The sequence below is a fragment of the Brevibacillus parabrevis genome (genome assembly GCF_022701015.1).
Taxonomy (GTDB): domain Bacteria; phylum Bacillota; class Bacilli; order Brevibacillales; family Brevibacillaceae; genus Brevibacillus; species Brevibacillus parabrevis.
In genome coordinates this window covers 2790001-2844115 of the sequence record NZ_CP064090.1, presented here as the reverse complement: position 1 = coordinate 2844115, position 54115 = coordinate 2790001, and the positions used below count along the sequence as shown (strand labels likewise).

General features: G+C 52.6%; 60 protein-coding genes, 15 tRNA genes and 1 rRNA gene (2 of these 76 running past the window's edge). 10 read left to right on the top strand and 66 right to left on the bottom strand.

Going from position 1 to position 54115, the window contains the following annotated elements; all coding sequences use genetic code 11:
• From IRJ17_RS13550 to IRJ17_RS13515, 8 genes are all read right to left on the bottom strand, one after another.
• On the bottom strand, positions 1-645 hold the 5' portion of the coding sequence (locus tag IRJ17_RS13550; protein WP_122964803.1) for a YtnP family quorum-quenching lactonase. The gene continues 204 nt to the left of window position 1, outside the view; the window shows 645 of its 849 coding nt (coding positions 1-645); the start codon lies at positions 643-645; the stop codon falls past the left edge of the window.
• A 68-nt stretch (positions 646-713) separates the two neighbouring features.
• A complete protein-coding gene (locus IRJ17_RS13545; protein ID WP_122964802.1) occupies positions 714-1010 on the bottom strand; it encodes a hypothetical protein in 297 nt (98 codons plus the stop codon).
• 165 nt (positions 1011-1175) lie between these two features.
• Positions 1176-3179: an NADPH-dependent 2,4-dienoyl-CoA reductase gene (locus tag IRJ17_RS13540; RefSeq protein WP_242775002.1), complete on the bottom strand. Its 2004-nt coding sequence runs from the start codon at positions 3177-3179 to the stop codon at positions 1176-1178.
• Positions 3180-3401: 222 nt separating this feature from the next.
• Positions 3402-3869: a hypothetical protein gene (locus IRJ17_RS13535; RefSeq protein ID WP_173597789.1), complete on the bottom strand. Its 468-nt coding sequence runs from the start codon at positions 3867-3869 to the stop codon at positions 3402-3404.
• A gap of 86 nt (positions 3870-3955) precedes the next feature.
• Entirely contained in the window at positions 3956-4267 is a 312-nt protein-coding gene (locus IRJ17_RS13530; protein ID WP_005828950.1) for a hypothetical protein, read from the bottom strand.
• 210 nt (positions 4268-4477) lie between these two features.
• Complete coding sequence (locus IRJ17_RS13525; RefSeq protein ID WP_122964799.1) at positions 4478-5950, bottom strand: LCP family protein; 1473 nt, start codon at positions 5948-5950, stop codon at positions 4478-4480.
• Positions 5951-6245: 295 nt separating this feature from the next.
• Positions 6246-6383, bottom strand: coding sequence for a hypothetical protein (locus IRJ17_RS13520; protein ID WP_167470311.1), 138 nt, complete (start codon positions 6381-6383; stop codon positions 6246-6248).
• A 55-nt stretch (positions 6384-6438) separates the two neighbouring features.
• Positions 6439-7392: a carbohydrate kinase family protein gene (locus IRJ17_RS13515; RefSeq protein WP_122964798.1), complete on the bottom strand. Its 954-nt coding sequence runs from the start codon at positions 7390-7392 to the stop codon at positions 6439-6441.
• Positions 7393-7641: 249 nt separating this feature from the next.
• Between IRJ17_RS13515 and IRJ17_RS13510 the strand changes: the two genes are divergently transcribed.
• On the top strand, positions 7642-8859 hold the full coding sequence (locus tag IRJ17_RS13510; RefSeq protein WP_122964797.1) for an MFS transporter: 1218 nt from the start codon (positions 7642-7644) through the stop codon (positions 8857-8859).
• Between the two features lie 57 nt (positions 8860-8916).
• On the opposite strand, the gene IRJ17_RS13505 is transcribed toward IRJ17_RS13510, so the two are convergent.
• From IRJ17_RS13505 to IRJ17_RS13475, 7 genes are all read right to left on the bottom strand, one after another.
• Positions 8917-10992, bottom strand: a complete 2076-nt coding sequence (locus IRJ17_RS13505) for a YecA family protein (protein WP_173597791.1) — start codon at positions 10990-10992, stop codon at positions 8917-8919.
• An 81-nt stretch (positions 10993-11073) separates the two neighbouring features.
• Positions 11074-11346, bottom strand: a complete 273-nt coding sequence (locus tag IRJ17_RS13500; RefSeq protein ID WP_063230068.1) for a hypothetical protein — start codon at positions 11344-11346, stop codon at positions 11074-11076.
• Positions 11343-12335, bottom strand: a complete 993-nt coding sequence (locus IRJ17_RS13495) for a hypothetical protein (RefSeq protein ID WP_242775000.1) — start codon at positions 12333-12335, stop codon at positions 11343-11345. The genes IRJ17_RS13500 and IRJ17_RS13495 overlap by 4 nt, the downstream gene beginning before the upstream one ends.
• A 185-nt stretch (positions 12336-12520) precedes the next feature.
• Positions 12521-14071 (bottom strand): YcdB/YcdC domain-containing protein, encoded by a 1551-nt coding sequence (locus tag IRJ17_RS13490; protein ID WP_242774998.1) that lies wholly within the window; start codon positions 14069-14071, stop codon positions 12521-12523.
• Positions 14072-14228: 157 nt separating this feature from the next.
• Positions 14229-15179 (bottom strand): 3'-5' exoribonuclease YhaM family protein, encoded by a 951-nt coding sequence (locus IRJ17_RS13485; RefSeq protein ID WP_122964793.1) that lies wholly within the window; start codon positions 15177-15179, stop codon positions 14229-14231.
• Between the two features lie 16 nt (positions 15180-15195).
• Positions 15196-15714 (bottom strand): YkvA family protein, encoded by a 519-nt coding sequence (locus IRJ17_RS13480; RefSeq protein WP_122964792.1) that lies wholly within the window; start codon positions 15712-15714, stop codon positions 15196-15198.
• Positions 15711-16337 (bottom strand): DedA family protein, encoded by a 627-nt coding sequence (locus IRJ17_RS13475; RefSeq protein ID WP_122964791.1) that lies wholly within the window; start codon positions 16335-16337, stop codon positions 15711-15713. The genes IRJ17_RS13480 and IRJ17_RS13475 overlap by 4 nt, the downstream gene beginning before the upstream one ends.
• Positions 16338-16546: 209 nt before the next feature.
• Here IRJ17_RS13475 and IRJ17_RS13470 point away from each other — a divergent pair, with 209 nt between their 5' ends.
• Entirely contained in the window at positions 16547-17035 is a 489-nt protein-coding gene (locus IRJ17_RS13470) for a DUF2062 domain-containing protein (protein ID WP_173597793.1), read from the top strand.
• Between the two features lie 146 nt (positions 17036-17181).
• Here the strand turns inward: IRJ17_RS13470 and IRJ17_RS13465 are convergent, their stop codons facing one another.
• From IRJ17_RS13465 to nadE, 3 genes are all read right to left on the bottom strand, one after another.
• Entirely contained in the window at positions 17182-17403 is a 222-nt protein-coding gene (locus IRJ17_RS13465; RefSeq protein WP_063230062.1) for a hypothetical protein, read from the bottom strand.
• 66 nt (positions 17404-17469) lie between these two features.
• On the bottom strand, positions 17470-18291 hold the full coding sequence (locus IRJ17_RS13460) for an MBL fold metallo-hydrolase (RefSeq protein ID WP_173597794.1): 822 nt from the start codon (positions 18289-18291) through the stop codon (positions 17470-17472).
• Between the two features lies 1 nt (position 18292).
• Positions 18293-19045: an NAD(+) synthase gene (gene nadE, locus IRJ17_RS13455; RefSeq protein WP_242774996.1), complete on the bottom strand. Its 753-nt coding sequence runs from the start codon at positions 19043-19045 to the stop codon at positions 18293-18295.
• A 136-nt stretch (positions 19046-19181) separates the two neighbouring features.
• Here nadE and map point away from each other — a divergent pair, with 136 nt between their 5' ends.
• Positions 19182-19928 carry a type I methionyl aminopeptidase gene (gene map, locus IRJ17_RS13450; RefSeq protein WP_122964787.1) on the top strand — a complete coding sequence of 249 codons (747 nt, stop codon included), beginning with the start codon at positions 19182-19184 and terminating at the stop codon, positions 19926-19928.
• A 135-nt stretch (positions 19929-20063) separates the two neighbouring features.
• On the opposite strand, the gene IRJ17_RS13445 is transcribed toward map, so the two are convergent.
• The 5 genes from IRJ17_RS13445 to IRJ17_RS13425 form a co-directional block, all read right to left on the bottom strand.
• On the bottom strand, positions 20064-20513 hold the full coding sequence (locus IRJ17_RS13445; RefSeq protein WP_173599602.1) for an ArsI/CadI family heavy metal resistance metalloenzyme: 450 nt from the start codon (positions 20511-20513) through the stop codon (positions 20064-20066).
• A 73-nt stretch (positions 20514-20586) separates the two neighbouring features.
• Entirely contained in the window at positions 20587-20901 is a 315-nt protein-coding gene (locus tag IRJ17_RS13440) for an ArsR/SmtB family transcription factor (RefSeq protein WP_217365776.1), read from the bottom strand.
• A 138-nt stretch (positions 20902-21039) separates the two neighbouring features.
• Positions 21040-21465, bottom strand: a complete 426-nt coding sequence (gene arsC, locus IRJ17_RS13435) for an arsenate reductase (thioredoxin) (RefSeq protein WP_122964785.1) — start codon at positions 21463-21465, stop codon at positions 21040-21042.
• Between the two features lie 13 nt (positions 21466-21478).
• On the bottom strand, positions 21479-22465 hold the full coding sequence (arsB, locus tag IRJ17_RS13430) for an ACR3 family arsenite efflux transporter (RefSeq protein ID WP_233454157.1): 987 nt from the start codon (positions 22463-22465) through the stop codon (positions 21479-21481).
• Between the two features lie 85 nt (positions 22466-22550).
• Positions 22551-22874 (bottom strand): ArsR/SmtB family transcription factor, encoded by a 324-nt coding sequence (locus IRJ17_RS13425; protein WP_173599600.1) that lies wholly within the window; start codon positions 22872-22874, stop codon positions 22551-22553.
• 222 nt (positions 22875-23096) lie between these two features.
• Here IRJ17_RS13425 and IRJ17_RS13420 point away from each other — a divergent pair, with 222 nt between their 5' ends.
• Complete coding sequence (locus IRJ17_RS13420; protein WP_173599599.1) at positions 23097-24107, top strand: LLM class flavin-dependent oxidoreductase; 1011 nt, start codon at positions 23097-23099, stop codon at positions 24105-24107.
• A gap of 19 nt (positions 24108-24126) precedes the next feature.
• Positions 24127-24723 carry a TetR/AcrR family transcriptional regulator gene (locus IRJ17_RS13415; protein ID WP_242774994.1) on the top strand — a complete coding sequence of 199 codons (597 nt, stop codon included), beginning with the start codon at positions 24127-24129 and terminating at the stop codon, positions 24721-24723.
• 91 nt (positions 24724-24814) lie between these two features.
• Here IRJ17_RS13415 and IRJ17_RS13410 read toward each other — a convergent pair whose 3' ends face one another.
• On the bottom strand, positions 24815-24991 hold the full coding sequence (locus IRJ17_RS13410) for a hypothetical protein (RefSeq protein ID WP_167470310.1): 177 nt from the start codon (positions 24989-24991) through the stop codon (positions 24815-24817).
• A gap of 173 nt (positions 24992-25164) precedes the next feature.
• A complete protein-coding gene (locus IRJ17_RS13405) occupies positions 25165-25512 on the bottom strand; it encodes a PspC domain-containing protein (RefSeq protein ID WP_122964780.1) in 348 nt (115 codons plus the stop codon).
• Positions 25513-25685: 173 nt separating this feature from the next.
• Here IRJ17_RS13405 and IRJ17_RS13400 point away from each other — a divergent pair, with 173 nt between their 5' ends.
• Positions 25686-25928: a hypothetical protein gene (locus IRJ17_RS13400; protein ID WP_233454156.1), complete on the top strand. Its 243-nt coding sequence runs from the start codon at positions 25686-25688 to the stop codon at positions 25926-25928.
• A 69-nt stretch (positions 25929-25997) separates the two neighbouring features.
• Here the strand turns inward: IRJ17_RS13400 and IRJ17_RS13395 are convergent, their stop codons facing one another.
• From IRJ17_RS13395 to IRJ17_RS13350, 10 genes are all read right to left on the bottom strand, one after another.
• On the bottom strand, positions 25998-26624 hold the full coding sequence (locus tag IRJ17_RS13395) for a flavin reductase family protein (RefSeq protein WP_122964778.1): 627 nt from the start codon (positions 26622-26624) through the stop codon (positions 25998-26000).
• 101 nt (positions 26625-26725) lie between these two features.
• A complete protein-coding gene (locus tag IRJ17_RS13390; RefSeq protein ID WP_122964777.1) occupies positions 26726-27883 on the bottom strand; it encodes a homogentisate 1,2-dioxygenase in 1158 nt (385 codons plus the stop codon).
• Positions 27884-27899: 16 nt separating this feature from the next.
• Positions 27900-28835 (bottom strand): fumarylacetoacetate hydrolase family protein, encoded by a 936-nt coding sequence (locus IRJ17_RS13385; protein WP_242774992.1) that lies wholly within the window; start codon positions 28833-28835, stop codon positions 27900-27902.
• A gap of 281 nt (positions 28836-29116) precedes the next feature.
• A complete protein-coding gene (locus IRJ17_RS13380; RefSeq protein WP_122964775.1) occupies positions 29117-30031 on the bottom strand; it encodes an RluA family pseudouridine synthase in 915 nt (304 codons plus the stop codon).
• A 75-nt stretch (positions 30032-30106) separates the two neighbouring features.
• Positions 30107-30595 carry a hypothetical protein gene (locus IRJ17_RS13375; RefSeq protein ID WP_242774990.1) on the bottom strand — a complete coding sequence of 163 codons (489 nt, stop codon included), beginning with the start codon at positions 30593-30595 and terminating at the stop codon, positions 30107-30109.
• Positions 30596-30753: 158 nt separating this feature from the next.
• A complete protein-coding gene (locus tag IRJ17_RS13370; RefSeq protein WP_242774988.1) occupies positions 30754-31452 on the bottom strand; it encodes an MBL fold metallo-hydrolase in 699 nt (232 codons plus the stop codon).
• Positions 31449-32087, bottom strand: coding sequence for a TetR/AcrR family transcriptional regulator (locus IRJ17_RS13365; protein WP_173597796.1), 639 nt, complete (start codon positions 32085-32087; stop codon positions 31449-31451). Before IRJ17_RS13365 ends, IRJ17_RS13370 begins: the two co-directional genes overlap by 4 nt.
• Positions 32088-32304: 217 nt before the next feature.
• On the bottom strand, positions 32305-32826 hold the full coding sequence (gene tpx, locus IRJ17_RS13360; protein WP_122964771.1) for a thiol peroxidase: 522 nt from the start codon (positions 32824-32826) through the stop codon (positions 32305-32307).
• Between the two features lie 88 nt (positions 32827-32914).
• Positions 32915-33448, bottom strand: a complete 534-nt coding sequence (locus tag IRJ17_RS13355) for a hypothetical protein (protein ID WP_173597798.1) — start codon at positions 33446-33448, stop codon at positions 32915-32917.
• Between the two features lie 48 nt (positions 33449-33496).
• The gene (locus IRJ17_RS13350) at positions 33497-33925 is read right to left on the bottom strand and encodes a gamma-glutamylcyclotransferase family protein (protein ID WP_242774986.1); all 429 of its coding nucleotides are present in this window, start codon (positions 33923-33925) and stop codon (positions 33497-33499) included.
• A gap of 130 nt (positions 33926-34055) precedes the next feature.
• On the opposite strand from IRJ17_RS13350, the gene pyc reads away from it, so the two are divergent.
• On the top strand, positions 34056-37502 hold the full coding sequence (gene pyc / locus IRJ17_RS13345; protein ID WP_242774984.1) for a pyruvate carboxylase: 3447 nt from the start codon (positions 34056-34058) through the stop codon (positions 37500-37502).
• A gap of 73 nt (positions 37503-37575) precedes the next feature.
• Positions 37576-38826 (top strand): flagellar filament capping protein FliD, encoded by a 1251-nt coding sequence (gene fliD / locus IRJ17_RS13340; RefSeq protein WP_242774982.1) that lies wholly within the window; start codon positions 37576-37578, stop codon positions 38824-38826.
• 66 nt (positions 38827-38892) lie between these two features.
• Here fliD and ytfJ read toward each other — a convergent pair whose 3' ends face one another.
• From ytfJ to IRJ17_RS13285, 11 genes are all read right to left on the bottom strand, one after another.
• Entirely contained in the window at positions 38893-39351 is a 459-nt protein-coding gene (gene ytfJ, locus IRJ17_RS13335; RefSeq protein WP_063230686.1) for a GerW family sporulation protein, read from the bottom strand.
• A gap of 115 nt (positions 39352-39466) precedes the next feature.
• Positions 39467-40132 (bottom strand): DUF2953 domain-containing protein, encoded by a 666-nt coding sequence (locus tag IRJ17_RS13330; protein ID WP_173599592.1) that lies wholly within the window; start codon positions 40130-40132, stop codon positions 39467-39469.
• 65 nt (positions 40133-40197) lie between these two features.
• A complete protein-coding gene (locus IRJ17_RS13325) occupies positions 40198-41169 on the bottom strand; it encodes an S-layer homology domain-containing protein (RefSeq protein WP_173597802.1) in 972 nt (323 codons plus the stop codon).
• Positions 41170-41373: 204 nt separating this feature from the next.
• Entirely contained in the window at positions 41374-42021 is a 648-nt protein-coding gene (gene sleB, locus IRJ17_RS13320) for a spore cortex-lytic enzyme (protein WP_122964765.1), read from the bottom strand.
• 101 nt (positions 42022-42122) lie between these two features.
• Positions 42123-42473: a stage V sporulation protein AE gene (gene spoVAE, locus IRJ17_RS13315; RefSeq protein WP_122964764.1), complete on the bottom strand. Its 351-nt coding sequence runs from the start codon at positions 42471-42473 to the stop codon at positions 42123-42125.
• A gap of 16 nt (positions 42474-42489) precedes the next feature.
• The gene (gene spoVAD / locus IRJ17_RS13310) at positions 42490-43494 is read right to left on the bottom strand and encodes a stage V sporulation protein AD (protein WP_063230691.1); all 1005 of its coding nucleotides are present in this window, start codon (positions 43492-43494) and stop codon (positions 42490-42492) included.
• Positions 43495-43497: 3 nt separating this feature from the next.
• Complete coding sequence (gene spoVAC / locus IRJ17_RS13305) at positions 43498-43971, bottom strand: stage V sporulation protein AC (protein ID WP_063230692.1); 474 nt, start codon at positions 43969-43971, stop codon at positions 43498-43500.
• Positions 43972-43988: 17 nt separating this feature from the next.
• Positions 43989-44849 carry a DUF421 domain-containing protein gene (locus IRJ17_RS13300; RefSeq protein WP_217023126.1) on the bottom strand — a complete coding sequence of 287 codons (861 nt, stop codon included), beginning with the start codon at positions 44847-44849 and terminating at the stop codon, positions 43989-43991.
• Between the two features lie 78 nt (positions 44850-44927).
• Positions 44928-45134: a DUF1657 domain-containing protein gene (locus IRJ17_RS13295; protein ID WP_063230694.1), complete on the bottom strand. Its 207-nt coding sequence runs from the start codon at positions 45132-45134 to the stop codon at positions 44928-44930.
• A 243-nt stretch (positions 45135-45377) separates the two neighbouring features.
• Complete coding sequence (locus tag IRJ17_RS13290) at positions 45378-45659, bottom strand: hypothetical protein (RefSeq protein ID WP_242774980.1); 282 nt, start codon at positions 45657-45659, stop codon at positions 45378-45380.
• Between the two features lie 2 nt (positions 45660-45661).
• Positions 45662-46270 carry a YiiX/YebB-like N1pC/P60 family cysteine hydrolase gene (locus tag IRJ17_RS13285; RefSeq protein WP_173599589.1) on the bottom strand — a complete coding sequence of 203 codons (609 nt, stop codon included), beginning with the start codon at positions 46268-46270 and terminating at the stop codon, positions 45662-45664.
• Positions 46271-46369: 99 nt separating this feature from the next.
• Between IRJ17_RS13285 and IRJ17_RS13280 the strand changes: the two genes are divergently transcribed.
• Positions 46370-46696, top strand: coding sequence for a DUF3139 domain-containing protein (locus tag IRJ17_RS13280; RefSeq protein WP_242774978.1), 327 nt, complete (start codon positions 46370-46372; stop codon positions 46694-46696).
• An 84-nt stretch (positions 46697-46780) separates the two neighbouring features.
• Here the strand turns inward: IRJ17_RS13280 and IRJ17_RS13275 are convergent, their stop codons facing one another.
• From IRJ17_RS13275 to IRJ17_RS13260, 4 genes are all read right to left on the bottom strand, one after another.
• Entirely contained in the window at positions 46781-46981 is a 201-nt protein-coding gene (locus IRJ17_RS13275) for an alpha/beta-type small acid-soluble spore protein (RefSeq protein ID WP_063230695.1), read from the bottom strand.
• 54 nt (positions 46982-47035) lie between these two features.
• Entirely contained in the window at positions 47036-48190 is a 1155-nt protein-coding gene (locus tag IRJ17_RS13270) for an MGDG synthase family glycosyltransferase (protein ID WP_242774976.1), read from the bottom strand.
• Positions 48190-48774 carry a YkoP family protein gene (locus IRJ17_RS13265; protein ID WP_122964840.1) on the bottom strand — a complete coding sequence of 195 codons (585 nt, stop codon included), beginning with the start codon at positions 48772-48774 and terminating at the stop codon, positions 48190-48192. Before IRJ17_RS13265 ends, IRJ17_RS13270 begins: the two co-directional genes overlap by 1 nt.
• Before the next feature lie 70 nt (positions 48775-48844).
• On the bottom strand, positions 48845-49495 hold the full coding sequence (locus tag IRJ17_RS13260; protein ID WP_242774973.1) for a TerC family protein: 651 nt from the start codon (positions 49493-49495) through the stop codon (positions 48845-48847).
• Positions 49496-49710: 215 nt separating this feature from the next.
• Between IRJ17_RS13260 and IRJ17_RS13255 the strand changes: the two genes are divergently transcribed.
• The gene (locus tag IRJ17_RS13255; protein WP_122964759.1) at positions 49711-50880 is read left to right on the top strand and encodes a sensor histidine kinase; all 1170 of its coding nucleotides are present in this window, start codon (positions 49711-49713) and stop codon (positions 50878-50880) included.
• A gap of 433 nt (positions 50881-51313) precedes the next feature.
• Here IRJ17_RS13255 and IRJ17_RS13250 read toward each other — a convergent pair.
• From IRJ17_RS13250 to IRJ17_RS13175, 16 genes are all read right to left on the bottom strand, one after another.
• Positions 51314-51387 (bottom strand) — tRNA-Gly (locus IRJ17_RS13250).
• Between the two features lie 12 nt (positions 51388-51399).
• Positions 51400-51487 (bottom strand) — tRNA-Leu (locus IRJ17_RS13245).
• A gap of 28 nt (positions 51488-51515) precedes the next feature.
• Positions 51516-51592 (bottom strand) — tRNA-Pro (locus tag IRJ17_RS13240).
• Positions 51593-51628: 36 nt separating this feature from the next.
• Positions 51629-51702, bottom strand: a tRNA-Arg gene (locus IRJ17_RS13235).
• Between the two features lie 150 nt (positions 51703-51852).
• A tRNA-Gly gene (locus IRJ17_RS13230) sits at positions 51853-51928 on the bottom strand.
• 18 nt (positions 51929-51946) lie between these two features.
• Positions 51947-52033, bottom strand: a tRNA-Leu gene (locus IRJ17_RS13225).
• Between the two features lie 19 nt (positions 52034-52052).
• Positions 52053-52128: transfer RNA gene (locus IRJ17_RS13220), tRNA-Lys, on the bottom strand.
• A 6-nt stretch (positions 52129-52134) separates the two neighbouring features.
• Positions 52135-52219 (bottom strand) — tRNA-Tyr (locus IRJ17_RS13215).
• Positions 52220-52225: 6 nt separating this feature from the next.
• Positions 52226-52301 (bottom strand) — tRNA-Thr (locus IRJ17_RS13210).
• 99 nt (positions 52302-52400) lie between these two features.
• A tRNA-Asp gene (locus tag IRJ17_RS13205) sits at positions 52401-52477 on the bottom strand.
• Positions 52478-52539: 62 nt separating this feature from the next.
• A tRNA-Met gene (locus tag IRJ17_RS13200) sits at positions 52540-52616 on the bottom strand.
• 75 nt (positions 52617-52691) lie between these two features.
• Positions 52692-52767, bottom strand: a tRNA-Val gene (locus IRJ17_RS13195).
• 84 nt (positions 52768-52851) lie between these two features.
• Positions 52852-52925: transfer RNA gene (locus IRJ17_RS13190), tRNA-Glu, on the bottom strand.
• Positions 52926-52945: 20 nt separating this feature from the next.
• Positions 52946-53021 (bottom strand) — tRNA-Thr (locus IRJ17_RS13185).
• Between the two features lie 6 nt (positions 53022-53027).
• Positions 53028-53103: transfer RNA gene (locus IRJ17_RS13180), tRNA-Asn, on the bottom strand.
• 53 nt (positions 53104-53156) lie between these two features.
• Positions 53157-54115 (bottom strand): 23S ribosomal RNA (locus IRJ17_RS13175) (it continues 1950 nt past the right edge of the window).

Here is a 54115-nt window from a genome sequence, read left to right as displayed (position 1 = left end):
GATGTCTGCGAGATGCAAAAGCAGTTGACCGCCGCTTTCCATGCGGACGATGGCATGTCCCTGGCTGTGGCCGCCCGTGTGATGCAAGCTAATGCCGGGAACGACCTCCAGCGTGTCGCCGTATGTTTGCACTTGCGCTTCAATCGGGCGCCAGTTTTCTTCCCAGTATGTATTGCGGGAACGAATGTTGGGCTCTCGCATTTCCGCCCATTCCTGCTCTTGCACGTAAATGACGGCGTTCGGAAAAGTCGAGACATGCTGCCCGTCCTGTACGGATACGAGTCCATTTGCGTGGTCGTAGTGCATGTGCGTCATGATGATGATATCAATATCAGCAGGCGTCAAGCCTTTTGCCGCCAGCGATTCTTTTACTTGCGATTCTTCCACGAGGCCGAAGTTGCGCTTCTGCTTTTCTGTCAGCCGATCGTTCCCCATGCCGGATTCGATCAAAATGCGTTTGCCATACGCCTGAATCAAAATCGGGTCTGCCCGAAGCGGAATCTGATTGCTTTCGTTGGGCGGATAGCGTTTGCTCCACAACGGCTTGGGAACAACGCCAAACATCGCTCCCCCGTCGAGCTGGGTCAAACCGCCTCTGAGCCACGTAAGTTGCAGCTCGCCTACTTGCCATTCGTTTGCTGTCAAATTCTTCGGCCTCCTCGCCTGTATCTATGTAGAGGGAAAAAAGCGAAAAGCACCCTGCTCAGGGTGCCTTACAACTTCTCTGCCACACTCACAGTTCTGGTCGCTGGCGCGATTTCCAGCAGCAGCTCGCTGGAGACGGCCTGCACGGTGACATCTGAGTCGGAACGTCTATGATGAAGCACGAGTTGAGCAACCTTTTCATTTTCACGGTAAACGCTGATAAGTGTCTGAAGTGGGTTAGCACTACCACCTGCAATCATCTTAAACCCCGGGGCAATCGTAAACGTCCATCCCTCCACTTCTGCTACAGGTGCAGTGGAGTACAGGAAGTAACGCTTTCCTAATAGAATGCCGTTATGGTTCATCAAGGCGAAAGCCCCCAATCAAATGAATTTGAACAGTATGCTTCCATTGTGCAAGAATTTAAGTATGTTGAAAAGTGATTCGACAAAAGTTCTAAAAAGACGACATACTTTTTTCATCATACACGATCCAACGTATTTTCGGAATAGAAAAACTTTTGCAGGGCATCAAATCGCCCTTCCCACCTGTGCTCCTTCCAAAATCGCCCGCTTGGCGTCCAGCTCCCCTGCCTCTTTTGCGCCGCCGATCAGATGCACCGGAATGCGTCCTGCAAGCGCGTGATACAAGGCATCATTCGGCGTAGCTCCCGCCGCGATGATCACCGTATCAGCCGGGATGACCTGCTCTTCGCCATTGCGGGTAATGTACACGCCTTCTTCGGCGATCCGCTTGTACTCGATCTCGGTCAGCATCTCTACGCCGTTTTGCTTTAAATAGGCCAAAGTCGCCCAGCGCGTCGTTTTGCCCAGCCCGGTGCCGACGTGCTTGCCCCTGCGCAGCATGAAGACCTTTCTTTTGCCTGTTTGCAGCTTGTGCAGAGCTTTCGCATCCAAAATCCGATACGCGAGCAAATACTCCGCTGCTTCCGGTGAGATCACCTCGTCATGGACGAGCAAGTGGGACAAGTCACAGGCAATTCCCCCTGCGCCCACGATCACGACCTTGCTGGCGACCTTCACCTTGTGCTCAAACACTTCATTGTACATGACGACGTGCGGCAGCTCCTGGCCCGCAATCTCCGGTCTGCGCGGAACAACGCCTGTCGCGATGACGACTTCCGCAAAGCCTTCGCGCACCAATTCGTCCGCGCTCGCTTCCGTGCCCAGCCTGACTTCTACCCCCAGCTTGACCAGCTGCGTCTGATAATAGCGCAACGTCTCGTTAAATTCGGCCTTGCCTGGCACTTGTCGCGCGTAGTTCAGCTGCCCGCCGATGCGCTCCTGTTTTTCGAACAGAACAACCTCGTGCCCCCGCTCAGCCAGCACGCGGGCTGCTTCTAATCCGGCAGGGCCAGCGCCTACGACCGCGACCTTTTTGCGGACTGCTGCCTGTGCCAACGCCCACTCCACCTCTCTGCCGACCATCGGGTTGACCAGACAGGATGCGACCTTGCCATCGAAAATATGATCGAGGCAAGCTTGGTTACAGGCGATGCACGTATTGACTTCATCAAAACGTCCCTGAACGCTTTTCGCGACGATTTGCGGGTCAGCCAAAAACGGACGGGCCAGCGAAACGAGATCGCAGCGGCCAGCCTGCAAAATTTCTTCTGCGTGACGGATGTCGTTGATCCGGTTGCTGGCGATGACCGGGATGTGGACAGCCTCTTTGACTTGCTGGGCGACCCACACATACGCTCCGCGCGGCACCATCATGGAGATCGTCGGCACTTTCGATTCATGCCAGCCAATCCCGATATTGAGCGCGTCAACCCCAGCCTCCTCCAGCATCCGGGCGAATTGCAGCGTCTCTTCGATCGTGGTGCTGTCCGGAATCAGATCAAGCCCGGACATTCGGAACAACACAGGAAAATCACGGCCAACTGCTTCCCGCACGCGCTTCGCTACTTCCACCCCAAAGCGTGTCCGCCGCCCAAAGTCTCCTCCCCATTCATCCTGCCGCTGGTTGGTCACAGGAGAGAGAAACTGATTGATCAAATACCCTTCCGACCCCATGATTTCGACAGCGTCAAAACCAGCTTTCTGCGCCCGCACCGCACCACTGGCAAAAGCGGCAATCGTCCGTTCAATGCCAGCCTCGTCCAGCTCCCGCGGCTGTGTGCGATTGATCGGCGCCTGCAACGGCGAGGGAGCTACCGGATCGAGTCCTGTCACCTCTTTGTACGCGTAGCGGCCCGCATGGAACAGTTGCAACGCGATTTTGCCCTTTTGCTGGTGCACTTTTTCTGTAATGATCCTGAGCTGTTCGATATGTTCATCGAGAAACACGTTGCAGTAGACCTCACCCATGCCACCCTCCGGCAGCACAGCCGCTCCTCCCGTCACGATCAATCCTGCTCCCCCGCTGGCTCGCTCCGCATAAAAATCTGCGAGGCGCTCTACGCCGTTCGGCAGCTTCTCCAGCCCGACGTGCATCGAGCCCATGATGATCCGATTCGGCAGTGTCATCGCTCCGAGCCGGATCGGCTGTTGGACATTTGCAAGCTTCATGATAGGACCCCCTCAAACAAGAATGAATGCTCATTCATTTTCTGTTTAATCGATTCTGCATCTCTGCCCGCAAATCCTGCCCGCTGTTTCCGCAAAACAAACAAAACATGGGGAGCGCCTGCCGCCTTTGCAGCAAACCGCTTGCCTTTCTTTCTAGACCGGGAAGCAAAAAAAGCCGAGAGGTGTCCCTCCCGGCCTGTGCTTCGCTTTGCTCGTCCCGGCTTATCCCAGCTTGACCAGCTCTCCCAAATCCGCTGCAAACCGCTCCAGCGTCTCGTTCAGCGCGGTCTCTTGCTCTGCACGCTCTGGCGTCTGCACGACAAAGTGGTAGTCCACCTGTACAGATGCCTCCACCAGCTTGCCTGGCTCGGTATAGCGGCGTTTCTCGGTAACCGAGCATTCTGCTACCCGCCCTCTCGCCTGCTCCCACAAGTCCTGAACCTGTTTTTCCTGGAGTTTGCCCGGATATTGAATCTCTACCTCAACTTCGCAGCTCTGCTCGTCTTCCAGCAAAAAAAGATGAATCGTTGCCGTCGGCTGTTCCTCTTCAAAAGAGCTTGCGAAGGTGATCATGACCTCGCGCATTTCTTCGTCTTCCAGCAAGGAGCGATCCGAACGCAAAACGACATCCGTAATCATCCCTCGTGTAGACAGCAGTTGATTTAGTTTTTCTACCAATAATTGCAGCACGGTAAATGGTTCCTCCTGTAAATGCGTTATTCCCTATCCAGCTAGAAGTATAGCACGATTGCCCGGTGCGCGAAAAACCCCTTCGCTCAGGAAGGGGTCGGTGTATTGTTCATATTTTTTTGATTCATAAATTCAGAGAGCCAGGCGCGTCTTACTTCTTTGTTTGGGCAATAGCCTAAAATGTAGCTTTCCCCGCGCATATATTTTTCCTTGATCCACTCTTTATGCTTGCGGAAAAAGGCGTGTTGGAAATCGATCGGCATTTGCTGATATTCTTCCAGCGCTGAGGGGTTCTGGAGGAAAAAATCTTCATCGTACACAAGCTCTTCATTTTGTTGGCGGCTGATCAGGTACACAAAGGCAATCACCAGAAACAGGTTCACCAAGAAAATCGTCATCCAAATCCCTCCAGTCAGGTAAGTATTTTTCTGATTAATCTGTCTTATCAGCATATTATTATTGTACCACGAATTTGGTGTTTTCTAAACCTTTCGTTTCATTTTTTATAAAAAAAGTTCTATTGAAAACAGAAAAGGCTTGGCAACGTTTTGCCAGCCTCATTAAAAAGCACCCGCTCTTTTTCAAGAAACGGGTGCTTTGCCTGCTTGCTATGATGGAGTCGTTGTCGGGTTCGATGCTGGTGCTCCGCCGTCCTGTCCGGTTGCAGGCGGAGAAACGATATCGGGAGGTGGTGCCGTAGTCCCGCTATTTCCTGCTGGAACGGCAGGAGGCTGCTGGATGACAGTCCCATTCGGAACTGTCGTCTGCGACTCAGGTGTAGTCGTCTGGCCCTGCTGTTCCGGATTCGCTACATCTGGCGGTGGAGTCGTTCCATCCGTCACGCTTTCCTCGCCCTCTGCGACTTCCTGCTCCGTCGACTTTTTCGTCTCTTCGCTTGCTTTCGGCTTGGCCGAAGCTGCCGACTCCGTCGTTTTCTTTTTGGTCGATCGGTTGCTGCTCGATGCCGACACAGTTGATTCCCCTGATCCCAATGTCGGGGAGTTGTTCAGCTTTGCTACTACATTGCCGGACACGCCCATTTCCGCTTGCAAGGAATCGCGAATCAGATCGAGCTTCTCTTTTTCCAGGAACGTATAGCCGCCTTGCCAATAAGCGCCGTTGTCCAGCGTCGTCAGCGTCGAAGCGCTAAATCCTTTGAAGTCGTACGCGAGTCCCTTAATTTGTTCTTTGGACAGGTCCGTATGTATATGCTTTTTCCCTACGTCCATGATGTTGAAAACTTTGGTCAATCCATCCAGGGAGCCTACCTTGTCAACGACGGCACGAATCACTTCCTGCTGGCGTCGATTGCGGTCGAAATCGCTGGAGTAATACTTGGTTCCCCGATTGTCGTGGCGGTGGCGTACATAACCAAGCGCCTGCTCGCCATTCAGCTTCTGCAGTCCAGGATTGAGGTTGATGTGCGTATCGTCAGTCGGATCGTCGTAAACGAGCTTGCGGTCGACATTGACCTCGACACCGCCCAGCTCGTCGATCACAGCTTTGAAGCCATCAAAATCGACCGCTACGTAATGTTCGATGGGAATCCCCAAAATTTCGTTCAATGTTTTCTTCGTGAGCGAAATTCCGTCCTCTGTCGGCGTCTGCTTGTTTCGCTCGGCCTGTCTGCGCTCAGCCTCGCCGTTGGCGTAAACCGAGTTGATTTTGTGATAATCGCGATATCCCGGAATTTTCACACGCGTATCGCGCGGGATGGAGACCATCGTTACTTTTTTCGTCTCCGGGTTGGCTACCGCGACAATCATCACGTCCGTGTTCATCGAGCCTGTCTCTGGCCGTGAATCGGAGCCGAGCAAGACGAAGGACATCGGCTTGTCAGAATGATAGACCGGGTCCACATTTTTGGATACTTCAGAGGTAAAACCATTTTCTACAGGGCTCGTTACTTCGTCCAGAGTGTCTTCAATTTTCCAATAAATTGCTCCAGCGACACCGCCGACCAGCAACAGAACCGTCAAGGCGAAGATCGTCAGGAATCTGCGCAGCTTCCGGCTACGGGTTGGCTGCTGCTTCTTCTTGCGCGGAGCAGAAGCGCGTGTTTTTGCAACAGTTTCTGGCATATGTATCAATCTCCTTGTTCGCGCACGCTTTTTGACAAAAGAAAAGGGAGGCACAATTGGGAACAGTGCCACTTAACCAGATGAACTAATATTTTCTTCTGTTGGTAATCATCTGATTCAGGTATTGTACCATAGGATTGTCTGCATTTGTAGAAAAATGTTCCTTTCACGCAAAACTCCCCTACCGTTTTTGTCGATAGAGGAGTTTTTTTCTGTGAAAAACGTCCCGGCATTTTTTGCCGAAAAAAGAGGTGACCGCTTGCGTTGGGCAAAGCGGTCACAATCGGTTTGCTGTTTATTGCAGACCTTTTGGCGCCTGGCTAAAACCTTGCACTGGCCCATCTGGCTGCTTTTGCTTGGAGCGGTGCGAATCGCCGCCTTGACGCACGTGGCTTTCTTGCTTGCCGTTCACATCGTTGGACTTCTTTTCCATGTACACTCCTCCTCGGGACAAAATACCCAATTAGTGTACGCCGTTCTATGTACCCTCATTCCCGCTCGAAAATTTGCATCTCTTTTCCAGTAAAAGACTGTTTTCGCTGCATGAGCAGTTCCAGATTGTAAGGGCGATGTTTGTCGCGGCTCATTTCCGCAAGCGCCATTCCGTAGGCCGCTTGTTCCCGCAGCAGGGGCGTCCGATGCTGCGCAAAAAGAATGCCCGCGGCAAAAGCGTCGCATGCCGCTTCGCGAATCGGCGCAGGAGGAGCGGCGATCCAGATCGATTCGGCTTCCCGGCACAAATACAGGCCCGCTTCGCCGCAGTTGATCATCAACTGGCGCACGCCTTGTTCGAGCAATCGTTTCGCGCATACTTCCACATCGTTAAAGGAATGCAGCGATTGGCCGGACAATATTTCTATCTCATCAATGCTCGCAATCAGCACATGCACCCCATGCAAAAAGGGCCGCCATTTTTCCGCCTTTTTCACGGAGACAGGATCGACAGCAACGATTTTTCCCAGCCTGTTTGCCTCTTCCAAAAAGGCGTGCATGACCGGCACGGGCAAGTTTGCATCCATAAACAGACCGGCAGCTTGCGGCAGGCGCTCCATAGCCTGACGGACAAGCTCCTCTGTCCACGCCTCGTTGACTTCCATGTCTGCCACTGCTGTGTACAGCTCTCCGTCGAGATCGCGAATCGCCAAATACCTGCCAGTCGATTTACCAGCAATCCGCAACATCCCGTGGGTCGATACTCCGCTTTTGGCCGTCACTTGCCGCAGCCATTCCCCGTCAGCATCCTCTCCCACAAGAGCAAAAAGCTGTACTTCTTCCCCAAGCCATCCCAGATTTTCTGCCACATTACGAGCTACTCCGCCTGCCACTTGCTGAACATGCCCCGGATTGCTCGTTCCAGGCAGCAATCTGGCAGAAGTGACTCCTTGCACGTCCACATTGGCTCCACCCACGCATAGCCAGTATTCGGTAATCCCTTTCAGCACTTCGGCACTCCTCCCAGCCTTTTGCTCATGGTCTCGTCCTTCATCTTTTCGACAACGCATTTGCATTTACCTACCGATCCCAAAACTTCATCGTGGAAGACGAAGCGTATATCTCGTCGGCATATTCCATCCAGACAGTGATGACGCCTCCAGCCCATCCGTGCTACAGTGAGAAAAAGTCAACGGCAACTTCTCACTGAACAAGAAGCTGCACGATTTTCCCACTCTGAATAATGGAGATGAACTGACATGAGTGCCACATCGACACCGCTGCAAGCGTCTGGGGCAACAACAGCAGCACCTACCGTGTATCGCATGCTGTTTGCCATCAGTCTCGTTCATTTGCTGAACGACAGCTTGCAAGCGGTCATTCCGGCCTTGCTTCCCATCGTGGAAAAAAATCTGGCGTTGACCTTCACACAAGTCGGCTTCATTCTTTTGGTCATGAACTTGACTGCATCCGTCTTGCAGCCTGTTGTCGGTTACTTCTCCGATCGCAAGTCACAGCCGTTTCTGCCTCCGCTTGCCTTGCTCGTCTCCGGGCTCGGGATGCTCGCTCTCGCTTTTGCAGGCAGCTACTCCTTCGTTCTCGTCGCTGTTGCCTGTGTCGGTATCGGCTCCGCTGTCTTTCACCCGGAGGCGTCCCGTTTTGCGCATCAGGCATCCGGCCCGCGCCGCGGCTTGGGGCAATCGATTTTTCAGGTCGGCGGAAACGCAGGCCAAGCGCTTGCTCCGCTCATGACGATTCTCGTCTTCGCCAATCTCGGCCAGCCGGGAGCGGCCTGGTTTTTGCTTCCGGCGGTTTTGGCAAGCGGCGTTCTGCTTTACGTGGCGCTGTGGTATCGCGGTCAACAAAGGCTGAAAAAAGCCGCTGCCGCGGTCGTGACGTACACGAACCGAAAGCAGCGGCTCGTCGCCTTGTGGCTGCTCATCCTGATCGTCAGCGTCCGCTCCTGGATGAATGCGGGCTATCAGAGCTTTTATCAATTTTACTTGATGTACGTCAAACATATGGATTATTCCAGCGCCCAGCTAGTTGTGTTCGGCTTCCTGCTCGCCGGAGCCATCGGCACCTTTTTTGGCGGCCCTCTGTCGGATCGGTTCGGAAAACGCAATCTGCTGATTCTCTCGACACTCGGCGCGTTGCCGTTGACCTTGCTGACGCCTTACGTCTCCGGCTTCTGGTCTTTTCCCCTTCTGCTCGTAAGCGGCTTCATCATGCTGTCCAGCTTTTCGGTCACCGTTGTTTATGCCCAGGAGCTTTTGCCAGGCAAAATCGGCACCGTGTCCGGCTTGATTATTGGCTTGGCTTTCGGCATGGGCGGCATGGGTGCTCTCGCTTTTGGCTACCTGGCAGATATGTTCGACCTTGGCTTCGTCATCACCCTCTGCTCGGTGCTCCCGTTAATTGGTCTGGTCGGATTTTTGCTGCCGAAAGACAAAACCTTGCAATCGTGGGTGCAATAACAGCACGCTTTTGCGTCAAAAGAAAAAACCCGAGGAGCGATTCCTCGGGTTTTGTTTTTATACCAAGACGCCAGTCGGCACACCCAGCAAATGGGCAATCGCTGGCGGATACAGCTCAGGCGTGCTGTACAGACGCCAGTTGCCATCCTCGCCTTTGCCAAACACGCCGGAAATCATCCAGTCAGGCGCCAGCACGTCTTTTCCGTCAGCAGCGATAGCCAACGTGATTTTTTCACCATCAGGACGTTTGGCAACCCAGCCGTTTGCGGCTGTATCCAGCAAGAGCAGCGTTTCCTCTGCTACTTCTTTCGGAGCGGAAGTGTTGCCGTACAAGTTCTGATTGGCTTCCTTTTCCAGTACGCCACGCAAACGGTATGCTTCTGGCAGCGTCTCTTTCAGCTCTGCCAGCAAAGACTGCATGTTCGCGTACAAGGCACTGGCTCCTTGCTTGTCCAGCCACTTGAAGAATGCGGTCAGAACAGACAGCAGGTTTGTTGCCAACGTTTTCGTCGCAGCATCTGCACGGGTAAAAATGTCATGAACGAGGAAATAAGCAAGCTCCTCCTTGCGCAGCTGCTCCCAGGTAAACGCAGGGCCAAACGCGCCTCTGACAAAAGAGCGGAAGTTGTTCATAACCTCATCATATTTTTTGACCGTAGCTTCCGACTTGCCTTCTGTCATCTCTTGCACGAAGCGATTGATGTCAGCGAGTCGGTCAGGATGCACGGTGTACACACTTTCTGGCAAGCCTTCGATCAATGGTCGGTTGAGCAGGTTGTTCACGTGCAGGCTGGCATTGGACAGGCTCAGGCGCGGACGGAGCATGTCCATCCGAATGAAACGGGCAATGCCTTGTCCTACTTTGTGATCCTGTTCCATTTGCACCAGGAGGCTTTCCAGCTTGGCGTGAAGCTCTTTGCTGTCTGACGCCGCCACCAAAACAGGAGGCAGGTCGTCGAGCGCATCCTGCGGGTTCACCAGCCATTTTTCCGCAAAATACGTCTGCACAGCCCATTGCAATACTTTTGGCGGCAATGTCGGCTGGCTCGTAATGAACAAGGTTCCTTTGGACAGTCTGGAACCAGTCGAGGTCAGGACGCGAATCTCTTCCTCTTTTTCGTAAGCGAGCAGCAAAAGCAGCTGCGCCACTTCCTCCAGCTCCGAAGCGTATCCTTCCAGATACAGCTTGTCGCCTTCCAAAATTGCCTCTGCCTGCACTTCATACAGTTCAAGCAACGCATCTTTCAGCGCCGGGAACAGATGCTCTTCCTTGCGTGTCGCATATACCCAGATTTCCTTGGCGCCATCGGACTTTTTCAGCTCGAAAGCTGGATTGGCCTCGATCGCTTTGGAAAGCTGATCGCGATTGGGCAACACATACGTGCGGCGCAGCAAGGTGCCTTGACCAGATGCTGGCTGTTCGCTGCCTGTTTCTGTCCCGCCGAACTGAACGATGAAACGGTACAGCTCCGTCGTATACACTCTTTTGCCCGCGTCTTCTGCCGCATGCTCCACTTCCGGATGCTGATTCAGCCATTCCAGCAAGCTTTCTTTGACATGCGGCTGCAAAATGATGCTGCCGGAAAAGAGCATGTTGCGCAAGCCGAGGTTCAACAGGCGACCGACGATCATCTGGCCTGGCATGACATTCAGGCTATTGGAACGCAAAATGTAATGCTTTTCCAAAGTGAGCGGATGTTGAACCGTCATGACATCGCGGTCTACTTCCGTGATCTCGTATACGTTCAGATGCAAGCCTGCAAAAGCACGACGGAGGTCAGGCTCCATCCGGCGGCCGTGCTGCTTGATGTAGTTCTCCAGCAGCGTGCTTCCGCCTGTTCTCACATCCAGGACACACCAGTTGAAGAAATGCGCAGCCCACTCTGGACGCGTGACTTCTTCTTCGGTCAAGCCCACTTCTGCTGCAAAACGGCTGCGCGCTTCGGAAATGGTCTCGCTGGTGACATTGCCACCTACGAAATGGTTCAGACGCTCGACCCAGCCTGCATATTCTTTCTGCAATTTTTGTTCATGACGGCTGCGCAGTTCGGTAATCGGTGTAACGACTCCGCAGCACTTCTTGTATTTTTTTCCGCTCCCGCACGGGCACAGTTCGTTTCTTCCTACTGACATAGAGGGTTTGGATCTCCTTTCCATCCCACGCGGCATGCGCGGGGAATCCTACACAATCCCCCTATATTACCGCATTTTCCATCATGTGTTCAAGTGTTCTCGTTTTGGCTCATGTGCGATTCCCACATCGCCGTTGCCTTCCCACTGGGAAATAAACAGCTCCAGACGGTTCATCAAGCGGACGATGCGCTGCTTTTCGCTCATGCATGTAGATATAGCAGAGAGCTGGTTGGCGGCAAAAAGTTCCACCACTTCCCGCTCCATGTCTTGAAGGCGAATCCGATAACTCGCGATGATGTCGCGCAGCAAATCAAATCGCTGTTCCAACCGGATCATGGCCTCAAGTTTACTCATTGTTGCTCACTGGTTGCCAGTACTTGCTGAATGCCAAGTACGATTTGCTCATGCTTATGTTTCTCTTTCATCAGCACTTCTATAGCTTGCATATTGCTTTGTTGGAAATGCGCGACGACTTCCTGGGACATCTCCTGATTGCGGCCTTCCAGGCGGCTGATTGCTTCTTGCAGCAATTGTTGTACTTCCTCCAGCACTCGTACATTCGTAGCGTTTGTCATGTTCGTTTCCTCCTTGGTAAAAATTGTTTCTTCTTGTTTCAGTTCCTGATGCAACGGGCTTGCTGTTTCGGGTGCAACTTCCTCTGTTTCATTCTCGATGACGGCTATCGATTCAGAAGAGTCCGCCGCTGCGATTTCTTCCGCAGCCAGCTCCTCATCGGTTTCCTCACTGCGAACAATGATATACAGCGTTTCTCCCTCGACCCGGAATCGGTCATCCAGCAGGGGCAGAAAAGCGGCATCCCCGGCGATCCCCACCTCTTGCTCCAGAAAATGGACAAGCGAGCGGGCAGCTACGTGCGTGATGCCGTTATCCCGGCAAAAATCGTAGACTTGGTCGTTTGCCTGCGTCCACTCTGCCAGGAACCATCGGTCGTCGCCTTGATACTGAACAAAGCGAGGGTCGCGTTCCAATTGCAACATGCGAAGGATCTGATTCCAGCCAAACTGCGTCTGACGGCGCAACTCAGCGACGATCTGTTCCAGCTTTTTAGGCGTTTGGGTATCGCGCAAAAAGCGGTGCGCCAAATCGTACACCTGATGCGGCTGGTAAGTGATCTCCACGATCGCCTCCGAGCTGGCAATCCGTACAGGCGACTGCTCCATCTTCAACACTTTATCAAGTAGTGTCGCGCTATCCAGATCCAAAAAAGCCGTCAGCTCATTCACTTCCATCCGGGAGCAAATCTCCGTACGTGGGAGGGAGCGCTCGCCGGACCGGAACACCTTTTTGACAATACTTGGTAGGGTATAGGTTGGCCGTTTCATGCACTTTCTCCTTCTCGTGATCGGCATTTTTGCCAAATCAAATGGGAATCAAGAAGATATTCTACAAAAAGCAAAAAAATCCTACTAGCTGTGAAGTGTTTGTCTATTTTGAAAAGAAAGGCATGGGACAATCCATGCAAACAACCCGGCAGCACACAGCCACGCCGGGTCGTTGCCTGTTTTGGTTACTCGGTCAGCTCACGCCAGCTGTCCGCTACTTCGCCTGTTTTGGCTTCCACCTGCAACGCTTCCGTATCCGCCGTCGGCACATACGCGAGCTGCGGAGTGGCAGCTGTCTGCCCGCCGATCTGCGGATAGAAGTACGCAAGGCGCAAAGCAGCATGCTTCAACAACAGCTCTTTGGCTCGCTCCTGACCGATGACCCCTTGTTTGTCCAACGCGGCTGGCATGGCGGCTGTTTCGTTCACCTTTGCTCTGACGACGTTCCCTTTTTTCGCGTCTACTTCGATGGTAAACAGCGGAGTAGACGCGCGGATTCCAGTGGCCTCGGGATAAAAATCGTACTGGTAGAGCGGCCGCACCACATTTTGATCGGCCCATCCGGGCAAGTAGTCAACCGGGCGAGTTTGTTCGACCACAAAGCTCTGTTCCCTGGACAACAAATTCGTTTCTGCAAAACGGAGGGCCAACGCTTTTGCTTCATCTTCACTCAGCGGTTTTTCCCGTTCGCTTTGGGCCGAGCCATCCAGGGAAAAGGCAAGCAACGACTTCGTTTTCCGCTCTACCAGCACGGAGGCACTCTGGTACATTCTCGCGTTCCACTCGTACAGATCGGTGTCGCGTTTCTTTTGTTTCACGGATGGGGCCTCGAATGTCAGGCTGCTCATTTTCAGCGCGAAGTTCTTCGCAAGCCACTCTTCCATTTTAGTGCGATCGCCCCAGCTTGAGTTGCCAGCGGTTCCTTTCAGCTTGACGGTTTCCGTTGCCGTGACAGTGACTTCCGGGACGATTTCTCCGGTCAGGGCATCCACAACCGGGAGCTTGACCGGCTCGTATACGAGCTTGCCCGCAGCGGTATCGTAAACAAGCTGCACGTCCAGGTCATTGCCCCACGCGCTCGCCGCCTTTTCCAGAGCGATCGCTTTTTTCGGGTCAGCTACCTCCGTTGCCAGTGGAAGCTTCTTTTTCTCTTGCCAAAAGTGCACAATCTGTCCCGAAGCATCGATATAGGCGCGACCCATCTCCTTTTTCACCCAGACGCCGTTGAGCACCGGATAAAACGGCACGACTGCCAAGCGGTCGAGTCCCGCTTTCCGATCTGTAGAGAGCCTGGGCTGTGTCGCTATGACGATATGATCAGGCACGTTCTCGCGAATAAAATCCGTCAGCTTTTTGTAGGTTGCTTGTTTGTCCCACTTTTGCTGATCACGGTCAGCGCCATTCAGTTTTAAGGAAGTAATGTTTCCATCTGCATCGACGACGAGATCGAGAAAAATATTTGCGGTAATCACGCTTTTTCGGTCGGACAGAGCAAGGATCGTCTCGGACTTGCTGCCTTTTCCGATCGCATCGACGTGCAGGTCGGACAAAAGCGGCACGTAATCTTCCTTCAAATCGACCAAAAGCTTGCGTATATCGTCAGGCAGCGGAATGACTTCGAGATCAGATTTGCCGTCGTAGGCATAGACAGGTGCCGCTGTTCCAATCGCAGCTCCCGGCACGGCGAGAACTGTCGCCACCAGCATTACTTCAATTATTTTGCTGCTTTTTTTCATAGCAAACTCCTCCTTTGCAAGCCAATCTTGTAGTAAGACGGTACAGGAAGGAAAAGGTTTCAGAAAATTTGTTCGGCACAAAAAAGCCAACTGCCTGATTCGAGCAGTTGGCTTTCTGGTTTTGGTGCTTTTCCTTTTTCATGCTGCCAGATGACGATTAGTAGCCTCGCCAAACTTTTCGTCTGAGCACACCTGCGTACGCCCACTCGTCTTCCTCGCCCATGTCGGCGAGTGTTTGCCCGAGTGCGTTCATTTTGCTGTCGATCTGGTCCAGGTAATGGAACAAGACAGCCGTCGGAGTCTTGCCGGATACGGCGCTTCCCCAGCCGTTCTCCACTTCCCCATGATGACTCAAAATGCAATGTTTGAGATGAAGCACCTCGGCGTCTCCGAGCGGAATGTCCAGCTTGCGGCAAATGCCGCTGACCATCTCGACGCCCATCACCAGATGGCCGATCAGCTGGCCTGGCGTGGTGTAGTCCGGCGCAATCGGGTCTGACAGCTCGTACAGCTTCCCGATATCGTGCAGGATGCAAGTGGCGTAGAGGACATCTCTATCGACCTGCGGATAGAGCGGAAGCAAGCTTTGCGCCGCTGACAGCAAGGAAACGATATGTTCCAGCAGTCCGTGGTAGTAATTGTGGTGCATTTTTACCCCTGCCGGGTACTGCCTCAGCCGCTCGCTGATTTCCTCCGTAGCCAACGCCTCGCGGATAATCGCTCGCAGCGTGTCGCTTTTCAAGCTGTCTACCGTCTGCATGAGCTTCGTCCACAGCTCGTCCACCGGAACCGGGGATACAGGGATCAGCGACTCCATCAACACTTCATCCGATGCGGCTGCCGGGCGAATGCGCTGGATCACCAGCTGCTTTTTCCCACGGTACATCTGGACGGCGGCGTCGATTTTCACCACAGATTTTACGGCGATCCACTCTTTCATTTCAGGGCTGACATCCCACAGCTTGGCCATGAGCGTGCCGGAGCGATCTCCCAGCTCCAGGTTCAAATACTCGCTCTGGTTGCTCGCCACGCCAGCCTCTTTGCTTTTCACCAGGCAAAAGGCGACGACTCTCTCTCCCTCTTGATAATCCAGCAAATATTTTGTCATTCGTGTCCCATCCTGTTTATTTTTTTCGGAACAGTGTCTCTTCCAGCTTTTTCACGATTTTTTTGCCAACGAGGTCATCTGCCGACTTTACGACCTTCGTAATGACACCGAGCAAGTCTTCCTTGCCATTCCAATGCTCGCGCACGATTTTTTCATCCACGTCCACCAAAATTCGCCGCAGGGCGTAAACTGCCAAAACGACGTCGTCCAAAAGCCCGACGCCGCCGACGAGCGCTTCCGGGATAAAATCGATCGGCGTGATGAAATAAGCGACCGCCACCCCGGCAATCGCCTTGGACTGAACGCCTACCCGCTTGTCCAGAAGCAGACGGGCGAGCAACACGAACAGATCCGGCGCCAACAAAATATAGTTCGCTGCCGTGTCATTGACGCCTTTGTCTTTGATGAAAGCTTCGATTTTGGCCCGCAGTTTGTCGTAGAAACGCTGATGCACCTCGGGTAATTGTAGCGGAACCAACTGCTCAGGCTCGCGAATCACTGGCAGGTTATTGTCTTGCCGATTCTCTTCACTCATTGCATTCCCCTCCGTTTTTGTTTCTTCAAACTTGCCCGATGCCGCAAATAAGACCAGCCGGCAATGATTGCAAACAATGCGATAAAGAATATAGCCAGATTGCGCGAGATGAGATCGAACAGTTCATCCCAGCGCTCTCCCAACTGCCAGCCCAAGGTGACGAACAACAGGCTCCAAAACAGCCCGCCCGTATACGTGTACAGCAGAAATGTCGGAAACGGAAGTCTCGTAATTCCCGCGAAGTAGGCGGTAAACTGTCGCACCCCAGGGATAAAATAGCCGAGCGGCAGCGCCCATTTTCCTACCCGATTGAACCATTCTTCCGTTTTTTTGTAGACGGTGTATCCCATGCCGAGCCGCTTCCCGTACTTCTCTAAAAAAGGGAAGCCCAGCTTTCGCCCGATCCAGTAGGCCGTCGTCATCGCTGATATCGAGCCGAGAAAGCAGACGAGAAAAGTAGGCCAATAAGCCAGTTGACCTGTCGAAACCAGAAAACCGGAAAAAACGAGCAGCGTTTCTTCTGGCAGCGGCATCCCCAAAATTCCCAGAAAAAACAAGCCAAACAAGGCTCCGTATCCGTATTGCGCAATGTAGTCGCCAAATGTAGTCATCACTTCTGCCATAACTTCCACCACTTTTCTTGCGGGTCTGCCCTCTCCATTATGCCAAAAGATAGCAGCATTCACAAATGAACGCTCCTCTCGGTCGGCGTGGACAAAGGGGTATCAATTTTTGCCAGGAGAACTGGACATACTTGTGTTAATTGGCTTCCCCCAAGCGAAGCCTTTTTTGGGAAAAACAGAACATGAGTTCAGACAAAAGAGAGGCAACTATGTGGAACAAACTGTACCGCAAACTGAAATTCGAATACTACAAGCTGATCAGAATGAAAGGGGCGCCTTCTTTTGTCGCCCGCGGCTTTTCCGTCGGGATTTTTGTCGAGTTCATTACCCTGCCCACCTTCGGCCTCGCTTTTTTGCTGCTCTTTCCGCTGGTCAGGCTGTTTCGCGCCAGCCTGCCTGCGGGTTTGATCGCGTTTGTCATCGGAAAACTCGTGCTGCCTATCTTCATGGTCGTGAACTACAATATTGGGTACGCTTTTGTCGGAAAACCGTTACAGTCTCCCCCCGCCCCTCCGCACGAAGCGTGGCCGCAATGGCTTGTCTGGATGAAAGAAAAAGGGTTGGCCTACTTCACAGGAAGCGCGATTATGGGCATGGTCGTCGCAGTCGCCAGCTATTTTTTGGTACATGGCGCTCTTCTGATGTATCGCCGGAAAAAACTGCGCCGCTCCGTGACCCACGGCCGCACCTCTCCCTGAAAATTCGGCGGCTCCACCGCTTCGCATTAGAAAACTTGGCTGCGCCAAGCCTGCGGCGCAGCCTTAGTTGCACTTATACTGTATAAAAAAGACCGGAACTGACAATTTCTTGTCCGTCCGGTCTTTTTTATGTACGCAATCTTGCGTTACGCCAAGTAGCCTTTATCCCGCAGTTGCTCGATGATTTCTGCAACAGTAGCGTCTTGTTTCAACAGTTCCATCGTAACTTCCACTTGTTCCGGGGACAGGCCGTTCGCTCCGAGGCTTTCTTTTACCAACACGTCGTTAGGACGGCGGAAATACGTTTGCAACGTACGTTTCACGCGGCCTTCGAGGCTCGTTCTCAGCATCAATTCAGTCGTCGACATCTGTTCCACCTCTTTCCTAGAAAGTTTTGTGCGTAACTTCTATTATCGTACAAAACTGCCTAATAATCAACCTGTCAGTGAAACAGCTTCCTTCATCAGCACGATGCGGTTTTGCTCGTGGGAATCTTGCAAATACTGGCCGATCGGCGCACCGTCGTAAGAGATTTGCCGAAAGCTCTCAGCCAGCGCTTCCTCGCTCATCCCCGCCGCTACGCCTTCGAAAATCAGCTTCCGGGCAGCAAGCAAATACTCTTGGTCCCGTCTGATCCGGTGCAAAATTGACTCGCGCCCTTTTGCCGGGACGCCGTGCCCCGGAATGAGCTCTTCAACCTCGCCGTCCACGACCAGCTTTTCAATCGCTTGCAAGCTCGACAAGTACGCGCTGCTATCGTCCACAAACGGAAATTCCAGGTTGGAAAGCATGTCGCCGACGACCAGCAGTTTTTGCTCGCAAAAGAGCGTCGCCAGCTGATCAACCGTATGGCCGGGAACCGGGATAAACCGCACTTCTTCCCATGCTTCCACCTGCTCGACCAGCTTGTCAAACGCGGGAGGATTCAGCTCGTACGGACGATTCACATAATACGAGCCGTCAAACTTCCTCGCCTTCTGCAGCTTTTTGGCAAGCCGCTCAGGGTCGGTAATCTTTTTGTGCCCAATCAGCTTGGCATCGGCAAATCGGGGATAGCCCACAATATGGTCCCAGTCGCCATGCGTCAAGACGAGAACAAGCTCCCGTCCGTTTCGCACACTTTGCACATACTCGGCAATCGCCTCGATCTCGTGCGGAAAATAGGCCGGGTCAAACAAATACAGTCGGTCAGGCGTCGAAACGACCGCACTCGTCGTCTGCCACAGGCAGCTCGTAAACAGCTTGTAATCGCTCATCTTAAATACCTGGCATCAGGTTGCGTTTGTGTTCGGATATGCGGTGCAAGTAATCGATGCGCTCTTTTGCCTCCGGTCTGGTTTCTCCGGTAATCAGCAGGCGGTCGAGGTCTTCGTACGTAAAGCCCATTTCCTGCTCATCCGTTTGGCCTTCCCACAAATCGGCGGAAGGAGCTTTCGTAATGATCGCTTCCGGCACGCCAAGCGCAGCGGCGAGAATGCGCATTTCGTGCTTGGTCAGGCTCGCTACCGGGTTGAAGTCAGCCAGACCGTCTCCGCCTTTTGTCATGTAGCCGACATGAATCTCGCTGCGGTTGCACGTATCGGCAACCAGATAGCCTTTCTGGTTAGCTACGGCGTACAGCACGGTCATGCGCAGGCGTGCTTTTGTATTTCCTTTTGTCTTGTCGTCGAGCGCGAGCACTCCTTCAATAGCTGGAACAAGCGCATCGTACGCAGCTCCGACATCGACTGTATGCAAATTCATTCCGATCGCTTCAGCCAAACGCTGTGAATCTTCGGCGTGAACGTTTTGCGAATACGCTGGCAGCCAGATGCCAACGACTCGTTCGCGGCCCAGGGCACGCACGCACAAAGCCGCTGTTACGGCGCTGTCGATGCCGCCGGAAATGCCTACGACTACGCCGCCCAGCCCGTTTCCGTCAATCTGCTCGCGAATAAATGCGACGCGTTTTTCGATATCGTCCTTTACATGAATCTGGTAGTTCGCCAGATGTTCTTGAAACTTGTCCACGCTACCTACCCCCAGGTTGTTTAGTTCTTCCTCATCCTACCATGCCGTTTTCACTGTGGCAATTAGCCCCAAACAGGTCTACACTGTATACTGTATAGAGAGCATTTGAACTTACGCGAGGACAAGGAGAGAGTCGATGATTATCCTCAAGACACCCGAAGAAATCGAACTGATGCACGCAGCAGGCAAGATTTTGGCTGCCTGCCATCGCGAGATTGCGAAGATGATTCGTCCTGGGCTAACCACTTGGGAAATTGAACAATTTGTAGAAGAGTTTTTGGCGAGCCACGGCGCAACACCGGAACAAAAAGGCTTCCACGGCTACCCGTACGCCACCTGCGCTTCCGTTAACGACGTGATTTGCCACGGCTTCCCGAAAAAGGAACCGCTGCGCGATGGAGATATCGTCACGATCGACATGGTTGTGCGCAAAAACGGCTGGCTGGCGGATTCGGCCTGGTCGTACGAAGTGGGCACCGTCTCACCGGAAGCGAAAAAGCTGCTGGAAGTCACGGAAAAATCACTGTACCTGGGCATTGAACAAGCGGTTGTCGGCAACCGGATCGGCGACATTTCCCACGCGATTCAAACGTACGCCCAAGCACAAGGCTACTCGGTTGTACGCGACTTTACCGGCCACGGAATCGGACAGGAAATGCACGAGGAGCCGTTCGTTCCGCACTTCGGCCCTCCAGGACGGGGTCAGCGCCTGAAAGAAGGCATGGTCATCACGATCGAGCCGATGCTCAATATCGGCACCTACCACGCCACTGTCGATGCCGACGGTTGGACGGCCAGAACCCGCGACGGCAAGCTGTCTGCCCAGTACGAGCACACGATTGCTATTACGGCGAACGGGCCGGTTATTTTGACGAAGCAATAAGTACAGGACTCAGTTGCATTGCTCAATCCACCTGCCAACGAGTCAAGGGTTTGCCTCACCTCACTCCCTTGACTCCGCTGGCTATGGTAAATCTACATTCTCGCCATTTTCATATGGCCCTCCCCCATTTCGCCATCAGCAACAGCTCTTTGTCTCCCCATTCCCGTTCTCGGATTCAGGCGTGCAGCAAACTGCTGCAATCTCCCGATGAGTATCTGCATCTGCTTTCGTGTAAAAGAACTCCCACTCGTTTCCATCCGGGTCGTGTACCCAGAATTTATCCTGGGTTGCATAACAGCAGGTAATGTTCCTTTCATCTTTATTCGAAAAAAGATTGCGCTTCTCCAAACGTGTTTTATGGATGAGGACGTCTTCTGTCGAAGCGACTTGAAATCCAAAGTGGCTCACTTGATTCCCGGTCACTTCACGGCTTACATTCAGCGTAAAATTCAAAGCTGGAGAAGACAGAAGAAACTTCGCGTAATCAGGCTTTACTTTGACAGGTTCAGCGTCAAACAGCTTAGAGTAAAACGCGATCGACTTCTCCAGATTTGTTACGTTAATCCCAATATGAGCATACAACATGACTGTTCCTCCTCAATATCAAAAAAATTTGATTTAAATATCAAAAAAAATTGATGTTTTGAATAAAAAAATTTTAGTAACAAGTGTTGCTAGACCGGAACACACAACAAAGCTCTTCGGAAAGAAGGTGATTGATCTGAGTTTCGTTTAGCTGATAGTAGTTCCATGTTCCATCCGTCTCTTTTTGGATGAGATTGGCATCGAGAAGGATCTTGAGATGATAGGACAGTTTGGACTGTGCCATATCCATCACTTCTGCCAAATCACATACACAAACCTTGCCGCGCTGCGTCAGTTCGTACATGATTTGCAGTCGCTTCCGATCCGCAAGAGCTTTAAATTTGGCTTCATATTGTTCAAATGTCCCGCTTATATCTCCTTGCTTCATCCTGTCTCACCTGCATCAACTTTTTTTGATGTATTAACTGTATCACCAAAATCTTGCAAAAGCAACGGATTACATCAATTTTTTTTGATATTGGAAAATGCCCCCGCTTACCTATCCGAGAACCGGGGGCATTTCATGTTATTTTCCTGCTTCCACGAACTGGACGACACGCTTCCTGATGGCATCACGAACGGTTCGGAACTGCTCCTTTACTTCCTCCTCTGTCCCTGTTGCCTTGGCTGGGTCATCGAACCCCCAATGCAGCTTGATTGCGTTTTCGTTCGGGATCAAAGGGCAATTCTCATCTGCATGCCCGCATAACGTAATGACGTAATCCGCTTTTTTCAAAATGACAGGATCAATCTTGTCGGAAGTGTGATGGCTGATATCTACTCCTGCTTCTTTCATCACATCTACAGCCCGGGGATTCAGCCCATGCGCTTCTAGCCCCGCACTCATCACCTCGTACTTTCCCCCGCCAAGCGCTTGTAAAAAACCGTGGGCCATTTGGCTCCTGCAAGAGTTGCCCGTGCAAAGAAAATAGACGAATGCTTTGTTAACCATGTTGGACTCTCCTTTACTTTTGGCCTGGATGAAAATACTTCTTCTGAAACCAAAGTGCCAAATTCACGAGTGCAATCATCACGGGCACCTCTACCAGTGGGCCGATCACCGCAGCAAACGCAGCCCCGGAGTGGAGCCCAAAGACGCCCACGGCAACAGCGATGGCCAATTCGAAATTGTTGCTTGCAGCGGTGAACGCCAGCGTAGAGGTTACTGGATAAGGAGCTCCTGCCTTTTTCCCCATGAAAAACGACACCAAAAACATAATGACAAAGTAAATCAACAGTGGAATCGCAATCCGCACAACATCCAGCGGAAGCGCGACGATGACGTCCCCTTTGATCGAGAACATGACAATGATCGTAAACAGCAGAGCGTTCAACGTGATCGGACTGATTTTTGGGACAAACACGCTCTCGTACCAGGTACGCCCTTTTCGGTGGACCAACGTATAGCGTGTGATCATCCCTGCAAGAAACGGCACCCCCAAATAAATAAAGACGCTTTTGGCTACTTCAGCGATAGTTATGTCAACCACCATCCCCTGCAAACCGAACCACTCTGGCAAAACTGTAATGAAAATGTACGTATAAACGGAATAGAACAAGACCTGAAAGATTGAATTGAAGGCAACCAGTCCCGCCGCGTATTCAGTGTCTCCCTTACAAAGATCGTTCCATACAATGACCATTGCAATGCAGCGAGCGAGCCCAATCATCATGAGACCTACCATGTACTCGGGATAGCCTTGCAAGAAAACAATCGCTAGCACAAACATTAAAATCGGACCAATCACCCAGTTCTGTACAAGGGATAACCCCAGCACTTTCCCGTCGCGAAACACCCGCCCCAATTCTTCATAGCGCACCTTTGCAAGCGGCGGATACATCATCAAAATGAGCCCGATTGCGATCGGAATAGATGTAGTTCCGACCTGAAATTGATTCAGGATGGCAACCGTATCAGGAATGAAAACGCCGACTCCAATTCCGAATGCCATGGCAAGAAATATCCACACGGTCAAATAGCGATCTAGGAAAGACAAACGCTTTCCTGTGTGTTCACCCACTTTTGCCCCTCCTTTCTTACTCGCACGTCACTAGCAAACCTTGCTTACCAAGTTCCTCGATCTCGGCAGAAAGGTCGGGCAATTGACTCAATCCGTATCCTACTTCTGCCAATCTGCTTCGATTCAAGGAATAAATCACCCACTGGCCTTTTCGAGTTTCCGTGACAAATCCAGCAGCCTTGAGCCGCCCGACATGCTTAGATACCGCTGGCTGAGAAATTTTGAAGATCGGAACAAATTCACAAACACAAAAGTCCCGGAGCTTCAATAAAGCAATCATCTTCAGCCTCGTGGGATCGCCCAGCGCTTTTAGACTGTCTGCCAACTCCAAAATGTCCATGCTCCATATCCCTCCTCTCTTCACAAAGAGTATAATATAACTATAAGGTTATGAATCGTTTTTACGGGTTTCTTTACAAATCCTTTACACTGGAACCAGATCGCAAATGTGCTGCCACAGCCGATCGAAACATTGACAGCAGCCTCCCCTCCCCGTAAGATGCAAGTACGTTTGTTACTAACCAGTAACATTCTGACACCCCAAAAGGAGGGTTCCCTTTCCATGAGCAAAACATTGCGCGATATTCCGCTGTCTGTGCTGGATCTCGCTCCTATTGTAGAAGGCAGTACAGCTGCCCAGTCGTTCCAAAACAGCCTTGACCTCGCCCAAAAAGTCGAGAAGTGGGGCTTTCACCGTTACTGGCTCGCGGAGCACCACGCCATGCCCAGCGTTGCCAGCTCTGCTACCTCTGTCCTGATCGGCCACATCGCGGGAGGGACATCGACAATGCGCGTTGGCTCCGGCGGGATTATGCTGCCCAATCACGCCCCACTCGTCATCGCGGAGCAGTTCGGCACTCTCGAATCGCTCTATCCGGGGCGGATTGATCTCGGGCTGGGCCGCGCTCCCGGAGCAGATCAGCGGACGGCGCGTGCGTTGCGACGCGACCTGCGGATTGGCGGGGATGACTTTCCTGAGCTTTTGGAAGAACTGCGCGAGTATTTGCGGCCGCGTACGAGCGATGCTCCCGGTGCCTTGCGCGCGATTCCCGGCGAAGGCTTGAACATTCCGATCTGGCTGCTCGGCTCCAGCGATTTTTCCGCGCGTCTCGCTGGGCTGCTCGGGCTTCCCTTCGCTTTTGCCGGACACTTTTCCCCCAACTACACATTGCCTGCCTTGCAGACATACCGCCACACCTTCCGCCCTTCCGAGGTATTGTCCGAGCCTTACGCGATGGTGGGCGTCAATGTGATGGCGGCTGATACAAACGAGCTTGCCGAACGATTGGCCACCTCGCACTACCAGGCGTTTCTCAACCTCGTGCGCGGCGACTTGAAACCGATCCAGCCGCCCGTGGACAATATGGATGAGCTGTGGAGCGAGTTTGAGAAACTTTCGGTGCAGGCCCAACTCCGCTCCTCAATCGTGGGCGACCCCGATACCGTGAAAAGCAAACTGTCTGAGCTTTTGGAAGCGACCCAGGCGGACGAGCTGATGATTACGACGCAAATGTACCGCCACGCCGATCGGGTGCGTTCTTTCGAGATCGTCGCGGATATTTGGAAATCGTAACAGAGAGCAGGACGCTGCCATGACCACAAGCAAACGAACCCGGGTGCCCCGCGCCAAAGCGCAAGAAATCATTTTGAACGCAGCCGAGGAACTGTTTTACCAGGAAGGCATCCATGCCGTCAGTGTAGACGCTATCGTGGAACGTGCCGGACTGAACAAAATGAGCGTCTACCGCCAGTTTTCCTCGAAGTCAGACTTGATTTTGGCCTACATGCAAAAGAAGCAGACCGTTTTCTGGCAAGAGTGGGAGCAAAGCATGGCCAAGCATCCCGACCAGCCTCGGGAGCAATTGATCCAGTTTTTTGCCGACCTGGCTGCCAAGGCGTCTTCCCCGGAATTTCGCGGCTGCTGCTTCATCAACGTCTCGATCGAGTTTCCCGACACCGCCCATCCGGTTCGCGAACTGGTTTGCACGCATCAGAAACGGATTTCGGATGCCTTCCTGGAACGCACAACGGCGCTTGGTGCCGCGAATCCATGTGAGTTGGCCTACACGCTGATGCTGTTGATGGAAGGAACGTACGCCGACAGTCAGACGTACGGAACAGACAGCGCCGCCATCCGGATGGTGCCGACGATTGTGGAAAAGCTGCTCGACGCCGCGCTTCGCGAATAAAAGGCAATACGCAAAAAAGTGGCTGACTGCCGTTTGGGCGGTCGCCACTTTCTCTGTTTTCACAAGCCTGCATCCTTTTTTACGCGCATCCTTAATGCTGGCCGCTTGTTGCGTACTTCTCTTTGTTGGTCATTTCTTCCAAGGCCTTTACGTCTTTCTCCAGCTCTTGGATGTCTTCTTCAATCAGCTTTTTCAGGTGCTGCTTTTCCCGCAAAACTTTGCGAGTCTGCTCCAGACGCTGATTCAAATCGAACACGCCGAGATACACTGCCGTTCCCTCCCTATGTACATTCTCCACCTTACATGTTATGCACCGGGATGCCGAAGTTGACTAGATTTCCGCCAATAATTTTCCTCAGCCAGTTGCGCCCGAACAGCTTGCCTTTTCGCCAACAGAAAAAGGCTCCCCGTGCCAAGTAGACAAGGAACCCTTTTTGCTGCTTACAAGCCTCTGTATTTGCTCAGTTCTTCCCGCAAACGATGCACTTCCTGCACCAGCGCCTGCTTCTCCAGACGGTCAATTTCCGAATCGAGATCGTTCATCCGCGAATGTCCAGCCTTCGGAGTGTCGTACAAGCCAAATCCGTCACCGGCAAATGCCCAGCTCGGTTCTTTTGGCATGATCATCGCCATGAGCAGATAGATCAGGATCGGAAATCCTGTACAAACAGTCAAAATGACAACGCCTACACGTACAAGCGTCGAATCAACGCGCAAAAACTGGGCAATGCCTCCACAAACCCCAAACAGTCGCTTGTCTTGCGAAGAGCGGTATAAACGTCTTTCCATGGGAACCAATCCTTCCTCTACAATATCCGCTTGCCTTATATGTATTAAGGATACCCTAGTGCGTAGCGCGGCAAAATGGCCCATAGAGGGATTTGTCCTCAGCCCCTAGACGGATATCGGCTTTTCGCGTATGAAAACCGCGCAGAATAGTCACGCTACTAACGAGGTGAAGCATGATGCGGTTTCTTCTGTTCCTCTTCACAGGCTTGCTCCTTGGCGGCTGTACGGCTGATGGGCAGGAACGCTCCTACATCCAAAGCGATCGGAATTTGTACTACCAGCAAAGCGTCGTTCACCCGCTGGGCCAGGAGCCGAACGCCACTCCTTATGGCACGCCTGCCAATGCCGGGACTTCCTCCGATTACGACAGCTGGATCAGACCCGATGCCATTTCCCGTTATCCCGGTCTGAACTAGCGAACAAGAGAACGCCAAAAACCGTTCCAGCTGCCTGCCGGAACGGTTTTTCTCTGTCTACAAGCGCGATTACTTGGATGCAGGGTCAGGCTCGTAGACGGGACGCGGGCGGTCAAACAAATCTCCCAAAGTGGCATACGTATGCCCCGCCAGCCTGCTTACGGGTGCGAAGGCATGGGCGTCAATTCGCCCGGCGTGATACAGCTCGTCGGCTACATGTACGTGCACAACTTCCCCGATGATCAGGTCGGATGTAGTCGGACTTCCCAACTCGACGACCTGGTGCAGCTTGCATTCAAAATGAATCCGCGATGCCAAAAGTCTTGGAACCGCAACAACCGACGAAGGAGCAACGGCAAGGCCGAGTGCGTCGACCTCGCTCACTTGTGGCGGATAGTCGGCAGATGTCTGGTTGACGGCGTCCACATTGTGAACATCCACCATGTTGACGACAAACTCGCCCGTCTCCACGATGTTTTGCGCCGTATCTTTGCGGACGCTGCCCGGCTTGCGCATGACAGCGACAGACACCATCATCGGCTCGATGCTCGCCACATTGAAATAGCTGAAAGGAGCGGCGTTGATGACACCGTTGCCATCCTGCGAAGTCACCCAGGCGATAGGCCGGGGAATGATGCAGCCGATCAACAGTTTGTACTTCTCCTGCCTTTGTAACTCGTCAATCCTGATTTCCATCGTGATCCCGCCTTTTTTACGCGAAAAACGTCTCGACGTTATTTATGGTAAGTGCTGCGACCACTTGCGATCAACCGTAACGCTCACAGCCGCTTTTGTGTTCACTCGGACGGCAGCCAGCTCGACATGTACGCTTCGTCCTCCACTGCCAACGCCTCTTTTGTGACGTAAAGCGGCTGGAACGTATCCAGCATGACCGCCAGCTCCATCGTTTCCTTTTTGCCGATGCTCGCCTCGATTTTGCCCGGGTGCGGCCCGTGCGGAATGCCCATCGGGTGCAGTGTGATCGAGCCTTCGTATACGCCTTTTCGGCTCATGAAGTTGCCATCCACATAGTATAACACCTCGTCGCTCTCCACATTACTGTGGTAGTACGGAGCGGGGATCGCCTGCGGATGGTAGTCGTACATCCGCGGCACGAACGAGCAGATGACAAAATTTTGTCCGGCAAACGTCTGATGCACCGGAGGCGGCTGATGGATGCGCCCGGTAATCGGCTCAAAATCGTGAACACTCAGCGCGTACGGATACAAGTAGCCATCCCAGCCTACGACGTCAAACGGATGGAAGTCGAAAAAGTAGCTGTAGACAACGGATTGGCGCTTGACGCGCACTTCGAACTGGCCGCTCTCTACGTGTGTCACCAGCTTTTCCGGTACGCGAATGTCCCGTTCGCAAAAAGGGGAATGTTCCAACAATTGACCGTGCTCGTTGCGATAGCGCTTCGGAGGGACGATTTCGTTTTGCGATTCAATCACCAAAAAGCGGCTCTGCACACTAGGCACGATCCGATACGTCGTGCCGATCGGAATGACCAGATAATCTCCGGGACGGTAGGTAATCGTGCCGAAGATCGTTTGCAGCTCGCCCTCTCCCTCGTGCACAAACACGACTTCGTCGCCGTCTGCGTTGCGGTAAAAGTAATCCATCGGCTCTGTCGGCGAACAAACGCCCATGACTACATCGCTGTTCCCCAGCAAGTAGCGGCGGCCAAAAACCGGATCGCCTCCTTGTGCCAGGTCAAACGTTTTGAAATGCTGGTGCTTCAAATCCGCCTGCTCTACAAATTCCAGACGCACATCCGCATATTTGCGCGTCTCGCGCACTTGCGTCGGCGGGTTGTGATGGTACAAAATCGACTGGATGCCAGAGAACCCTTTCGTTCCCATTACTTGCTCGCGGTACAGCTGGCCGTCCGGTTTGTAAAAAGTCGTGTGCCGTTTTTGCGGCAATTCTCCCATGCGGTGATAAAAAGCCATCCTGCTTCCCCCTCTATTATCGTGATTCGCTGATCGTATTTCTGAGCACGCCCAGGCGCTCTACTTCAAGCTCTACCACGTCGCCCGGCTTGAGCCATCCGTATTGCTCCGGCCCCAGCTCCAGAATGCAGCCAGTGCCCACTGTCCCGGAGCCGATGACATCGCCCGGATACAGCATGCAATCTTGCGAGGCCCTGGCAATCATTTCCGCAAACGTATAGTGGATGTCGAGCAAATTGCCGCGGGAATACTCCACGCCGTTCACCCGCGCCACCATCGTCAGATCGTAGCGCTCGCCTTTTGCTCCCGCTATGCGTACATCCTCCAGCTCTTCCGGCGTAACGAGCCACGGCCCCATCGAAGTAGCGAAGTCTTTGCCTTTTGCTGGCCCAAGCCCGACCTTGACCTCTTCACGCTGAATGTCGCGGGCACTCCAATCGTTGAGGATGCAAAAGCCTGCTATATGCTCGTGGGCACGCTCTGGCGGAATATCTGCCCCTGCCTTGCCAATCACGCACGCGACTTCCAGTTCGTAGTCGAGCCATTCTGTCGCTTTTGGCTGCTGGATGCTCGCGTCCGGGCCCAAAAAGGCTGCTGCATTGGAAAAGTAAAAGACCGGGAACCGATACCACTCGGGAATCATATCCAGTCCGCGCCGTGCCCGGGCTGTCTTCACATGCGCTTCAAAGGCGTAAAAATCGCGAAAGCTCGCCGGGCGCGGCAATGGCGAGCCGAGGAACACGTCCTCTGCGGCCAGACCCGTTGCTTGCACGTCTGCGCTTTGCGCAAGCGTCAGCAAACGCCCTTTCCATTCCTCCCACTGTTCCAACAATCCGAGCAGCGTATCGGGTGCGCCCGGCAGCGCCTGCGCGATGTCTGTGATTTTGCCTTCCGCAAGCAGTCCGGCGCGCCACGCTCCCCTGTCGTTTTGTCGATAGGAAACCAGTTTCATGCGCTTCCCTCCTTCCTTTTGTTGCACAAAAAAACCCAGCTCGCCCCCGTTCGCTCAAATCGGTGCATGACAAAGGAAAGGGGTGTCCCTGTATCTTGTCAAAAGCTCCGAAACGTGCGTCAGGCGCAAGCTGGGTCTGTCTGCTACCGAAAAAAATCTTGCGGGATTTTTCCCCGCAGACAACCAGCTGTTTCCACAGCTTATTTGTTTGTTTCTTCTATCATATCGAAAACGCTTTCTGCTTTCCACAGAAATTTGCCGAATTTTTTTGCGACTTCTTTCTAGCTGCCCGCAGGCCGTTCCGGGAAAAACGTTCGCAGCAATTGCTGCATATCCGCTGGCAGCGGCTCGGCAAATTCCATAGGCTCGTTGCTGCGCGGGTGAACAAAAGACAGTCTTGCCGCGTGAAGCGCCTGTCTTCCGATATGCTCCCGTCCGCCCAGGTAAAGGTCGTCGCCTGCAAGCGGATGACCGACGCTTTGCATATGTACCCGAATCTGATGCGTACGGCCTGTCTCCAGCTTCAGCTCCAGCAACGTCATGCCCTCACCGCGAGCCAGTACCCGATAATGCGTAACAGCCGATTGGCCATCTGGCCGGATTTGCCTTGTGATAAACGAATTTTCCGCAAGCCCGATTGGCGAATCAATCGTGCCTGCATCGTTCGCAACGATCCCTTCGGCAATCGCCTGATAAAAGCGCTGGAGCGTCCGCTCTTGCTGCATGCGGCTGAACTGCTCGTGCGCCCACTGGTTTTTGGCGACAATCATCAAGCCTGACGTATCTTTGTCCAGGCGGTTGACTGCGCGAAACCGCCGCGCTTCGCCCCGCTTTTTCCAATAGGCAATCACCCCGTTGGCAAGCGTACCTGACGGATGGTTGCCTGTCGGGTGCACGACCAGTCCAGCCGGCTTGGCGATGACCAGCAAATCGTCGTCCTCATAACGAATGCAGAGCGGCATTTCCTCAGGAGCTACCGTCTCTTCTGTTTCTTCTTCGACCATGACAGCCACTTCGTCTCCGGCTTGCAGCTTTTCATTCACGAACACGAGGACTCCGTTGCGCGTAATCGTTCCTTTGAATTTGGCACGGATCAGCAAGCGGCGCGACACACCGTAACGCTTTTGCAGCACATCCCGCACCGTTTGTCCTGCATCTATCTCATCCGCTGTAAAGCGTATCAATTCTTCCTGCATGTTGTCTCTCCTTTGGGATTTTCCCTGTTGTCCAGTATAGCAAAAAGTCCCGGTGAGTAGACAACCTTCGCGAGGTTAAAGCGGGCGATTTTCCCTGACCTCAATCACAAAAGCATGTCCCGCATCGCCTTGGCTCCACTGCCCGCGAACGTCAAACAAATACCAGCCCGGCTGCTCGGGAGCATTCCATTGGTTTCCGTTTTCCAAAAGCTGTTCGATCCGCTTCGAGCCGATCCATTGCGCGACCGTAAGAGACTCCGTCGTGGGCGGGGGCGAATATGTAACGGTTAGCATGGCGCCGGGATTCACTTGCAACGGCTTGGGCTTTTGTTCCCCGATCACTTCCGGCGGAGCGGCCATGTCCATGCAGACACCCTCGTTTTCGTAGTTCCAGCAGTATGAGGTCGGAACCGTCACGGCTGTTTTGCCTTTCCACGCGATGACAGGCGCGGGCGGTTGGGCCAGCTCTTGAAAAGACGACTGATTGAGCATGCCAAGCTGACAGCCTGTCAGCAGCAAGACAGCTGCCATGTACAGCGGGGCTATCTTTTCTACCTTTTTCATCCAATCACCTCTATTATGAGACGCGAAAAAGAGCGGTTCGTTTCAACCGCTCCTGGCAATTTGTGCTATCGCTTTATCGAACACGTACAGTGGAAGGAAACCAACTATCGCAGCGTCTTGATGAGCAAACAGCTGACGCCCTCATAAAGCCCGGCTTCCTACTGCCACACACTCGTCGGGATGGAAAAGGCACGGGACATTTCCGCCAGGTACGCATCGAGCTGCTCGGCGGGATTGTGTACCGCCTGGCCGTGACATACTTCCAGCCGAAGCGGGTTCAACTCTCGCACGATTCGGCTGCTTTTCACCGCTTCTGTCATGTCGGCCGTAAACATCGGCATCGGGCGGTGCAGTTTTCCCCGCTTGGAGGTAAACAGATCACCTGCCAGCAGGACGCGATCTTGCTCGTGGTAGTAGACGACGTGACCAGGCGAATGCCCTGGCGTGAGGTACGGCTTGAGTCCAGCGATCGCAGCCAGTCCTCCGTCCTCTGTTTCCGCGAGCGGCTTCGCCAGGCCCGGCTGAACGTTCGCTTCCAGCTTTTTGCGGCGCGGATACAGCTCTCTGCCTTCCATGTACGGAATCTCGATCCGATGGGCATACACCGGAACGGGCATCGTTTCCACCAGCCGCTTGACGGCTCCTACGTGATCGGAATGGCCGTGCGTCAACAAAATTTGCTTCAATGGCCCTGCTCCCTGTTTTTGCAGAAACGCCGCAATGCCTTTTGCCATGAACGGCATCCCCGCATCAACCAGCGTCACGCCGTCCTCTTCTACCACCGCCCAGACACGAACCGGAATCAACATCCAGCTGCGGATGCACCAGATGTGCTTGGAGATTTGCTCGATCTTCATTTTTCACCACTCCTTGTCATCGTTTGTTTGCTGCCCGCGAGGATGACGTCCACAGCCAGATCGAACGTCGGCGCCAATCTGCCTAGCAACTCTTCCAGCGATTCCTCCGAATGGGTATACGTCCCGACGATGCCGTGCAACGTATAAAAATAAATCCGTGCATACGCCAAAGCTTCCTCTTCCCCGACCTCAGGCGGCAAGCAGAGCAACACGGCTTTTCTCAACAGCCCGAACAAGTGCGTGCGCAGCGCCTGAAGCTCTTGTTCCGGCTCTTCTTCGTCTATGCGCGATGCTTTGATCATGAAAAACAGCGTGTACATGTTGCGATTCCCCAGGCAAAAGCGGATGAACTGGCGACTGATTTCACGCAGTTTTTCCTCGGATGACCGCTTTTCATCCGCAAGCGCAGCTTCCATTTCCTGTGCCAACGTTTGCAGCGGCCCTTTGGAAAGCTGATGCAGAAGCGCTTCCTTGTCTTTGAAATAAATGTAGAGCGTCGTATGTGAACAGCCTGCCGCCTTGGCGATTTCCCGAATCGAGACGGCCTCGAAGCCCCGCTCCGCGAAAAGTTGTGTCGCGGCCGCGAGAATCGCCCGCTTCGTTTCCTCTGATCGCACTTCCTGTCTGCTTGCCATGCAAGACTCCACTCCTGACTTCCACCGAACAAAATAACCAGTGGTTAGTAACCATTGGTAATAATATAACCATTGGTTACTAAAATCGTCAACACATTTTTGCAGCTCCCCAAAAAACAGGCGCCGCCTGGACAAAACAATCCAAAACAAAAACCCCCTCCTCGTCTCCATAGACGAAAAGGGGGTCTGACTCTCAGCAGATTGCTTGCGAAAAAGCTTACTTCGCAGCTTTTGCAGCAGCGATTGCCGCTTCGTAGTTTGGATGCTCACCAGCAGCAGCCACATACTCCGCATGAACCACTTTGTCATTTGCATCGATTACGAATACAGCGCGGGACAGCAGACGAAATTCCTTGATCGCTACGCCGTAAGCTGTACCGAAGGACAGGTCTTTGTGGTCGGATACAGTTTTCACTTTGTCGATGCCAGCAGCACCGCACCAGCGGTTTTGCGCGAATGGCAGGTCAACGGAAACAGTCAGAACTGTTACGCCTTCCAGACCGGCAGCCTCTTCGTTGAAACGACGAGTTTGCGCGTCGCAAACACCTGTGTCGATGGATGGGATTACGGAGATGATGCGAACGGTTCCTTTGGAATCGTCCAGAGTTACAGGGGACAGGTCGCCGCCTACTACAGTGAAGTTAGGAGCAGTATCTCCCACTTTGATTTCCGGACCGAGCAGGGTAACAGGACCCCCTTTGAAAACAAATGCGCCTTGACGCTCAACAGCAGTTGTCATGATTTCTTCCTCCTCACCAATACTTTCATATGTACCTCATTTATCATACCCTATCATTCACTTTTTTTCACTATGCCAATAGTAGAAATTACAGATTCACTTGCACTTTCCCGGAAGCTTTGGCATCTACCTTGACGATGCGCTTCACTTCGTGCTCATACTCCCAGTCTGTTTTCGCGTTCAGCTCGTGGCAACGCATCAGCGCATGGTAAAGCGCGAAGCCAAAATCGACATGCTTCATCTCGTAGCGCGTAGCGTGTGCCTTTGGCAGTGCCGTATTGAAAATCTCGATCTGATACGTAGCCTTTTCCCGCTTCTCCCTGACCGGGACGATGTAGCCCATCTGCTTCAGGACAAATCCGTAGTCAAACTCGCCCTCGTCGTCAAAGTCAATCGTATCGTCGGACGTCGCCAGACATTCCAGCAGCGTGCCCATATCCAGCATGTCAAAGCAGGCCGGCTTGGGCAGCGCCAATACCGAGCCATCCTGATTCACGAAGTAAATATGGTCGCGATAGTGAAAGATCAGCTCATCCTCGGGAACTTCCTCCGTGAACATCCAAAAGCTTTGCGGAATAAGCAAGCGCCAGATTTGCGCAGGTTTCGCGTTCATCAATTCCATGGCAGGGTCCCTCCTTTTCCCTACCAGTTTTGGCAAAACGCGCCTCTGCTATTCAGCCCGCTCCATGAAGGCGCGCCAGTCTCCGTGCTCCACTCTGGTCCCGACCCGCTTCACATAGGCTTCATCCAAATAGCGGTAAACGTACACCTCTACCTCTTGCCCAGTCTCTCGGACACAGGCTGTTACGGGAATCCGCTCGTACTCGTTTCGCGAGTCTCCCTCGCCGTAGTAGGTTTCCAGCTCGTCGAGACCAGCCAGCGCCTTTTCGTACACCTCAGGGGCAAAATCGACGATCTCGCCTGCCACTTCTCCCGCGTCTGTCATGAGCAAGCCGGGGTAGCCTTCTGGCAAATGATAGATTTCCCCCTTGATCGTCGCCCTTGTTTTGGTATGCGGGAACGGTTTGATATAACCGCTGTCATTATGAAAGCCGGACAATAATGTGCCATAGACGAAAACAGGCAGTTGCTTTGGCAAAACGATTCACTCCAGTCAGTTGGCTGATGTTGTAAAAGAAAAAAGGGTGTCTTGTATCACGAAAATTTTGTATATTTATGCTATATATAATTTTTTCATGTCTCTCAAAGAGACAAAGGGGGAGAGAAATTTGGAAAAGAGAAAGATTAATCGGCTGCTGGTAGCAAACCGCGGAGAAATTGCGATTCGCATTTTCCGTGCGGCTACCGAGCTGGGCATCCGTACTGTAGCGATTTACTCTGAGCAAGACAACGTCTCGATTCATCGTTTCAAAGCGGACGAGTCCTATTTGGTCGGTGCCGGAAAAGGCCCGATCGAAGCTTACCTGGACATCGACAGCATCATCGAGATCGCCAAGCGCAACGATATCGATGCGATCCACCCCGGCTATGGATTCCTCGCCGAAAACGCCGATTTCGCCAAACGCTGCCAGGAGGAAGGAATTATTTTCATCGGTCCTTCTTCCGAGTTGATCGAGAAATTCGGAGACAAGGTCGAAGCGAGAAAGCTTGCCATCGAAGCACAAATCCCGGTCATTCCAGGCACGCCGGAGCCGATTGAGACTTTGCAGGAGGCCCTGCTGTTCGCCAAGGAATACGGCTATCCGATCATCATCAAAGGCGTCTCCGGCGGTGGCGGTCGCGGGATGCGCATCGTCCGCAGCCAGGACGAGCTGCAAGACTCGCTTGATCGCGCCCGTTCAGAAGCGCGTTCCTCCTTCGGCAACGCCAAAGTATACCTGGAGCGCTATCTGGAGCAGCCAAAGCATATCGAAGTGCAAATTCTCGGCGACAACCACGGAAACATCGTGCACTTGTTCGAACGCGATTGCTCGGTGCAACGACGCCATCAAAAAGTGGTCGAAGTGGCGCCAAGCCTTTCTCTCGACGATAGCCTGCGCGAAGAAATTTGCCAGGCAGCTCTCACCCTGATGAAAAAAGCTGGCTATTCCAACGCAGGGACGGTCGAGTTTTTGCTCACGCCGGACAAGCGCTTTTATTTTATTGAAGTCAATCCGCGGATTCAAGTGGAACATACGATCACCGAGCTGATTACCGGCATCGATATCGTGCAGTCGCAAATTCGCGTCGCGGAAGGACACGCCCTCTCCGATTCGGAAATCGGGATCGCCTCGCAGTCCCAGATTCAAATGAGCGGCTATGCGATCCAGTGTCGCGTAACGACAGAAGATGCGGAAAACAACTTCCTGCCAGACGCGGGCCGTCTGTCAGCCTGGCGTTCCGGCGGCGGCTTCGGCGTCCGGCTCGACGGCGGAAACGGCTACCCTGGCGCGATTATTACGCCGTTCTACGACTCCTTGCTGGTGAAAATCTCCACGTACGGAACCAGCTTTGATCAAGCTGCGCGCAAAATGCTGCGTACGCTGCGGGAGTTCCGCATCCGCGGTGTGAAAACCAACTTGCCTTTCCTGGAGAATGTCGTCACACACGCTGATTTCCTCAGCGGCAACTACGACACCTCCTTCATTGATACAAAACCGGAGCTGTTCGTGTTCCCCGGCCGTCAGGACAGGGGTTCCAAATTACTATCGTACATCGGCAATACGATTGTCAACGGCTATCCGGGCATGGCAAAGCCGGACAAAAAGCCGCACTTTGACTCGCCGCGCATTCCGCGCACACCGTTTACCCAACCGTACCCGGATGGAACGAAGCAAATTTTGGACAAAGACGGAGCGGATGGCCTGGTTCGCTGGATTCAGGAGCAAAAGCAGGTGCTCGTAACCGATACGACATTCCGCGACGCCCACCAGTCGCTGTTTGCCACGCGCGTGCGCACGTACGACCTCGCGTCGATTGCCGAAGCGACGGGCAAGCTTGGCTCGGGACTGTTCTCTTTGGAAATGTGGGGCGGCGCTACGTTTGACACCTCCATGCGCTTTTTGCAGGAATCGCCTTGGGAGCGGCTGCAGATTTTGCGCCAGCGCATCCCGAATGTGCTGTTCCAGATGCTTTTGCGCGGGGCAAACGGGGTTGGCTACACGAACTACCCGGACAACGTCATCCATGCGTTCGTGAAGGCTTCGGCGGAAAACGGCATTGATGTCTTCCGCATCTTCGACAGCCTGAACTGGTTGCCAGGCATGCAGACGGCCATCGACGCCGTGCGCGAAACAGGCAAGGTGGCGGAAGCGGCGATTTGCTACACAGGCGACATCCTCGACCCGAGCAAAACGAAATACACGCTGTCTTACTACGTCAACCTGGCGAAAGAACTGGAAAAAGCAGGCGCACACATTTTGGCGATCAAGGATATGGCCGGATTGCTGAAGCCTTACGCCGCTTACGAGCTGGTTCGCGCCTTGAAACAGGAAATCGGCATTCCGATTCACCTGCACACGCACGATACGTCTGGCAACGGTGCGGCCATGCTGCTCAAAGCCGTCGAAGCAGGAGTCGATATCGTCGACGCGTGCGTCAGCTCGATGTCGGGCTTGACCTCGCAGCCAAGCCTCAACGGATTGATCGCGAGCCTCGCCCATACCGAACGCGAGACGGGTTTGTCGCTTGATTCGTTCAACAAGCTGTCCGATTACTGGGAAGATGTCAGACCGTACTACCAAGGCTTTGAAAGCGGCATGAAAGCGAGCAATACCGAAGTATACGTGCACGAAATGCCAGGCGGTCAGTACACCAATCTGGAGCAGCAGGCAAAAGCTGTCGGCTTGGAAGGCCGTTGGGACGAAGTCAAGCACATGTACGCCGTCGTCAACCAAATGTGCGGGGATATCGTCAAAGTCACTCCGTCTTCGAAAGTCGTCGGCGATCTGGCCTTGTTTATGGTGCAAAACAACCTGAACGAAGAAAATATTTGGGAGAAAGGCGAACGCCTCGACTTCCCTGATTCCGTCATTCAGTTTTTCCAAGGCTATCTGGGTCAACCGCCAGGCGGCTTCCCGAAAAAGCTGCAAGAACTCGTGCTGAAAGGCCGCGATGCCTTTACAGCTCGTCCTGGAGAGTTGCTTGCGCCAATCGACTTCGCCCAGGTGACATCGGAGCTGGCAGAAAAAATCGGCCGCGAGCCGAGCGAGCTGGATGTGCTCTCGTACATCATGTACCCGCAGGTTTACCTGCAATTTGACCAGCGCCTGAAAGAATACGGCGACCTGTCCGTCCTGAACACATCGACGTTCTTCTACGGCCTGCGTCCTGGCGAGGAAACCGCGATTACGATTGAGCGCGGAAAAACGTTGATCATCAAGCTGGTCGCTGTCGGCGAGCTTCATCCGGATGGACGCCGCATCATCTACTTCGAGCTGAACGGTCAGCCGCGGGAAATTTTCGTTCGCGACCAGTCGGCAAAAGTCTCGGAGACGATTCGCCGAAAAGCAGACCCGCAAAATTCCGCTCACCTCGGTGCTTCCATGCCAGGCAAGGTATTGAAGGTACTCGTGGCAGAGGGCGACAAAGTGCGCAAAGGCGAACACCTTCTCGTCAGCGAAGCGATGAAAATGGAGACGACGATCCAAGCACCGCAAGACGGCAAAGTCAAAGCCGTTTACGTAAAAGCGGGCGAAGCGATCGAAACTGGCGATCTGCTCATTGAAATGGAGTAGTCATCGTCTATAATGAAAGGTAACAGACGATGGTTTCCATCGAAATCCAATTGTTCGTGGTGAGGTGATCGACTTGAAATTGGACCGAGTCAGCCAAATTCCTTACAGCTCCCGAGTCGGCCGCTATCATTTTCAAATGGTACAGGCGAAGCTCAGCTCTCCTGTCGAGCCGATTTTCGGATATAGTCTGCAGCCTTACTATACCCGGCAGCAACAGTGGATGACTGATCTCTCCGATTCCTTGTCCCGCCTGTACCGCTTTTTTGCTGACCTGGATCAAGCTGCCCAAGAGTTTGACCCCGCGCGACCGGAAAGTGCCATCAACCAACGGACTGTCGTCTCCTCTCAACCGGAGGCGGCAGCCGTCAAACCCGGTCCGCGAGCAACGAACGGCACGCACCGTCTGTCCATCGGCTCCCTGGCGAGTGGACAGACCAACACAGGCACAGCATTGCCGGGTGATTTCCCGACACTTGTAACCGAAGGCCCGCAGCAGTTTAGCCTGCACTTCGGCGAGCAAGAGGAGTTGTTTGCCTATTATTCGCATGGCAACGACACGCACGCGGACAGCCTGCGTTCGGTTGCCGAAGCACTGCGCAACAGCTCGCTTCCCGTAGATGTCCGCCAGAAATCCGAAGGGCAGTATGTGGCGCTGAGCGTTTCTTCGCGCAAAACAGGAGCCGGCGAGTCTTTTGCCTTGCAGGATGTGAGCGGAAATACGATCCGTGTGCTCGGCCTTGACCGCGCGACGACAAGCGCCGCTGACGCTGTGTTTGTGTGGAATGGAAGGCGGGATTCAAGCCCTTCCAACCACGTTTGGCTCACGAACGATGCCGTACAAGTCTCCATGCTTCAAACAACAGCTACAGACATTGTCGTCGAGATTGCGCCTGACTACGATCGGCTTTTGCAAAAGACGCACGCGTTCGTCAACCGCTACAACCAGTTGCACGACTTTTTGACAGAGCAGGCATCTGCCTTGTCATCGCAAAAGCTTGATCCGTTCGCACATATAACCCGGGCGTCCAGAGGAACACTCGACCGTTACGGGCTTGGCTTTCGCAAAGATGGATCGTTGTCCTTCGATGAGCAAGTCTGGCGTGAGGCCACTTCTGCGCATGTTTCCGGCTTTGTCGACGAAATGACTCGCCTCTCCCGCGCGATTCGCGAGGAGGTCGTCAAGGTGCAGAGCAAGCCGTTTGGCTCGTTCTCCCAAGCCTACACAGCCGCAACATCGGCCAATCCGTACTACAACACTTCCGCCTCGGGAATGAACTACCGCTACGTGGCGCAAACAGGCTTGTTCCTCAACCAGCTCTGGTAGAGAAGCGTGCTGATGAAAGCAAAAAACAGGTATGCCCCGCAATAGGCGCATACCTGTTTTCATTTTTTAACCCCGGTCCATCAACTCTTCCAAGTCGTGATCGTCTACCCTCTTCCTTCCCGGATGGGACTGAACAGGCATCTCGTCGTGCTTTTTAAAAAGCGACTGCATCTTGTCCACAAACTGCGGAACGGAGTCGAGAATCCGGTCGTACAGATGCGTCGTATTTTCCAGCGGTATGGAGCGTATTCCTTGTTTTCCGACGACCAAAAAGGCCACGGGTGTAATCGAGACACCGCCCCCGCTACCGCCGCCAAACGGATGTCCATCGATTCCCTGGTGATGCTGGTCGTAGTGAAATTCGCTACCTCCAGCAGCAAAGCCGAATCCCACTTTGGAGATAGGGAGAATCACACTGCCGTCCGGCGTCTCGACAGGATCGCCAATAATCGTGTTCACGTCCACCATTTGCTTGAGATTTTCCATCGCTGTTCTCATGAGGCCCTGAATCGGGTGGTCTGCCATAGTAAGCTGCTCCTCCTTCCTGCATGTCTCATCTATTAACATTCCCCCAACAATTTCAGAGCATGTACAGGAACGCGGCTACATGACGGAAAGCGTCACGTTTTTTTGTGCTGGTTCATGCTTGCGATGGGCTTGTATGCCATTTGCGCTGGCCCGTTTTCCTGATCCGCCAGGCAATTTTCAGCAGCGAAAACAGAAAGTGCCCCAAGTAAAAGCGAAAGACACAGCGAAACGTTGTCTGGATCACCGCATCATTCCACACGGGCTGGACGCTCATCGCAGGCATCGTCCGCAGCGAGATCGAGTGTGACAACACCCCGACAATCAAGCTTTTCACGCCCCAGATCACTCCGGTGATGGCTCCTGTTTCCGCAGCCTGCCCTGTGCCGAGCAACGTATGCCATTCCAGCTTGGTGCAGTGAATCTGCTTGCACAAGTCGCGAAAAAGCGGCAGCAAATCCCGTACGCGATCGACCAGCTCCCGATAGTTGTGATACCATCTTTTTACTTGGCGGCGGGTAAAGTCTTTGATTTTTTCCTGCACCTTGCTTCCTTGCTCGATCGTCTCCACCTTTGCCACCAGCTCCGGGCCTGCCGGGGACACTTTGAACAGCAAAATCGGCAACTCGTATTTTCGGGAAAAAAGGCCATGCCACGCCTCAAGCTCCACTTCCAGTTGATCGTCTTCCTCTTTTCGATGATAATAGCAACTGATTTTTACTGGGGTAATCACAAGCAGCAGCAATAAGACAAGCAATCCGAGAAATACCCAGGCCCACAAAAAAATCCCACCCTTTCCACGTTAGTATGAGTGGAAAGAGCAGGAAATATGTCCGTGACGATATGTTAATCCAGCACGTATACTTTGACGCCCTGCTTCATGCCGTAGTTTTCGGCTTCCTGCAAGGTCGGCAAATACAAGTCGACGTGACGCTGCTTAACGGCACCGCCAATGTCTGCGGCAACTGCGTAGCCGTAACCATCGATGTACAGATGGCTGCCGAGCGGAATGACAGCCGGATCGACAGCGACGACACCTTCACGGAGCGGGTACTCCAAATACGACAGGATCGGCTGGTTCGGGTTGCTGTAGGCGGTCGTCTGCACGGTCAGCGCCTGCTTGTAGGCCGTCCCGTTGAACAGCTGCTGCCCGCTTTTGGAAGCTTGGCCGCTGACGAGGTGCACGGCCGCATACGTGGCTGCCTCCGCTCTCGTCATCCGGTTTTTCGGCTTCAGCGTGCCGTCGCCATAGGCGCTCATCAAGCCTTTTTCCAAGGCGTACACGAGCGGACGCTGGTAACCTTCATCCACGCTGCGCCCATCCGGGTATTTGGCCAACGTCTGAACCGTCGTCGACCATTTAAGCTGATTGACGACACCGCTATCGCCCATCGTTCGAATCAAAATCGAAGCAAGCTCCTCTCTCGTAACAAGCTCCTCCGGTTTCAAAAATACTTGGCTTCCTTGTTTGGTGCCATGGACGATTCCAAGGCGATAGGCAGTTTCCGCATATGGTGCCATCCAACTGTCTGACGGAATGTCAGCAAATGGTGACTGGCTCGCTGTGCCTGGCTCTATCCCTTTTGCCTTGACAAACATCGTTACCAGTTCTCCGCGCGTAATCGGATCATCTGGCCGAAACGACTCGGTATCGCCAATGACTCCCGCTATGTATAATGTTTCAATTTCCTTTTTGGCCCAATGCTCTGCAATGTCTGTGTACGGTGTACTGCTCGTCTCGTTTGTCTTTGCCTCTGCAACCGGCGCGCCAATGACCAGCAAGGCTGCCAGCGAGGCCAGGATCATCTGTTTCCTCATCATCATCCTCCAGAAAAAAGATTCGAAGCCGTTTCGTTTCATTTTATCGAAACATTTCGTGAAAACAAGGGACAATTCTTCCCAGTTGCCTGTCCCTTCCCGCCAGGCGCGAACGACGCGCATTGGGGCTTTTCAGGAAAAAAGACTCTTGCTTTCCGCTGGCTGTCGCGGAAAAACAAGAGTCTGTTACGTCGCTTCTCTTCGTCACTTGGCAAAAATGTGCTTGCCGATTTGCACCACTTGCGGACGCGACCAAATCCATTTGGACGTGGCGGTCGCCGGGTTGAAGTAATAGAGGGCACCATTGGTTGGGTCCCAGCCCCGCACTGCTTCCCACGCTGCCCGGTAAGCCGTCTTGTTGGGGCTCAACCAGTACTGTCCATCATCGACTGCGGTAAAAGCGTACGGCTCGAAAATGACGCCCTTGAGCGTATTCGGGAAGTCTTTGGACTGAAGACGATTCAGGGCGACGGCCGCAACCGCTACTTGCCCCTTGAAGCTTTCGCCCCGCGCTTCCGAATAGACGAGCTGAGCGAGCATTTGCATCTCGTTCTGATTGACCGACACTTTTTTCAGTGAACGCCATGTATTTTCACCAGCGATCCCATCGGCTGGCAGACCGTATGCTTTTTGAAACTGGCGCACCGCCTGAGCCGTGTTCGCCCCAAAACTGCCATCCAGCTTGTCCTGATAGTACCCCAATATTTGCAGGCGATACTGCAAGTCCCACACATCCCCGCTCTCGCTGCCGCGCTTTACAAGCGATGCCGCGTAAGATTCGGCAGGGAAGACAAACGCGACGGCAAGCATCGCCGCGAGCAGGGTCGTCAATGTTTTTTTCTGCCATGACATGAACATCCCCTCCTAACGCCACCATTCTACCCGCTGGCGAAAGTAGGTTCAATTCAAGCATTTTGGCAACAGAGGTAACATCTGACTCGCTTTTGCCGACTTTATCCTTTGGGCCGGAAGATAAGCGCCATCAAAAAGCCAAACACAATGGCAGCGGATATCCCCGCACTGGTCACCTCAAAAATGCCGGTCACAACGCCGATCACCCCATGCTGCTCCGCTTCGGCCATCGCCCCGTGAACGAGCGCGTTGCCAAAGCTCGTAATCGGGACGGTCGCACCTGCTCCCGCGAACTGAACCAGCGGCTCATACAACCCGAAGCCATCCAGGACGGCACCTGCGACAACGAGGGACGACATCGTATGGGCGGGGGTCAGCTTGACCACATCCATGAGGAATTGCCCGATGACACAGATGATCCCGCCTACGAGAAATGCCCATAAAAACGTCATGCTATCACTCTCCAGGTTACTCGGACTCTATGGCTACTGCGTGCGCGATACACGGGATGCTCTCTCCTTGCTGGTAGGAAATAGGCGATAACAACGCACCTGTGGCAACCAGCAGCATCCGCTTCCATTCGCCTGCCTTCATCCTCCGCAGCAAATGTCCGTAGGTGACCGTCGCAATGCAGCCACATCCGCTCCCGCCCGACCAGACGTTCGGATTGTCGCCGTAGATCAGCTTCCCGCAATCGACGTAGCGTTGCAGCGGAACCATGACATTATGCTTCGGCAGCAATTCCGACAAAATCGCGTGGCCGACTTTTCCCAAGTCACCCGTCACGACCAGATCGTAATAGTCGTGTGGCAACTGAAAGTCACGAAAATGCGATTCGATCGTCGTCAGCGCTGCCGGAGCCATGGCTGCCCCCATGTTGAACGGGTCAGTCATCCCCATGTCTACAACCCGTCCAATCGTCGCCCCTGCAATGTGCAGCCCCTGGCCTTGCTTGCCGACGACTGCTGCTCCCGCTCCGGTAACGGTCCACTGTGCCGTAGGCGGCTTCTGCGAGCCGTACTCTGTCGGGTAGCGGTACTGCTTCTCCGCCGCTCCATTATGGCTGGAGGTTGCCGCAAGCACGCAATCCGCAGATTGGCTGTCTACCAGTTGCGCAGCGAGCGCCAAGCCTTCCATCGCTGTCGAGCAAGCCCCGAAAATTCCGAGAAACGGAATCGCCAACGTCCTTGCGGAAAAGCTTGCCGAGATGATCTGGTTCATCAGATCGCCCGCCAGTAAAAAGTTGATCTGCTCCTTCGTCAGATTCGCCTTTTCGATCGCTTTGGAGCACGCCTCTTCCAGCAGCACTTTCTCCGCCTTCTCCCAGCTCTCCTGTCCTATCATCAAGTCTCCGTGCAGCGTATCAAAATCCTCGGCCAACGGCCCCTGAGCCTCAAATGGCCCGCCGATGGCAGCGTGGCCGAGAATGACCGGCCTGGAAGGAAACACCCACGACTGATGACCCTGGCGCATGTGTCACCCTCCCATCGTAATCAATGTTTTAATCAAGCCGATGACAAATGCGGCAGCAACACCAAACACAATCACAGAACCTGCGAGCTTGAACATGTTTCCCCCTACCCCAAGCACCAAGCCTTCGCTGCGGTGCTCAATGGCGGCTGAGGTAATCGAGTTGGCAAATCCGGTCACCGGGACACTGGTGCCCGCCCCGGCCCATTGGGCGATCCGGTCGTACACGCCCAGTCCCGTCAAAAGCGCCGAGAGCAGAATCAGAACCGCGACAGTCGGGTTTCCCGCCGTTTTCTCGGTAAAGTCAAAGTAGCGGATGAACAGCTCGGTAATCCCCTGACCAATCAGGCAGATGACGCCGCCCACGATAAAGGCGCGGAAAAAATTGCGCACGAGAGGTCGCTTCGGCTCATGTCGCATCGCCAACTGCTGATACTCCTGCTGCACGGGGGTTAAATTCTTCTTTTTTTGATCGGCCATTCTTCTCTCACTCCTTTTTACCGTATTAAAAATGGCTTGACCTGGTCGATGATCGTCTGCAATTGTTCAGCGTCGCGCTGATACGTCTGTTTGGCTGTGTCGTTTTTTGTCCCGAGAGCAAACAGCTCCAGATCAGCCTGGCATTTTTTCAGAGTCGCAAAAGTCAGCTTCGTTGCCTGCGGAGCCGGAACCTGTATCTTGTCGTCATACAGATCGAGGTACAGCTCGCCCCCTTTGTCTACCTGGGCGAGAAACACATTTTCCAGCGCCACACCCGCTTTTTGCAGTTGCGTGCGGACCCATCTGCGGTTGTAGCCCGCCGTTGCCAACGGCTCGTCCATGATCACCCCATCCATGATGACGACCTGGCCTTCTTCTGCTGGCGGTACCGTCAGCTCCAACTGTTGAGCCGTCAGAGGCTGGTTTTCCGACTTCAGCAGTACACTCAGTTCCCCGTTTGTCTCCATGAGCGCAAATTCGACGTCTGCCACCCGAAACACATTTTTGATTCGAAGCTGTTCCATTAAGTCTTCTGCCGTCAGCCGCTCCCTTTTCAGGTTGTCCTCCATGATTTTCCCTTCTTTGATCAGCACGGTTGACTTGCCTTCGAACAAGTCGCGCATCACCTTGCTTTTCAGCGATACCCATTCCATTAAAACGGGGAAAATCGCAAACACACCCATGGAAATCAAACTGTGAAAAACAGGCCCATCCATCTCCGTTGCCATGAAGGCTGCAATCGAGCCGATCGTAATCCCGACGATGTATTCAATGAACGTAAGCTGCTTGATTTGCCGCTTGCCAATAATTTTGGTAAGAAGGAACAAGTACGCCAACGCTCCTATGGAACGCAGCAAAATATTTAACCAGTCAGGCATGCTCCACCTCCATCAACCGTTGACCCTTGAAGAAAAGCCAAGAGAGAGAGCGTCTCTCCCTCTTGTTTTGCAGCATGGCTAGAAGCCTTTGTACTGTGGCTCTTCGTTCTCCAACTCGGTAACACGCTGTTGCAAGTTGTCCACAATCGTTTGCGTCTGCGCAGCTGCATCCGTGTACAATTGCTTTGCTTGCTTGTTCTGCGTGCTAAGAGCGAACGACTCCAAATCTGCCTGTGCCCCTTTCAGGCTGGCAAGAGCCTGTTTTACCTGTGCTCCAACTGTCATAGCCAATCACCTCCCAACACATATAGAATCAGCCAGTACCGCGGAAATATGCGGTTAAGTTTGGTTTGTCGGCTGTAACGTTTTTCCAAGGCTAGTATGGCAAAACCCAATTAATAATTTTCAACAAGTTTGGAGTCGACAAGGAAAGGGCAATTACTGTAAAAACTAAAAACGCCCGAATTTTGGGCATTCGGACGCTTGTTGGATTTGCTTAATGACACAGGTCACACAAATCGCTTGCGTTTAGTTTTGCCTGACGAATCCGCCGTATGTCACTAGCCACCAGCCTCCACCAGCATCTATAGCCTTGGTGAAATGTAACGTTCCTTGGTATCCCTGGGCGTCTTCATAGTTGATTTCTTCTGGATAGACACCAAAATATTTGTCTGTTACAGTAACATACTTTGACGCTAATGGCTTGACATTCTCAGTTTGAGTAGTTGTATGATTAGCAGCATAAACACTTGGATTCGCCGCAAGAATAGTTAAAATTAAAAGAAAACTCAAGAAAATCTTCTTAACCATAATTAGAAATCACCTACTTCCGCAACAATTCTCACATCACTACCATTATCCAAATCATACGGTAAAGAAACCAACATTCGGGATCCTCCAAAATTAATGGTCGATGTATCTAGTTCAACATCAGCACCATAATAAAAGGCATCCCAGACTAATTTGGAACAATAAGTGGACGTTTCATAATCATATAAATCGTCGATGTCATACTCTAAATGCCTGAAATCCTCTACATAGTTCTCTGCCCAGTCTGCTGCATCTGCAGCATCGGACGAATTATAATACCTCACAATTCTGATTCCTTTATCACCGCCTGTCCGGTCGTCAAAGAAATCCTGTAAATCTGTGAACTCAGGATTATAACCAAAGCCACGAATTTCAGCAACAGTTTCTGTATCCGTTACAATGGCGGCATGACCAGTAAAACTTGGACTAGAGTTCTTATCTGAAATGAGTATGTCACCTACTCTAATTTTAATTTTAGTATCCGGATAAGTAGGATCATCTGTGCCTAAGGGCGCGACTATGTTTGTTTTTTCAGCAGCAAGTACATTTCCTGAAAGGGAAAAAGCAATAGCTGAAAAAATACTTAAACTCAAAGGCAAAATTCTTTTCAAAGTCCCCACCTCATATGGTAAATTTTAGTTATATACACAAATTATATAATTTTCATAATAATATGTAAATATATAGTCCAGAATTAAGGAGGAAGTTAAATGAAGAAAGCTATTATATTTTTTTTGTTAATCATTTTATCAATCCCCATTTTATTGAATATAGAGTGGATAATCGGTGGCTATCCATGGGTGAAGACTAACATGGAGCTTGATGTACGAAACCATTTAGCATCAAAGGGCATAAACCTAGAAAATATTCAGGATCTAAAAGCTGGCTATAATCGCAAGTTTGGAACTTACACTACTCGTGTTACTTTCCATGACGATAATAATAATGTTTATTATTACGACTACATAAATCAGGAAATCAATCAAACAGGTGTTTCCACCTCTAATCGTTCGGAAGCTAAATATCTTGAAAAGTAGTGGAGCAAGCATTTTTCGGTCACCTGCTTCCCCATAAAAAAAGGAAAGACACCCGCAGGTGCCTCTCCTCATCCACTTATGCAATTAGCCACGGCCAGCCAATTGTTGTTCAGCGAAAGCAACGAGACGTTTTGTGATCTCGCCACCAACTGAACCGTTTTGACGGGAAGTGGTGTCCGGACCAAGCTGAACGCCGAATTCAGAAGCGATTTCGTACTTCATTTGGTCCAGCGCTTGGTTAGCTTGAGGAACCACCAGATTGTTGCTGGATCTGTTGTTAGCCATCTGTAATCACCTCCTCGTCGTTGGTAGGTTTAATATGCGTGAAGTTTTCCTTGTTCATTCGCGATTTTTGTTTCCAATTTTAGACTCCAGCGAAAAAAGGACGTGTGCGATCTCAACTGCTGCCTCCGGACGCCGCAGCTTGTCCATGTGCGCGGCAAGCTCTCCCATGCGCCCAGAGCCGCGCAAGCCCCGAATGACTTCGCGAATCTCCTGCGGAGAGCGAGCGAGAATCGCCGCTTGCTGCTCTGTAAGAAACGCACTATTGTACTGCTCCTGCCCTGGCAAAGGCTGATGCAAAATGAGCGGCGTCCGCAAAGCGAGCGCCTCCGCACAAGTGATTCCTCCCGGCTTGGTCACATACGCATCTGCCGCCCCGATCCATTGCCACATGCGCTCCTCGTAGCCTTTCACGACAAAACGGTGCCGCTCGCTCCACGGCGAAATCACGGTCTCCAGCCGCTTTTGCAAACTTGCATTTTTGCCCGTGATGACGACAATCTGTAACGGCTCCTCTTCCTCTGCCAATGTGCCAATCACTTCTTCCATCTGGCCGTATCCGCCCTCGCCGCCGCCAATCAGTACCGTAAATCGATCGACGGCAATGCCGAGCTGACTTTTCCAATCCGACTTGGTCTTACTCGCAGCATAATGGAAAGCATGGCGAATCGGGATGCCGCAAACATGCACTTTTTCAGCGGAAATGCGATAGCGATGCGTCAGCCTTTCCGCCATCTGCTCATGCGCTACCATATAAGCGTCAATTTGCGGGTGTATCCAGAAGCGGTTGACATGAAAGTCAGTAGGGACGCTCACCAGTTGAAAAGGCTTGTCCGCCTTTTGTTTGGCATAGGCGAGCGCCGACAGGCAGTAAGCATGTGTCGCCACCACGACATCCGGCTGCTCCGCACGCAAAACACGCTGGAGCAACCTTGTCGAAAGCCACCAGCCGAGTGGCTTGGATAACGATCTTCCCCACATCTCATCTTGCTCGTACATTTTGTGCCAAACTGGCTTCGCATACCGCAGCATGTTCAGATAAAAAAAACGGGACAGCACCCGCAATCCCGGGCTGGCCGTCTGTAAGCCTCCGATCACCCGCGCAGATTGTGCGCCGTCCATGTTTTGCAATACTTCCTGGATCGCCTCTGCCGCTACTCGATGTCCGCTGCCTGCCCATTCCTCCGTGACCAGCAAAAAGCGCTTGGCCATCAGAAGGCATCCCCTGTCGTCGGTTTGCTCTGGCCGTAACGCTCCAAGAGCAATTCCTTGGACATGTAGACGCGCTTCAGCGGCATATCTTGCTTCCACGTCTGCACGCGCTTTTTCCCGTTCGGGTGGACGATTCTGAGCATCAGTCGCAAATACCAGCGCTTGTAGCGGAAAAACCAGCTCATCGGTACGTCGGAAATGGAAAAGCCCAAAGGAGCCACGCCTTTGTGCAGCATGGTTGTGCCGACGATTCCCTTGATTTGCTCCCGTTCCTCCATCGCTTCCAGAAAAGCCGCCAGCCTCGGCAAGGATTGCAAAATATGCCTGCGCAATAACAAGGCTACTTTCAGTTCGTCTTTGACGCCCCTGCAAAGAGTGGCAAAGTAGTAGTTGTGAATATGTATTTTCAAAATCAGATCGCCGTCATGAATGATCCGCTCGTCTGACGTACGCAAAGACTCACCCCGATAACGCAAGGGAACGACCCGAAAAATATTGTTCCCTTTTTCAATATAGGTAAGTCTGGTGCACCGTTGGTAGATTTCATCCCAGTATCCCCATAGCATCAAGAGATTTGTGTTCATATGCAACGGTTCCTTTCCAGCGATGTTTACTTTGTAGTATTCCCCACTACCGCTTCCTTTCATTACCTGGTCAGGCCCTTTTCATCCGCCCCCACAGCATGATCAATGCGGCAGCAATCACGGGAAGCCACATGTGATTCAACATCAGCGGATTGAGCCATTTCCACACGTACTGGTCTTCCAGACACATGTCCACAGCCGTAAACGCCAACACGCCGCCACCGATGATGACCAAACCTGGGAAGCGGTTCATCAGCCGCGCGACCCAGACGCTTCCCCACATCAGCAGCGGGATGCTCATCCCCAGTCCAAGCAAAACCAGCCATATATCGCCATGTGCGGCTCCGCCAACCGCCAAAACATTGTCCAAACTCATTACAAAATCTGCTAATATAATCGTTCTGACCGCTTGGCCGATTGTCTGATTGTGCGCAACCTCTGTCGTCTCGTCGTGGCTGCTCAGCATCAGCTTGCAGGCAATCCAGAGCAGCAGCAACCCTCCGATCGCCTTTACAAGCGGAATGTCCAGCATCCACGTCATCACGCCTGTCAAGCCAATTCGCAATACAACAGCCCCAATCGTTCCATACATGATTGCACGGCTTCGCTCCCGTAAAGGCAAGCCCCGACAGGCCATTCCTATGATGACAGCATTGTCGCTGCTCAGTACCAGATCAATCATGAAAATATGCACCAGACCCAGCCAAAAATGCTCTCCCATCCCTGCCTCCCTGGTCCATGAAATGTTTGTCCATTCTACTTTATGCGACTAGAATCGGACCTATGATTGAATATTTTTCCGAAAAAAGGCGGTTTTCAGCGGATTTTGTCAACAAAAAAATTCCACAAAAAAACATTTTATCGCGAAATCGGGATATTTATACCTTGTCTAATCTTACCTTTTTCCCTTACGATTCTAGTGGGGTGGATAATGAGATGGTGGAGACTGTGACGCTTAACTTATTGCACGTTTCACGGAAAATTTTAGACTTGGCTCCAAGAATTACTACGATATGGATGCAGGAAATTGTTCGCAGTATGGAAATCCCTGTAACAATTCCTCGTGATTTTGCGGAGAAACGAACGGTTCTCTTAGCCCGTTATCTGGTGGAAGACGTAGACCAGGACATGCAGAACTGGGCACTGGATATGGGAGAGTGGCTGCGTTCGCAGGAGTTCCCCTTCTCCTCCATTTTGCGCACGTATCAGTTGTATCGAAACGTATTCTGGCGTGTGCTTCAGCCTGAACTGCAACATTGGTCCCTCTCTCCCCAGGACATGCACTATCTGGAAAAGCAACTGGGCAAAGCGATGGACGAGAGTGTCTTTTGGGCTGTCTATCATTTTGAGCAAATGATCAACAAAGAGCTCGTTCAAAAGGAAGAAACGATTTCTTACCTGCACAACGACAAGCTGACCATGCTGGGGAAAATCGCGGCCAACATGGCCCACGAGCTGCGCAATCCGCTCTGTGCCATTGAAGGCTTTCTCAAACTGATCAGTGAGTCGACGCAGGAACAGGCACAATTGCAAACGTACATTCAGGTCGTCATGCATGAATTTGAAAACTTGCATCGGCAAATTACCGGCTTTCTCAGCTTTTCCAAAAAACCGATTCTCGATGAAATTTTCAAAACTGTCCAAGTTGAGCAACTGCTCGCTGAAGTAGAAACGCTGATTACTCCGAGACTTTTAGGAGAAAACATACGATTCGAAAAACAAATCCACCCCTGCTCTCTGGCTTGTTATGAAGAAGGCTTGAAACAGGTCGTCGTCAACTTGCTGAACAATGCGATTGACGCCGTGCAAAACCGAACGGACAAGTACGTCCACATTATCGCTACTGCTTCGGATGGCTGGCTTTATTTAAGTGTGGAAAACAACGGTGAAATGATTCCTCCCGACATTGTGGAGGTTCTGTTCCAGCCGTTCTTTACAACCAAACAAAACGGGACGGGCATTGGCTTGTCCATCTGTAAAAATATTATTGAGAAGCACAACGGCACCATCCATTGCGACTCCAACGAGAAGCGCACCCGTTTCGTCGTATCGCTTCCGATCGTAACAGTAGAAGAAGCTGTAGAGCCTGTGGAAGCGACCAACTGAATCCTGGTGGGTTAGTATAATAGTCAAGTCAATCGCGCTTCTGTGAACACAAAAAAGCCTCCTGGTCATCAGGAGGCAATGCAAGAGATCCGTTACCTATACGTTCGGTAAGCGACCTTAGCCTTACTGTACACGAAAACATATGTTTCTACCACTGAAACCGTCAGACAGCTTTCGACATCGTTTTTCTGAAGCTTTTACGTTCATAAGCACTAAACCTGCTGCTTCGTTCATTCGTCTCTCGTCGGATGAAAGAAACCCGGACTGATTCTGTTTCTTTTTTGTTTTTTATACTTCCGCGAATAAAAGACCTCTGGCATGCTGGACTGACGCAGCCACACGAGGTCTTTTTCTGTTGGATCGGTTGCTTGCAGATAGAGATGGGACAATAACGAAAAAAGCAGAGAGGTAAATGGCTCTCTGCTTTTACATATGGAGCGGGTGATGGGAATCGAACCCACGCGACCAGCTTGGAAGGCTGGAGTTCTACCATTGAACTACACCCGCATCGAACGAACTTGGTGCCGAGGACCGGACTTGAACCGGTACGGGAGAAACTCCCGACAGATTTTAAGTCTGTTGCGTCTGCCCATTCCGCCACCCCGGCAGCTTTTCACAAATCGTTAGGCAAATCATGGTCGGGAAGACAGGATTCGAACCTGCGACCCCTTGGTCCCAAGCCAAGTACTCTACCAAGCTGAGCTACTTCCCGACTTTGCTATTTCTCTTCCCTTTTAAGGTAAAGAGGCGTGCCCTGAGAGATTCGAACTCCCGACCTTTTGATTCGTAGTCAAACGCTCTATCCAGCTGAGCTAAGGGCACATGATATGGAGCGGACGACGGGTCTCGCTTCTACTGGCGCTGCTTCGTCGATTTCCTGCCCGACAAGCCAGATCTGAAGTGCCCGTGACACTCTTCATTGATGCTCTTCAAGGGTAAACCCGGAACGGGTGAGAGACCCGAGAACATCTATGGAGCGGACGACGGGTCTCGAACCCGCGACCTTCGCCTTGGCAAGGCGACGCTCTACCAATTGAGCTACGTCCGCATGCTTGATAAGAAAATATGGTGCGGTCGAGAGGACTTGAACCTCCACGGTGTTGCCACCACTAGAACCTGAATCTAGCGCGTCTGCCAATTCCGCCACGACCGCATATCCATTTTGTAAAAACTGGTGAGCCATGAAGGACTCGAACCTTCGACCCTCTGATTAAAAGTCAGATGCTCTACCAACTGAGCTAATGGCTCAAATACTGGTGGGGAGAGACGGATTCGAACCGCCGAACCCGGAGGGAACAGATTTACAGTCTGCCGCGTTTAGCCACTTCGCTATCTCCCCAGTAAATGGTGCCGGCAATAGGACTTGAACCCACAACCCCCTGATTACAAGTCAGGTGCTCTACCAATTGAGCTATACCGGCATACTATTTGATTATAGCATATCTTTCATAAAATGATCAATGTTTTTTAGTTTGATTAAAACACATTGTCATTTCATGAAACCGACCACCTTGTAAAGATGGCGGAGCTGACGGGACTCGAACCCGCGACCTCCGGTGTGACAGACCGGCGTGAACTCCAACTTCACCACAGCTCCATGTTGTTAGTCCAAACCCAGTAAGGCGTGCGAATTTTGATCGCTTGGGCAAAGAGAAAATTTGGTTGCGGGAGCAGGATTTGAACCTGCGACCTTCGGGTTATGAGCCCGACGAGCTACCGAGCTGCTCCATCCCGCGACGATTAGGACAACCAAGTGTCAGTGTCACCACAAAATGCGAGGGTTTCAACTGACCGTCCTGCTGATTTATAAATGGTGGAGGCTGACGGGATCGAACCGCCGACCCTCTGCTTGTAAGGCAGATGCTCTCCCAGCTGAGCTAAGCCTCCGTACTCCCCCACAAAGTGAAGAGATTGCGTTGTAGCAACACCAAGTACTTTGCGAGAGCCCCAACAAATAGTTGGGTGTATAGGTGACCCGTAGGGGATTCGAACCCCTGTATGACAGCGTGAAAGGCTGCTGTGTTAAACCGCTTCACCAACGGGCCATGATTGTTAGGATGACTTCTGGTGCTCCCGACAGGAATCGAACCTGCGACCTCTTCCTTACCATGGAAACGCTCTACCGACTGAGCTACAGGAGCATCATATGGCTCCTCGGGACGGACTCGAACCGCCGACCGATCGGTTAACAGCCGATTGCTCTACCAACTGAGCTACCGAGGAACGTTGAAGGATTTATTCCTTCAAAACTGAATACGCATGATTGCTAAGCATGTGTGGATAAGTCCTCGACCGATTAGTATTCGTCAGCTCCACGCGTTACCGCGCTTCCACACCGAACCTATCAACCTCATCGTCTATGAGGGTCTTACCAGCTTGCGCTGTGGGAAGTCTCATCTTGGAGGGCTTCACGCTTAGATGCTTTCAGCGCTTATCCCGTCCGCACATAGCTACCCAGCTGTGCCACTGGCGTGACAACTGGTGCACCAGCGGTGCGTCCATCCCGGTCCTCTCGTACTAAGGACAGCTCTCCTCAAACTTCCTACGCCCGCGACAGATAGGGACCGAACTGTCTCACGACGTTCTGAACCCAGCTCGCGTACCGCTTTAATGGGCGAACAGCCCAACCCTTGGGACCTACTTCAGCCCCAGGATGCGATGAGCCGACATCGAGGTGCCAAACCTCCCCGTCGATGTGGACTCTTGGGGGAGATAAGCCTGTTATCCCCAGGGTAGCTTTTATCCGTTGAGCGATGGCCCTTCCATGCGGAACCACCGGATCACTAAGCCCGACTTTCGTCCCTGCTCGACTTGTAGGTCTCGCAGTCAAGCTCCCTTCTGCCTTTACACTCTACGAATGATTTCCGACCATTCTGAGGGAACCTTTGGGCGCCTCCGTTACCTTTTAGGAGGCGACCGCCCCAGTCAAACTGCCCACCTGGCATGGTCCTCTCGCCCGATGAGGGCGACGAGTTAGAAACTCCGTACATCAAGGGTGGTATCCCACCGACAGCTCCACAGAGGCTGGCGCCCCTGCTTCTCAGCTTCCCACCTATCCTGTACATGATGCACAAAGTTCCAATACCAGGCTACAGTAAAGCTCCATGGGGTCTTTCCGTCTTGTCGCGGGTAACCTGCATCTTCACAGGTATTATGATTTCACCGGGTCTCTTGCCGAGACAGCGCCCAAGTCGTTACGCCTTTCGTGCGGGTCGGAACTTACCCGACAAGGAAT

What these genes read in the sequence shown, in the direction of transcription:
- IRJ17_RS13545 (WP_122964802.1), bottom strand. Translation starts at nt 1,010, where the DNA reads ATGAACCATAACGGCATTCTATTAGGAAAGCGTTACTTCCTGTACTCC.
- IRJ17_RS13540 (WP_242775002.1), bottom strand. Translation starts at nt 3,179, where the DNA reads ATGAAGCTTGCAAATGTCCAACAGCCGATCCGGCTCGGAGCGATGACA.
- IRJ17_RS13530 (WP_005828950.1), bottom strand. Translation starts at nt 4,267, where the DNA reads ATGACGATTTTCTTGGTGAACCTGTTTCTGGTGATTGCCTTTGTGTAC.
- IRJ17_RS13525 (WP_122964799.1), bottom strand. Translation starts at nt 5,950, where the DNA reads ATGCCAGAAACTGTTGCAAAAACACGCGCTTCTGCTCCGCGCAAGAAG.
- IRJ17_RS13520 (WP_167470311.1), bottom strand. Translation starts at nt 6,383, where the DNA reads ATGGAAAAGAAGTCCAACGATGTGAACGGCAAGCAAGAAAGCCACGTG.
- IRJ17_RS13510 (WP_122964797.1), top strand. Translation starts at nt 7,642, where the DNA reads ATGAGTGCCACATCGACACCGCTGCAAGCGTCTGGGGCAACAACAGCA.
- IRJ17_RS13505 (WP_173597791.1), bottom strand. Translation starts at nt 10,992, where the DNA reads ATGTCAGTAGGAAGAAACGAACTGTGCCCGTGCGGGAGCGGAAAAAAA.
- IRJ17_RS13500 (WP_063230068.1), bottom strand. Translation starts at nt 11,346, where the DNA reads ATGAGTAAACTTGAGGCCATGATCCGGTTGGAACAGCGATTTGATTTG.
- IRJ17_RS13495 (WP_242775000.1), bottom strand. Translation starts at nt 12,335, where the DNA reads ATGAAACGGCCAACCTATACCCTACCAAGTATTGTCAAAAAGGTGTTC.
- IRJ17_RS13490 (WP_242774998.1), bottom strand. Translation starts at nt 14,071, where the DNA reads ATGAAAAAAAGCAGCAAAATAATTGAAGTAATGCTGGTGGCGACAGTT.
- IRJ17_RS13485 (WP_122964793.1), bottom strand. Translation starts at nt 15,179, where the DNA reads ATGACAAAATATTTGCTGGATTATCAAGAGGGAGAGAGAGTCGTCGCC.
- IRJ17_RS13480 (WP_122964792.1), bottom strand. Translation starts at nt 15,714, where the DNA reads ATGAGTGAAGAGAATCGGCAAGACAATAACCTGCCAGTGATTCGCGAG.
- IRJ17_RS13475 (WP_122964791.1), bottom strand. Translation starts at nt 16,337, where the DNA reads ATGGCAGAAGTGATGACTACATTTGGCGACTACATTGCGCAATACGGA.
- IRJ17_RS13470 (WP_173597793.1), top strand. Translation starts at nt 16,547, where the DNA reads ATGTGGAACAAACTGTACCGCAAACTGAAATTCGAATACTACAAGCTG.
- IRJ17_RS13465 (WP_063230062.1), bottom strand. Translation starts at nt 17,403, where the DNA reads ATGTCGACGACTGAATTGATGCTGAGAACGAGCCTCGAAGGCCGCGTG.
- IRJ17_RS13460 (WP_173597794.1), bottom strand. Translation starts at nt 18,291, where the DNA reads ATGAGCGATTACAAGCTGTTTACGAGCTGCCTGTGGCAGACGACGAGT.
- map (WP_122964787.1), top strand. Translation starts at nt 19,182, where the DNA reads ATGATTATCCTCAAGACACCCGAAGAAATCGAACTGATGCACGCAGCA.
- IRJ17_RS13445 (WP_173599602.1), bottom strand. Translation starts at nt 20,513, where the DNA reads ATGTTGTATGCTCATATTGGGATTAACGTAACAAATCTGGAGAAGTCG.
- IRJ17_RS13440 (WP_217365776.1), bottom strand. Translation starts at nt 20,901, where the DNA reads ATGAAGCAAGGAGATATAAGCGGGACATTTGAACAATATGAAGCCAAA.
- arsC (WP_122964785.1), bottom strand. Translation starts at nt 21,465, where the DNA reads ATGGTTAACAAAGCATTCGTCTATTTTCTTTGCACGGGCAACTCTTGC.
- arsB (WP_233454157.1), bottom strand. Translation starts at nt 22,465, where the DNA reads ATGGCATTCGGAATTGGAGTCGGCGTTTTCATTCCTGATACGGTTGCC.
- IRJ17_RS13425 (WP_173599600.1), bottom strand. Translation starts at nt 22,874, where the DNA reads ATGGACATTTTGGAGTTGGCAGACAGTCTAAAAGCGCTGGGCGATCCC.
- IRJ17_RS13420 (WP_173599599.1), top strand. Translation starts at nt 23,097, where the DNA reads ATGAGCAAAACATTGCGCGATATTCCGCTGTCTGTGCTGGATCTCGCT.
- IRJ17_RS13415 (WP_242774994.1), top strand. Translation starts at nt 24,127, where the DNA reads ATGACCACAAGCAAACGAACCCGGGTGCCCCGCGCCAAAGCGCAAGAA.
- IRJ17_RS13405 (WP_122964780.1), bottom strand. Translation starts at nt 25,512, where the DNA reads ATGGAAAGACGTTTATACCGCTCTTCGCAAGACAAGCGACTGTTTGGG.
- IRJ17_RS13400 (WP_233454156.1), top strand. Translation starts at nt 25,686, where the DNA reads ATGATGCGGTTTCTTCTGTTCCTCTTCACAGGCTTGCTCCTTGGCGGC.
- IRJ17_RS13395 (WP_122964778.1), bottom strand. Translation starts at nt 26,624, where the DNA reads ATGGAAATCAGGATTGACGAGTTACAAAGGCAGGAGAAGTACAAACTG.
- IRJ17_RS13390 (WP_122964777.1), bottom strand. Translation starts at nt 27,883, where the DNA reads ATGGCTTTTTATCACCGCATGGGAGAATTGCCGCAAAAACGGCACACG.
- IRJ17_RS13385 (WP_242774992.1), bottom strand. Translation starts at nt 28,835, where the DNA reads ATGAAACTGGTTTCCTATCGACAAAACGACAGGGGAGCGTGGCGCGCC.
- IRJ17_RS13380 (WP_122964775.1), bottom strand. Translation starts at nt 30,031, where the DNA reads ATGCAGGAAGAATTGATACGCTTTACAGCGGATGAGATAGATGCAGGA.
- IRJ17_RS13375 (WP_242774990.1), bottom strand. Translation starts at nt 30,595, where the DNA reads ATGAAAAAGGTAGAAAAGATAGCCCCGCTGTACATGGCAGCTGTCTTG.
- IRJ17_RS13370 (WP_242774988.1), bottom strand. Translation starts at nt 31,452, where the DNA reads ATGAAGATCGAGCAAATCTCCAAGCACATCTGGTGCATCCGCAGCTGG.
- IRJ17_RS13365 (WP_173597796.1), bottom strand. Translation starts at nt 32,087, where the DNA reads ATGGCAAGCAGACAGGAAGTGCGATCAGAGGAAACGAAGCGGGCGATT.
- tpx (WP_122964771.1), bottom strand. Translation starts at nt 32,826, where the DNA reads ATGACAACTGCTGTTGAGCGTCAAGGCGCATTTGTTTTCAAAGGGGGT.
- IRJ17_RS13355 (WP_173597798.1), bottom strand. Translation starts at nt 33,448, where the DNA reads ATGGAATTGATGAACGCGAAACCTGCGCAAATCTGGCGCTTGCTTATT.
- ytfJ (WP_063230686.1), bottom strand. Translation starts at nt 39,351, where the DNA reads ATGGCAGACCACCCGATTCAGGGCCTCATGAGAACAGCGATGGAAAAT.
- IRJ17_RS13325 (WP_173597802.1), bottom strand. Translation starts at nt 41,169, where the DNA reads ATGAGGAAACAGATGATCCTGGCCTCGCTGGCAGCCTTGCTGGTCATT.
- sleB (WP_122964765.1), bottom strand. Translation starts at nt 42,021, where the DNA reads ATGTCATGGCAGAAAAAAACATTGACGACCCTGCTCGCGGCGATGCTT.
- spoVAE (WP_122964764.1), bottom strand. Translation starts at nt 42,473, where the DNA reads ATGACGTTTTTATGGGCATTTCTCGTAGGCGGGATCATCTGTGTCATC.
- spoVAD (WP_063230691.1), bottom strand. Translation starts at nt 43,494, where the DNA reads ATGCGCCAGGGTCATCAGTCGTGGGTGTTTCCTTCCAGGCCGGTCATT.
- spoVAC (WP_063230692.1), bottom strand. Translation starts at nt 43,971, where the DNA reads ATGGCCGATCAAAAAAAGAAGAATTTAACCCCCGTGCAGCAGGAGTAT.
- IRJ17_RS13300 (WP_217023126.1), bottom strand. Translation starts at nt 44,849, where the DNA reads ATGCCTGACTGGTTAAATATTTTGCTGCGTTCCATAGGAGCGTTGGCG.
- IRJ17_RS13295 (WP_063230694.1), bottom strand. Translation starts at nt 45,134, where the DNA reads ATGACAGTTGGAGCACAGGTAAAACAGGCTCTTGCCAGCCTGAAAGGG.
- IRJ17_RS13290 (WP_242774980.1), bottom strand. Translation starts at nt 45,659, where the DNA reads ATGGTTAAGAAGATTTTCTTGAGTTTTCTTTTAATTTTAACTATTCTT.
- IRJ17_RS13280 (WP_242774978.1), top strand. Translation starts at nt 46,370, where the DNA reads ATGAAGAAAGCTATTATATTTTTTTTGTTAATCATTTTATCAATCCCC.
- IRJ17_RS13275 (WP_063230695.1), bottom strand. Translation starts at nt 46,981, where the DNA reads ATGGCTAACAACAGATCCAGCAACAATCTGGTGGTTCCTCAAGCTAAC.
- IRJ17_RS13270 (WP_242774976.1), bottom strand. Translation starts at nt 48,190, where the DNA reads ATGGCCAAGCGCTTTTTGCTGGTCACGGAGGAATGGGCAGGCAGCGGA.
- IRJ17_RS13265 (WP_122964840.1), bottom strand. Translation starts at nt 48,774, where the DNA reads ATGAACACAAATCTCTTGATGCTATGGGGATACTGGGATGAAATCTAC.
- IRJ17_RS13260 (WP_242774973.1), bottom strand. Translation starts at nt 49,495, where the DNA reads ATGGGAGAGCATTTTTGGCTGGGTCTGGTGCATATTTTCATGATTGAT.
- IRJ17_RS13255 (WP_122964759.1), top strand. Translation starts at nt 49,711, where the DNA reads ATGGTGGAGACTGTGACGCTTAACTTATTGCACGTTTCACGGAAAATT.